This is a genomic window from Alloalcanivorax mobilis (assembly GCF_002864685.1).
Classification (GTDB): domain Bacteria; phylum Pseudomonadota; class Gammaproteobacteria; order Pseudomonadales; family Alcanivoracaceae; genus Alloalcanivorax; species Alloalcanivorax mobilis.
Window position 1 is genome coordinate 56,358 of sequence record NZ_NMQZ01000010.1, and the last position, 57,671, is coordinate 114,028.

General features: G+C 61.2%; 49 protein-coding genes, 1 tRNA gene and 1 pseudogene (2 of these 51 cut by a window edge). 15 read left to right on the top strand and 36 right to left on the bottom strand.

The window, feature by feature from the left end; all coding sequences use genetic code 11:
- The 4 genes in view from CGS25_RS07625 to CGS25_RS07640 are tightly spaced (at most 27 nt apart) and all read left to right on the top strand, a layout consistent with a single transcriptional unit that may run on beyond the window.
- Positions 1 to 44, top strand: partial view of a DsrE/DsrF/TusD sulfur relay family protein gene (locus CGS25_RS07625; protein ID WP_101675102.1) — the 3' portion only. The gene continues 370 nt to the left of window position 1, outside the view; the window shows 44 of its 414 coding nt (coding positions 371-414); the start codon falls outside the window, past its left edge; it ends in the stop codon at positions 42 to 44.
- Positions 45 to 46: 2 nt separating this feature from the next.
- A complete protein-coding gene (locus CGS25_RS07630; RefSeq protein WP_101675103.1) occupies positions 47 to 427 on the top strand; it encodes a DsrE family protein in 381 nt (126 codons plus the stop codon).
- Positions 421 to 1,416, top strand: coding sequence for an NAD(P)H-dependent flavin oxidoreductase (locus CGS25_RS07635; protein ID WP_089032624.1), 996 nt, complete (start codon positions 421 to 423; stop codon positions 1,414 to 1,416). The genes CGS25_RS07630 and CGS25_RS07635 overlap by 7 nt, the downstream gene beginning before the upstream one ends.
- Positions 1,417 to 1,443: 27 nt before the next feature.
- Positions 1,444 to 1,806: a DUF488 domain-containing protein gene (locus CGS25_RS07640; protein ID WP_089032625.1), complete on the top strand. Its 363-nt coding sequence runs from the start codon at positions 1,444 to 1,446 to the stop codon at positions 1,804 to 1,806.
- 22 nt (positions 1,807 to 1,828) lie between these two features.
- Here CGS25_RS07640 and CGS25_RS19200 read toward each other — a convergent pair whose 3' ends face one another.
- The 25 genes from CGS25_RS19200 to CGS25_RS07760 form a co-directional block, all read right to left on the bottom strand.
- Positions 1,829 to 1,957: a putative transporter small subunit gene (locus CGS25_RS19200; protein WP_232802312.1), complete on the bottom strand. Its 129-nt coding sequence runs from the start codon at positions 1,955 to 1,957 to the stop codon at positions 1,829 to 1,831.
- A gap of 59 nt (positions 1,958 to 2,016) precedes the next feature.
- A complete protein-coding gene (locus CGS25_RS07645; RefSeq protein WP_089032626.1) occupies positions 2,017 to 3,714 on the bottom strand; it encodes a sodium:solute symporter family protein in 1,698 nt (565 codons plus the stop codon).
- 1,343 nt (positions 3,715 to 5,057) lie between these two features.
- Entirely contained in the window at positions 5,058 to 6,350 is a 1,293-nt protein-coding gene (locus CGS25_RS07650) for a TRAP transporter large permease (protein WP_101675104.1), read from the bottom strand.
- A complete protein-coding gene (locus CGS25_RS07655; protein ID WP_101675105.1) occupies positions 6,351 to 6,896 on the bottom strand; it encodes a TRAP transporter small permease in 546 nt (181 codons plus the stop codon).
- Positions 6,893 to 7,900, bottom strand: coding sequence for a TRAP transporter substrate-binding protein (locus CGS25_RS07660; protein WP_101675106.1), 1,008 nt, complete (start codon positions 7,898 to 7,900; stop codon positions 6,893 to 6,895). Before CGS25_RS07660 ends, CGS25_RS07655 begins: the two co-directional genes overlap by 4 nt.
- Positions 7,901 to 8,005: 105 nt before the next feature.
- Positions 8,006 to 8,575, bottom strand: a complete 570-nt coding sequence (locus tag CGS25_RS07665) for a DUF2889 domain-containing protein (RefSeq protein ID WP_101675107.1) — start codon at positions 8,573 to 8,575, stop codon at positions 8,006 to 8,008.
- A gap of 78 nt (positions 8,576 to 8,653) precedes the next feature.
- Entirely contained in the window at positions 8,654 to 10,210 is a 1,557-nt protein-coding gene (locus CGS25_RS07670) for an acyl-CoA synthetase (RefSeq protein ID WP_101675108.1), read from the bottom strand.
- Between the two features lie 30 nt (positions 10,211 to 10,240).
- Complete coding sequence (locus CGS25_RS07675) at positions 10,241 to 11,347, bottom strand: hypothetical protein (RefSeq protein ID WP_101675109.1); 1,107 nt, start codon at positions 11,345 to 11,347, stop codon at positions 10,241 to 10,243.
- Positions 11,348 to 11,378: 31 nt separating this feature from the next.
- On the bottom strand, positions 11,379 to 11,825 hold the full coding sequence (locus CGS25_RS07680; RefSeq protein WP_101675110.1) for a hypothetical protein: 447 nt from the start codon (positions 11,823 to 11,825) through the stop codon (positions 11,379 to 11,381).
- Positions 11,822 to 12,889 carry a phosphotransferase family protein gene (locus CGS25_RS07685; RefSeq protein ID WP_101675111.1) on the bottom strand — a complete coding sequence of 356 codons (1,068 nt, stop codon included), beginning with the start codon at positions 12,887 to 12,889 and terminating at the stop codon, positions 11,822 to 11,824. The genes CGS25_RS07680 and CGS25_RS07685 overlap by 4 nt, the downstream gene beginning before the upstream one ends.
- A 458-nt stretch (positions 12,890 to 13,347) precedes the next feature.
- A complete protein-coding gene (locus CGS25_RS07690) occupies positions 13,348 to 14,553 on the bottom strand; it encodes an enoyl-CoA hydratase-related protein (RefSeq protein WP_101675112.1) in 1,206 nt (401 codons plus the stop codon).
- 26 nt (positions 14,554 to 14,579) lie between these two features.
- Positions 14,580 to 15,734, bottom strand: coding sequence for an acyl-CoA dehydrogenase family protein (locus CGS25_RS07695; RefSeq protein ID WP_198588720.1), 1,155 nt, complete (start codon positions 15,732 to 15,734; stop codon positions 14,580 to 14,582).
- 36 nt (positions 15,735 to 15,770) lie between these two features.
- Positions 15,771 to 16,931: a CaiB/BaiF CoA transferase family protein gene (locus tag CGS25_RS07700; protein WP_101675114.1), complete on the bottom strand. Its 1,161-nt coding sequence runs from the start codon at positions 16,929 to 16,931 to the stop codon at positions 15,771 to 15,773.
- 3 nt (positions 16,932 to 16,934) lie between these two features.
- Entirely contained in the window at positions 16,935 to 18,146 is a 1,212-nt protein-coding gene (locus CGS25_RS07705) for a CoA transferase (RefSeq protein WP_101675115.1), read from the bottom strand.
- Positions 18,136 to 19,848 carry an acyl-CoA dehydrogenase family protein gene (locus tag CGS25_RS07710; protein ID WP_198588721.1) on the bottom strand — a complete coding sequence of 571 codons (1,713 nt, stop codon included), beginning with the start codon at positions 19,846 to 19,848 and terminating at the stop codon, positions 18,136 to 18,138. Before CGS25_RS07710 ends, CGS25_RS07705 begins: the two co-directional genes overlap by 11 nt.
- Complete coding sequence (locus CGS25_RS07715) at positions 19,845 to 21,140, bottom strand: phytoene desaturase family protein (protein WP_101675117.1); 1,296 nt, start codon at positions 21,138 to 21,140, stop codon at positions 19,845 to 19,847. The genes CGS25_RS07710 and CGS25_RS07715 overlap by 4 nt, the downstream gene beginning before the upstream one ends.
- A gap of 100 nt (positions 21,141 to 21,240) precedes the next feature.
- Positions 21,241 to 22,767, bottom strand: coding sequence for a 3-hydroxyacyl-CoA dehydrogenase (locus CGS25_RS07720; RefSeq protein WP_101675118.1), 1,527 nt, complete (start codon positions 22,765 to 22,767; stop codon positions 21,241 to 21,243).
- Positions 22,754 to 23,611 (bottom strand): enoyl-CoA hydratase/isomerase family protein, encoded by an 858-nt coding sequence (locus CGS25_RS07725; RefSeq protein ID WP_101675119.1) that lies wholly within the window; start codon positions 23,609 to 23,611, stop codon positions 22,754 to 22,756. The genes CGS25_RS07720 and CGS25_RS07725 overlap by 14 nt, the downstream gene beginning before the upstream one ends.
- Positions 23,608 to 24,810 carry an acetyl-CoA acetyltransferase gene (locus tag CGS25_RS07730; RefSeq protein ID WP_101675120.1) on the bottom strand — a complete coding sequence of 401 codons (1,203 nt, stop codon included), beginning with the start codon at positions 24,808 to 24,810 and terminating at the stop codon, positions 23,608 to 23,610. Before CGS25_RS07730 ends, CGS25_RS07725 begins: the two co-directional genes overlap by 4 nt.
- Before the next feature lie 3 nt (positions 24,811 to 24,813).
- A complete protein-coding gene (locus CGS25_RS07735; RefSeq protein WP_101675121.1) occupies positions 24,814 to 26,292 on the bottom strand; it encodes a hydroxymethylglutaryl-CoA synthase family protein in 1,479 nt (492 codons plus the stop codon).
- A gap of 29 nt (positions 26,293 to 26,321) precedes the next feature.
- Positions 26,322 to 27,224, bottom strand: a complete 903-nt coding sequence (locus tag CGS25_RS07740; RefSeq protein WP_101675122.1) for an alpha/beta hydrolase — start codon at positions 27,222 to 27,224, stop codon at positions 26,322 to 26,324.
- Positions 27,221 to 27,961, bottom strand: coding sequence for an SDR family NAD(P)-dependent oxidoreductase (locus CGS25_RS07745; RefSeq protein ID WP_101675123.1), 741 nt, complete (start codon positions 27,959 to 27,961; stop codon positions 27,221 to 27,223). Before CGS25_RS07745 ends, CGS25_RS07740 begins: the two co-directional genes overlap by 4 nt.
- A 3-nt stretch (positions 27,962 to 27,964) precedes the next feature.
- On the bottom strand, positions 27,965 to 28,795 hold the full coding sequence (locus CGS25_RS07750) for an enoyl-CoA hydratase/isomerase family protein (protein ID WP_198588722.1): 831 nt from the start codon (positions 28,793 to 28,795) through the stop codon (positions 27,965 to 27,967).
- Positions 28,796 to 28,808: 13 nt separating this feature from the next.
- On the bottom strand, positions 28,809 to 29,300 hold the full coding sequence (locus tag CGS25_RS07755; protein ID WP_101675124.1) for an aromatic-ring-hydroxylating dioxygenase subunit beta: 492 nt from the start codon (positions 29,298 to 29,300) through the stop codon (positions 28,809 to 28,811).
- Positions 29,300 to 30,562, bottom strand: a complete 1,263-nt coding sequence (locus CGS25_RS07760; RefSeq protein WP_101675125.1) for an aromatic ring-hydroxylating oxygenase subunit alpha — start codon at positions 30,560 to 30,562, stop codon at positions 29,300 to 29,302. Before CGS25_RS07760 ends, CGS25_RS07755 begins: the two co-directional genes overlap by 1 nt.
- A gap of 367 nt (positions 30,563 to 30,929) precedes the next feature.
- On the opposite strand from CGS25_RS07760, the gene CGS25_RS07765 reads away from it, so the two are divergent.
- Positions 30,930 to 31,253 carry a 2Fe-2S iron-sulfur cluster-binding protein gene (locus tag CGS25_RS07765; RefSeq protein ID WP_101675126.1) on the top strand — a complete coding sequence of 108 codons (324 nt, stop codon included), beginning with the start codon at positions 30,930 to 30,932 and terminating at the stop codon, positions 31,251 to 31,253.
- Positions 31,254 to 31,320: 67 nt separating this feature from the next.
- On the opposite strand, the gene CGS25_RS07770 is transcribed toward CGS25_RS07765, so the two are convergent.
- Together CGS25_RS07770 and CGS25_RS07775 are read right to left on the bottom strand one after the other, a co-directional pair.
- Positions 31,321 to 32,565, bottom strand: a complete 1,245-nt coding sequence (locus CGS25_RS07770; protein WP_101675127.1) for an NAD(P)/FAD-dependent oxidoreductase — start codon at positions 32,563 to 32,565, stop codon at positions 31,321 to 31,323.
- Between the two features lie 14 nt (positions 32,566 to 32,579).
- A complete protein-coding gene (locus CGS25_RS07775; protein ID WP_101675128.1) occupies positions 32,580 to 34,142 on the bottom strand; it encodes a long-chain-fatty-acid--CoA ligase in 1,563 nt (520 codons plus the stop codon).
- A gap of 305 nt (positions 34,143 to 34,447) precedes the next feature.
- On the opposite strand from CGS25_RS07775, the gene CGS25_RS07780 reads away from it, so the two are divergent.
- Positions 34,448 to 35,050 carry a TetR/AcrR family transcriptional regulator gene (locus CGS25_RS07780; RefSeq protein WP_101675129.1) on the top strand — a complete coding sequence of 201 codons (603 nt, stop codon included), beginning with the start codon at positions 34,448 to 34,450 and terminating at the stop codon, positions 35,048 to 35,050.
- Between the two features lie 23 nt (positions 35,051 to 35,073).
- Here the strand turns inward: CGS25_RS07780 and CGS25_RS07785 are convergent.
- Positions 35,074 to 35,367, bottom strand: a pseudogene (locus CGS25_RS07785) (DDE-type integrase/transposase/recombinase); the annotation flags it as partial.
- Positions 35,368 to 35,882: 515 nt separating this feature from the next.
- Here CGS25_RS07785 and mutS point away from each other — a divergent pair.
- Together mutS and fdxA are read left to right on the top strand one after the other, a co-directional pair.
- The gene (gene mutS / locus CGS25_RS07795) at positions 35,883 to 38,423 is read left to right on the top strand and encodes a DNA mismatch repair protein MutS (RefSeq protein ID WP_101675131.1); all 2,541 of its coding nucleotides are present in this window, start codon (positions 35,883 to 35,885) and stop codon (positions 38,421 to 38,423) included.
- A gap of 160 nt (positions 38,424 to 38,583) precedes the next feature.
- The gene (gene fdxA, locus CGS25_RS07800; protein ID WP_089032659.1) at positions 38,584 to 38,913 is read left to right on the top strand and encodes a ferredoxin FdxA; all 330 of its coding nucleotides are present in this window, start codon (positions 38,584 to 38,586) and stop codon (positions 38,911 to 38,913) included.
- A 725-nt stretch (positions 38,914 to 39,638) separates the two neighbouring features.
- On the opposite strand, the gene CGS25_RS07805 is transcribed toward fdxA, so the two are convergent.
- From CGS25_RS07805 to arsS, 4 genes are all read right to left on the bottom strand, one after another.
- Entirely contained in the window at positions 39,639 to 39,986 is a 348-nt protein-coding gene (locus CGS25_RS07805) for an Hpt domain-containing protein (protein WP_101675132.1), read from the bottom strand.
- Positions 39,987 to 40,089: 103 nt separating this feature from the next.
- Entirely contained in the window at positions 40,090 to 40,707 is a 618-nt protein-coding gene (locus CGS25_RS07810; RefSeq protein WP_232802314.1) for a TIGR04282 family arsenosugar biosynthesis glycosyltransferase, read from the bottom strand.
- 5 nt (positions 40,708 to 40,712) lie between these two features.
- Positions 40,713 to 41,390, bottom strand: a complete 678-nt coding sequence (locus tag CGS25_RS07815) for a TIGR04283 family arsenosugar biosynthesis glycosyltransferase (protein ID WP_101675134.1) — start codon at positions 41,388 to 41,390, stop codon at positions 40,713 to 40,715.
- Positions 41,387 to 42,346 (bottom strand): arsenosugar biosynthesis radical SAM (seleno)protein ArsS, encoded by a 960-nt coding sequence (gene arsS, locus CGS25_RS07820; protein WP_101675135.1) that lies wholly within the window; start codon positions 42,344 to 42,346, stop codon positions 41,387 to 41,389. Before arsS ends, CGS25_RS07815 begins: the two co-directional genes overlap by 4 nt.
- A 709-nt stretch (positions 42,347 to 43,055) precedes the next feature.
- On the opposite strand from arsS, the gene CGS25_RS07825 reads away from it, so the two are divergent.
- Positions 43,056 to 43,931, top strand: coding sequence for an SDH family Clp fold serine proteinase (locus CGS25_RS07825; RefSeq protein WP_101675136.1), 876 nt, complete (start codon positions 43,056 to 43,058; stop codon positions 43,929 to 43,931).
- 1,101 nt (positions 43,932 to 45,032) lie between these two features.
- Here the strand turns inward: CGS25_RS07825 and CGS25_RS07830 are convergent.
- Positions 45,033 to 45,109, bottom strand: a tRNA-Arg gene (locus CGS25_RS07830).
- A gap of 558 nt (positions 45,110 to 45,667) precedes the next feature.
- On the opposite strand from CGS25_RS07830, the gene CGS25_RS07835 reads away from it, so the two are divergent.
- Complete coding sequence (locus tag CGS25_RS07835) at positions 45,668 to 45,853, top strand: PLDc N-terminal domain-containing protein (RefSeq protein ID WP_101675137.1); 186 nt, start codon at positions 45,668 to 45,670, stop codon at positions 45,851 to 45,853.
- 10 nt (positions 45,854 to 45,863) lie between these two features.
- Here CGS25_RS07835 and CGS25_RS07840 read toward each other — a convergent pair whose 3' ends face one another.
- Both CGS25_RS07840 and CGS25_RS07845 read right to left on the bottom strand, forming a co-directional pair.
- Positions 45,864 to 46,352: a hypothetical protein gene (locus tag CGS25_RS07840; protein ID WP_101675138.1), complete on the bottom strand. Its 489-nt coding sequence runs from the start codon at positions 46,350 to 46,352 to the stop codon at positions 45,864 to 45,866.
- Positions 46,353 to 46,373: 21 nt separating this feature from the next.
- Positions 46,374 to 47,825 (bottom strand): phospholipase D-like domain-containing protein, encoded by a 1,452-nt coding sequence (locus CGS25_RS07845; RefSeq protein ID WP_232802316.1) that lies wholly within the window; start codon positions 47,823 to 47,825, stop codon positions 46,374 to 46,376.
- A gap of 455 nt (positions 47,826 to 48,280) precedes the next feature.
- Between CGS25_RS07845 and CGS25_RS07850 the strand changes: the two genes are divergently transcribed.
- The 3 genes from CGS25_RS07850 (at position 48,281) to CGS25_RS07860 (ending at position 51,962) form a co-directional block, all read left to right on the top strand.
- A complete protein-coding gene (locus CGS25_RS07850; RefSeq protein WP_101675139.1) occupies positions 48,281 to 49,633 on the top strand; it encodes a KamA family radical SAM protein in 1,353 nt (450 codons plus the stop codon).
- Between the two features lie 150 nt (positions 49,634 to 49,783).
- Complete coding sequence (locus tag CGS25_RS07855; protein ID WP_157933797.1) at positions 49,784 to 50,845, top strand: hypothetical protein; 1,062 nt, start codon at positions 49,784 to 49,786, stop codon at positions 50,843 to 50,845.
- 58 nt (positions 50,846 to 50,903) lie between these two features.
- Positions 50,904 to 51,962, top strand: coding sequence for a helix-turn-helix domain-containing protein (locus tag CGS25_RS07860; protein ID WP_101675141.1), 1,059 nt, complete (start codon positions 50,904 to 50,906; stop codon positions 51,960 to 51,962).
- 22 nt (positions 51,963 to 51,984) lie between these two features.
- Here the strand turns inward: CGS25_RS07860 and CGS25_RS07865 are convergent, their stop codons facing one another.
- A complete protein-coding gene (locus tag CGS25_RS07865) occupies positions 51,985 to 53,382 on the bottom strand; it encodes an aminotransferase-like domain-containing protein (RefSeq protein WP_089032670.1) in 1,398 nt (465 codons plus the stop codon).
- A 188-nt stretch (positions 53,383 to 53,570) separates the two neighbouring features.
- On the opposite strand from CGS25_RS07865, the gene CGS25_RS07870 reads away from it, so the two are divergent.
- On the top strand, positions 53,571 to 54,170 hold the full coding sequence (locus tag CGS25_RS07870; RefSeq protein ID WP_101675142.1) for a LysE family translocator: 600 nt from the start codon (positions 53,571 to 53,573) through the stop codon (positions 54,168 to 54,170).
- 135 nt (positions 54,171 to 54,305) lie between these two features.
- On the top strand, positions 54,306 to 57,671 hold the 5' portion of the coding sequence (gene recC, locus CGS25_RS07875; RefSeq protein WP_101675143.1) for an exodeoxyribonuclease V subunit gamma. It continues 72 nt past the right edge of the window; the window shows 3,366 of its 3,438 coding nt (coding positions 1-3,366); its start codon is at positions 54,306 to 54,308; the stop codon falls past the right edge of the window.

The window sequence follows — 57,671 nt, forward strand, 5'->3', positions numbered from 1 at the left end:
ACGCCAGCGAAGCCCTCAATACCCTGACCATCGGCACGAGGTAATCATGAAAGTACTGCAAGTGATCGACCAGGCCTTCCGCACCACCACCGAAGAACAGGACGACACCATCCTCTGGCTCACTCAATCAATGCGTGGCGCCGGCGGTGACCTGATGGTGCTGCTCAGCGGCCACGGTGTGTACTACGCCGTGGCCCGGCAGCGTCAACCAGCGCTCGCGGTGGCCGGCTGGCAGCAATCACAACCGGCCAACGTGCCGCGCGATATCGCCAACCTGGTGGAAAGCGGCGTGCCGGTTTACGCGGTACAAGACGACCTGGAAGAACGAGGGCTCGCGCATCTTGCGTTGCAAAACGGCGTTCAGCCCGTCTCCCGCCGCGCCATCGCCGACCTCTACGAACAAGCCGACCAGATCTGGCAATGGTGAATCGCCGGTTCGCCCTGCACACGCCATTGTGCGATCTTCTCGGCTGCGAATGGCCGATCATGCTGGCCGGGATGGGCGGCGTCGCCCGCCATCGGCTCGCCGCGGCGGTCAGCCATGCCGGCGGCTTCGGCGTGCTCGGCATGGTGCGTGAACCGGCGGAACGGATCGCACGGGAGATCGACGCGCTGCGCGGCGAAGGCGTGGAACGCTTCGCCATTAACCTGATCCCCGCCGCCACCGAGCGGACGCTGTTACACGCTCAGGTCGACCTTTGCATCCGCAAGGCCGTGCCCTGGATGGCGCTGTTCTGGGAGGTCGACCACGACCTGGTTCGTCACCTCAAAGCCGAAGGCATTCGGGTGATTCATCAGGTCGGCCACCGTCAGGACGCGGAACGGGCCCTTCGCGCGGGCGCGGATGTCCTGATTGCCCAAGGGTATGAAGCGGGCGGCCACGTGCGCGGCGAAACCGGCATACTGCCGTTGCTCTCGGACCTGGTGCCGCTCAGCCCGGTACCGGTGGTCGCCTCCGGCGGCATCGCCGACGGCCGTGGCCTGGCCGCCGCCCTCGCCCTGGGCGCTCAGGGCGTCAGCCTCGGCAGCGCCTTTCTCGCCACCCACGAATCCAACGCCCACGATCACCATAAATTCCGTCTGCTCCAGGCGCGGGCCGAAGACACCGTTCACACCCGCCGCTTCAATCGCAATTGGCACGAAGACGCCCCGGTGCGCGTTTTGACCAACCGCGTCACACGAGGCGAATACGATGACTTGAAAGCAAACGGCATCGCCGAGATCATCGGCGAACAAGATGGCAAACCGGTTTATCTTTTTTCCACCGATTCACCGCTGGCCGACGCCACCGGTGAACTGGACGACATGGCCCTGTACGCCGGCCAGAGTTGCTCGCGGATCAACGCCCTGACCAGCGCCCGCGAGAGAATCACAACCCTGATCGAGGAAGCACGCCAGGCTTTGAACCCGCCATAACAGCTCAGCAACATTGGGAGCACCGCCATGACAACGCCCTCACGTATCCAATGCAAACGGGTCTACGACCCGCCCGAAAACGACGACGGTTATCGGGTGCTGGTGGACCACATGTGGCCGCGCGGCATGCGCAAGGAAGACCTCCACGCCGACGCCTGGCGCAAAGACCTGGCCCCCTCCAAGGAGCTGCGCCAGTGGTTCGGCCACGATCCCAAGCGCTGGGCCGCCTTTTACCAGAAATACCACGCCGAACTGCGCGACCGCTCGGAGGCGGTCAACGCCCTGCTCGACAACAGCGGCCAGCGCACTCTCACCCTGCTCTACGCCGCCCGCGATACCGAGCACAACAATGCCGTCGCGCTTAAGATGTATCTGCAGGCGCGCCGCTGAGCGGGCGGTCCTTTTTGCTGGGTCACACCAGTTCGCGGTTCTCCTTACGCGCCTGACGCCGGTCGAGCAACACCGCGCGACATATCAGCACCAGAACGCCCAACGTCAGAGCGGGCCAGATCAATACATAGAAACCGAATAAAATCGTCATGATAGACTGAGTCTCCTTTCAGATGTCGTCGCGCTGAACGACCGTGTGCGTATAAGACTTCAAGATCTGGAAGCCGTGCTCGCCGTTGCCGATTGCGACGGCGTCGCGCCGTTCGCGGCGCTCTCTCCATCGTAATTGCCCACGCGCTCACGAATGGTATCGAAGTTAAACGGCGTCTCGCGGCTGATCAGACTCATCACGACACAAACCAAAGTGCTGGTGCCGTAGGCGGTCAGTGAGGCCAACAGAACGGTGTAATCGCGCAGAAAACCGGTCGCAAAAACAAACATCGCCAGCATCGCGATGATGCCTGCCGCGAAACCTACGGTGCGGCCGAGAAAGCCGAACGTCATCAGGCCGATGATCACCCCACCACCAACGCTGGCCAACAACTCAAAGAGCAGCCCGCCCGCGCCCGTCAAAGGCACCAGTTCGAAACGCGCCAGGCAGAACATCGCCATGGAAACCAGGACGGAAACGGTAAACGCTTTATTGGTCACTCGATTCCAGTAGCAGCTGGCGATCACCGGAAAGACGATCGCGCCCCACAACGCCCCCACGAACACCAGCATCACCAGAATATCCAACGAGAAACTCGCGAATACGATACCCACGGCGGTGGCCACGATCATCGTTACCCGGCCCACCAACAACATCCGCTTCGGATCCGCCTTACCCTTCGCGATATTTTTGCCATAGACATCCGCCATCATGATCGCGGACAACGCCGAAAGATCGGAATCCGCCGTGGACGAAAGCGAACCGATCACCAGAATGAAGAACAAGGCGATGTACACGGGCGACAAGTAGCTGGACACCATCTGAGGAATAAGATTGTTCATCTCGCCGTTCAGCGGCTCGACCCCGAGCGTGAGCGCCATCAACCCGATCATCCCCAAGCCGATCACAATCGCGCCGTAGCCTACGGTGGCGGTCAGGAACGTTGGCTTGATATGCGATTCGTCCACCGCGAACAGACGCTGCGAAATAGTCTGGTTACCAATCGCATAAGCCAACACCGCCACAAAGAACGGCGCGCCTTGATTGAGAATCGCATCAGTGGAAAAGAAGTTGGCCTGCTCCGCGGTCAGATTATCCAATCCCGCCACCAACTCGGAAGGCCCGCCCATCGCGAAAAAGACCGCGGGAATGATCACCACGGCGATGGCCATCAACGCCACCAGCTGAGCGAAGTCGGTCAAAACCGACGCACGAAAGCCGGACCATAAGGTGTAAAGGAGCACGCCCAGGCCGGCCATAACCACGCCGCTCTGGAACGACAACGGCGAAAGAACCGAGACCAGCGCCCCCGCCGCCGTGAAATTAACCATCAAACTGATCACACTACCCAGAACATTGGAGAGCGCCAGAATCAGCTGGCTGGAACTGCCGTGGCGGGCATGAATCAACTCCCCAAGGGTATGGGCATTGGGCGCCAGCTTGCGGAAGCGGCGCCCAAAAGGATAGATGAACAAAATCATCAGCGCGCCCCACAACCCATAGTGAATCGGCCCCGAAACACCATAGGTATAGCCAGAGGTCGCCGCCGCATAGAACGACGCCGCCCAAATCCAGGTGGCTGTCATACTCGCCGCGCCGATACCGAAGCCGACGCGATGGTTGGACACCATAAAAGCGTCCGCGTCTTCGTTCTTTTTGCGAATACCAAGGGTCATCAGATAGGTGCCGCCATAAAAGGCCAGCATCAGAAGTATTACGGTGAAAGCGGAAAACTGATAGAGAGAATCGCTATTCAAAACGACACATTCCTCCTTAGAATGAACACAAACGCCGCCCCGCATGTCCGAAGCACATAACGAGAACGACCAAAAGAGACGCGGCGTGCAGAGAAGCGATGTCGCAAGCACAAGCTCGCAGGCAAAGCACCGGGCATTCGAGCCGTTGTAAAGACACGCGCAACGCTACGGCGAGAAACCTGGGGATGCTACCCGGGAAGATGAATCACTGGTGGCGAACGGCTGGGCATGCAGCGGTTCGCGCTCGAAAAGTGGAATGCCACGCATTTCCCCCTCTGAATCGATAGCGTCAGCTGACGAAAAAAATAACAACGCCGGCAAACCACAACCGCGAAAAAGATAAAGGACAGGGGAGCCAGCGATACAAGCAGGAGGCCCTCCACGCGCTCAGGTGGGCCGAAAGCGACGACAAGCTTACTGATTGGAAGATGATATGTCTAATTTCGCAGCCTCGTTCGGCCGCCGTCCGAAAGAAGCGACAACATCGCTATGTCGCCCTCCCAATCGAACCCGGCCCCCAGTACTTGATTCTGCCCGGCTACATCCCCCCTATCCCTCCTCGATGGCACCCGTGCTTCTCAAAAAGGAGGCGACACCACGCGTATGGGAAAGCAAGACCTTTACGGTCGCGCACTCATGATGCAAGGGTGTGTTAGGTTTGATTTGTAGGGTTTTTACCGACATTAGCCTATAAACCTATCCCATAACCTACACTTACTTCCTGGATTAGAGCGAACATGAGTGGACGTCTGTGGACCGATGCGCTGGCCCATTAAGTGCGGGCTCGAACGTAACGATTACCTAAACTTCCAGGCCATCGATAAGTTCGAGGCGCAGCAAACCGCCCTGGCGACGACCTGCAAAATGCGACGTCCCGAGCGGCAGTTATTCTTTCTAACGCGCTAGCGGGCCTGGGGAAGCGAACATCGCTAACCCGGTCCTTTTTATTGGTTCATTGCGCTTTGGCGGGAAACCGGCGTGCTGAATCGCCACCGCCTGGGGACGCGGAAGGAACCCACACAGTTCCGCTTTGAGGGCGCCCAACCGCCACGGGCTCTAACGGCGTTATTACCAACGCCTCCGAACTTGTGAGTCAACCCGTCACCTGGGTGCTCACTGCCGTGCGGGACAAGGGTGGTGCCTGCAGAGAGCTGTTTGACCCGGGACGGCCAAACAAACGGCGGCCATGGAGGGCTTGAGGGGTAGGCACCACCCTTGTCCCGCGCCCCTAATGGGGCCGCCCAGTCACAATCTCAAGAACCCGCTTTCCGCTAAACCAGATGTCTGTTCCGTAGCCGCGTCTTGATGCTCGTCGCGTCCGGAAGGCCGAGGACCCTCCGTACTCACGCGACCCAGCGGGTTAACAATGTAGCCAGGTCGGGAAACAGAATAAGGATTAGCAAAGAGCTGAGCAACGCCGCGATGAACGGAATCACGCCTTGATAAATCGTCTTGATCGACAGCCCTGGCGTGATTGAACTGAGCACGAACAAGTTCATCCCCACCGGCGGGCTGATCATGCCGATCATCACCACCATGACGACGACGATTCCGAACCAATAGGGGTCCAGCCCAAGCGCCACGATGATTGGGAAGAATACCGGAATCGTCAGCATGATCATGGATAATTCTTCCATCACGCAGCCGAGCAGCAAATAGATCGCACAGATCATCAGTACGACGACCGTCGGGTTGACCGAAAACTGTTCAACGAACTGCTGAAGCTGCCACGGCATACCGGTGAAATTGATAAAATTACCGAATATCAGCGCCCCCATCAGGATGGCGAACAGAATCGCGGTAGTGCGGGTGGAATCGTTGACCGCTTCCGCCAACCCTGCCCAGCCGATGCGGCGCCGCCCCACTGCCAATGCCAGGGTCCCAAATGCACCGAAACCCGCGCCTTCGGTGGCGGTAAAGAGGCCGCCATAGATGCCGCCAATCACCAACAAGAACAACGCTACCACCCCCCAGACCTTGCGCAGGGCGCGAAGCCGAACCGACCAGGGCTGTCGAGCGCTTCTCGGCGCGACCTGGGGTTGCAACCGGGCCCAAAATGCCACCATCGAGCACATCAGTACGACGCTAAGCAGGCCGGGCAGGAACGCAGCAGCAAACAGTTTCCCGATGTTGGTTTCGGTGAGAATGCCGTAAATGATCAGGATGGTGGACGGCGGGATAAGAATGCCCAATGTTCCGCCTGAAGCGATGGTCCCCGAGATCAGTTTCTCCGAGTAGCCCAGCTTTCGCATTTCTGGGTAAGCCACCTTAGCGATGGTAGCGGTGGTCGCGATAGAAGAACCACAGATCGCTCCGAAGCCGCCGCTGGCACCGACCGCGGCCATTGCGATACCGCCTCGACGATGGCCTAAAAAGGACCTTGCCAGCTCGAAAAGCTCGCTGGCCATACCGGCTCGCGCTGCGATATTGCCCATTAGAAGGAACAATGGAATAACGGACAAAGTGTAGGAAAACCCCGTGCTCTTGATTACCAGCACGGTGCTGATCAACGAGACATCCCAGCTTCTCAATAGAGCCAAGCCGGCGAAGCCCACCAGGCCCATCGCGATGGCGATAGGCACCCGCAGCCCCATGAGCAGAAAAACGACCAGAAAACCAATAAGCGAAACGGTCATTCAATCACCTCTATTGGCAAGGTCAAGGAGTGACGACTCCTGCGACGACAGCAGAGGCTTCATGGCTTGCGGCCCCTTCAATAAAACGATGGCGCCGCGGACGATCGATAACACGGCGGTCAACATCAGCATGAAAGCCATCAAATAGATGAACCAGCCAATCGGTATGCGCAGATGGGAACTGACGTCGCCATCGCCGAGTGTGCGCGCCGCCAGAACAAAGCACGCTTGCCCTAACAGGCCCAAGGCAACGCCGCTGACCCAGTCGGCCAATGAGCGGGTCAGCCGGTCAAGCCAGCCCCGGTAGAAATGATCCACCAGGTCCAGGCCCACGTGATCGCCGCGCCAGGACACCACCGGCAACGCCGTGAACAATAGGATAACCATCAGCATTTCACTGACCTCCAGGGCGCCCGTTATCGGCTGAAAGAACTTGCGCCCGAGCACATCGGTAAAGGTCAGTACCATTAAGGTGAACAGCGCCAAACCCGATACCAGCAAGAGCAACCGATTCAGATAGGCAGGCAGACGGCGCAACATAGTCATTGCTCAAGATCCTTTCGATACCGCTGGATCACCGCGTCGGGATCCTGGATACCTTTATCGCGTGCCAGCGTTCTCCAGTTATCCAACAGTGCCGTGGAACGCTGACCCACTTCCTGTACCAACGACCGGGGCGCCGGATCGACCTGGATACCGGCCTCGACGGCGTGCTCGCGCGCCCTGGTATCACGCTCATCGAGCCGGCGACCTAGATCGCGGGAGAAAGGCACCCCCGAGAGCGCTTGAATGCTTTGCTTGTCCTCATCGCTGAGGTCTTTCCAGCGTGCTTTGTTCATCACCACCATCATGGCGGAGCTATAAAGGCCTCCCTGAAAGGCGGTGACATACTTAATCAGACCCATCAGATTGTAGGTTTCCAGAGATTCCATTGGCAGCCAGGCGCCATCGACCACGCCATTGGCGATCAGCTCATAGGACTCGGTGGCCGGCTTCTGCGAAGCGTTTACGCCGAGTACTTGCGCCACGTCACTGACGACGCCACCGCCGACCCGGTATTTGAGGCTCCGCAGATCGTCCATGCTCTTGATCGGCTTGCGGGTGTTGAAGACCTGGCCGGGCCCGTGCACGAAAAGCGCGAGAATCTTCACGTCTTTAAACTCCGCTTGCATCACCGGAGTTCGTTTAACGAGCCTGTAGAACGCCGCCGAGCTGGCTTCCGCGGTATGGGTGTTGGCAGGCATTTCCACCAGCTTGGTCAACGGAAACCGCCCGGGCGTGTACCCGGCCACGGCGACGCCCACATCCGCCAGACCATCGCGGATGGCATTGTAATGATCGGCCGGGCTGGCGACCGGTTGTGGCAGAACGTTGAATCGTACGTTGCCGTCGGTGGCTTCGGTAACCGCCTTTTGCCAGTCATCCACCGCAGCGTAAATTGAATTACTCTTCGGCAACCATTGTGATACGAACAGGGTTTCCGCGGCCTGGGTAGTGGGCCATGCAGCGGACAGAGCGAGGGCTACTAGAACTACGCGAACGCCTTTCATCGTTTTCTCCTCTTGATTATTTTTATGGTCTTGGCGACCTTTTTAAGCGCGCCAGAGGCGCGAATAGCTCATGCAAATAATCACCGGCCGCCCGGTGGCCTGATTTTATTGCTTACCTTTCTCATAAAACCGGGGATAAAACTGACGAACCACCGGACTATCGACCGCCATGGAATAACAGCTGTCGATGTAAAAGGGTCGTTCGGTGATATCCCCCGTAGTCATGCTGCTTTCGCTTGAGCGGTTCTCGCGATGCGATGACAGGGTCTGAAACGCGACCGTGGCAACGCCAAACAACATTTCTTTGAGATGGGTACATCCGCAGGTACCACCCAACGCTTCATTCAGGCTGCGACGCCAGCCACGGGACAGATTGGCGCCGATCAACCGACTGATGTTGCTACCGCCACCCTGGCAGAATCGGTAGGGGACGGCGTCCATTGAATAAACAATATCCGTCACGTCCATCACGTCATTGATGGTCACTCGGGCGGCGATGTCGTGGATAAAGTCCCCCGGCACCAGCCGCCCCCGGGTCAAATCGTAATAGTCGAAGTATTTCGAGTCGGTGATCCGCGCTTCGATGTCCCAGAGCGCATCGTCACGAAGATAGCTTTGGTACTGAAGCGCCCTTTTATGGCTACAGCTGCGCTCAACGGGTTCCGGTAAAGGCATCTGGGGACTCCGGGTTAGTGAATGGCTGGCCAAGAGCGATCCATGTGCTCTCTCGCTGGCGAGCGGTGGCGTTTGCCGCTAAACGGTTTCCGCGGTTCGCCAATAGGGCGCACGAAGCTCCGCCTTCAGGGGCTTGCCGGCGCCGGACAGCGGCAAAGCGTCTCGAACCTCCATGCTACGGGGGCATTTATAACCGGCCAGATAGGACCGGCAGTGCTCCAGAATCTCTTCATAGGAAGCGGAGCCGCCTTCCTTGAACACCACCACGGCATGAACCGCTTCACCCCACTCCTCCGAGGGAATGCCAATTACCGAGCAGTCCTTCACTGCGGGGTGTTTATAAACCGCATTCTCGACCTCCCGGGAATAGACGTTCTCACCGCCGCTGACGATCATGTCCTTGACGCGGTCGGTCAGATAGACAAACCCGTCCTCGTCCATATAGCCGCCATCACCGGTGCATAACCAGCCATGACAAAAGGCCGCTTCCGTCAGCTCCCGCTGATTCCAGTAGCCCAGCATGATCTGCGGTCCACGCAATGAAATTTCGCCATGCTCGCCGCGCGGCAGCTCGGCTCCGCCACCAGGCACGGTGATACGTACTTCCATGCCGAAAGCGACCCGGCCAGTGGCCACTCGCTTACTGCACTGGTGCTCGGAATCAAAGTGGTATTTCCAGGGCAGTGACAACGACAGTGCGGTACTTTCAGTGAGGCCGTAACCTTGTATGAAGGTGCAATCAGGCAACCTTTCCAACGCCGCCGCCAGTACGCTTTCCGACATCGAAGAGGCGCCGTACTCGATATAACGCAGGCTGGACAGATCGAACTCCTGCGAGCGCGGGTGATTCAACATCATGTTGATCATGGTCGGCACAAACAGACAGTACGTTACCCTGTGACGCTGAATGATCCGCATGCCCAGCTCAGCGTCGAACTTCGGCAGGCACACATGGGTTCCACCGGCCAGCGTCAACGCGAAGGCTGGAATCGATCCGGCCATATGGAAGAAGCCGGCGGAGTGCATAAAAACGGTTTCCTCGGTGAAATGCAGCGAGGCAATCCAGTTAACGGCCGCGTACAACAGGTTGGTGTGCGACAGCATCACTCCCTTGGAGAAGCCGGTGGTGCCGCCGGTGTAGCAGATACTGCATAACTCTTCGCCCTCGCCGCCGGCGTCGGCGGCCGGCTCGTGTTCCGCGATCAAGCTTTCGTAGTCCGCCATCCACGCCGGCGTTTCGCCCTCGCCCATGAAGACCACTGACTCAATGCCGGCAGCGGTCTCCTGTCGCAACCGCGGCACCAGCCCCACGAAGTTTTCGTCGCATAACAGAAGACGCGGGCTGCAATCATCCAGTGCGTAAATGATCTCCGCCGGTGCCCAGCGGGTATTGATCGGCACCGATACGGCGCCGGCCCAGGCGACCGCAAAGAAAGCTTCGAAGTAGTTGTCACTGTTGAGTGCCAGTATCGCCACCCGGTCGCCCGGCTGGATGCCCTGGGATTGTAAACCGGCGGCCAGCCGTGCCACTCGTTGTCCTACCTCGGCCCAACTGCGCTCACGGTCCCTGTAAATCGTGGCTGTATACTGTGCCCGAGTTTGCACCGCCCGGGTCAAACAAGACGTAAAACGCATTGCATTTCCTCCCGAAATCACCGTGATCGATCAGATCGGCACATGCTTTTGAGCAATCTGGTATTTTGGGTAGCCCTTGGCGACGCCGTATTCGCTGACGCCGAAACCGGTCTGGCCATCGCATTCCACCTTGGTGAAATGATCACCGAGTTGACGGATCTGACGACGCACCTCGGCATCGTCCAGATTCCACACATAGTGATCGCTATGCTCTTGCCCCATATCGTCACCATGATTCCAACCGTTATGGCCACCGTAGCCACCGCCTTTAAGGAAAAAGCGAGCCGGCATCGGATGCAGCGTCAGTCGGCGCCGGCTGCCATCCCGGTAGTGCAGATCAAGCGTGCCTCCGGACCAGGTCTGGCCAAGCGGGTCGTCCGCCCAAGCGATGTCGTGATCGACATGATCAATATGGCGCTCAACGCCGTTCTTATCGATTTCCAACGCGGACAGAAAGAACGGGTTACCCGGCTCACGCTCCTTGAAAAACATGGATAGTGCGAAGTCTTCGAACTGGTAGGTCACCCAGAACCAAAAGAAGCCCTTGTAATCGGGCAGCGATTGCCCACTAACCATGTCGGTCTGACTCACCGAACGCACGCCCCAGGAATGGTCGCGCTGCGAATACCAGTTGTCCGGCGTGACCTGAAAACGGCGCCCATTCAGATCGATCCAGCCCTCCATGCGGCCAAACTGTGTCATTCGCGTCAGATCCTCTTCCACGCGGTTGCGCTTGCGTCGAAAGCTTTGATGTTCTTCCACCCCCTTGAAGCTCGCGTGCCAGTGCACGTCGAAAGTGAGACCGGATTCGTTCTCCTCGAGAACCAGACGATGGTGTTTGAGACCTTCCAGGATCTCGAAACGCAGCGGCCCGACACGAGTTTTCAACGGCGCATTGCCCAGCCTCCGCGAACCCCGGAACGAGTGTTGAACGTTGTCCACCGTCACTCCGGCGAATACGTCCATAAGGTTCTTGTTCGGGTACCAGCCAAGGCCCAGATCAATCATCATGTCACCAGAATCCTTTGGCGCGCCGGTGTACCAGTAACGTTCTGTCCAGCGATCATCGCTGGAAACGACGTGATTGAACGTGGTCGGAAGTTGATGGCCAATCAGGTCGTCTTGCGGCGAAAGCATTGTGAGTCTCCCTTGGGTTTGTCTTTTTAATTCATGGCGGAAAATCGACCGCTGCGATGCGGCGACGTTCGGCAGCCAGCCAGGCCTGCAGAACATCGCGGATCGCCATCTCGATGCGACGCCGCCGTTGCGGGTCCTCGATGTCGGCGGTGTTGTAGAACCAGTCAATCCAGACGTCGATACCGCGACGATAGGAGGCCAATCTCGACGCCATGTCGGCGCCTTGCGTAGGCGGCTCAATGACGGGCCCGGCCAGCCCCTGGGCCAGCTCGGAAAGCCGCGCCTGCCCCGCTTTCAGAGCGTCTATCTGCTCCTCCAGCATCGCTGGCGACCAGTCGGCCATGGCCTGAATCTTATCCAGCACGTCGATGATCGCTCGCACTTGGCCCTGAGCGTGTGCGCTCGGCAGCGCCTCAAGAATTTCGTCGCGTAGCGTGGCTTTGATGGCCATAAGGTAATGTTGGACGTCCAGATTCATGCCACCGCCTTGATCATGCTCATCAATCCCATCATTGCCGCCGAACGCTGCAGCGCCATAGCCGCCAAACGGATGTCATGGACGCTGCCTTTACGCACCCGCTCCTCGGCGCCGATCAACATTGAGGCCTGCTTATACTGACCTAGAACCTCGAAATAGCGCAGCGCCGCCGGATCGACGCGACGACCCGAGCGCTGTTCATATTGGTGATAAAAGGCTTGGCGGCCGAGCAGCCCGGAAAGAGTGGTATCAGTGCCACCAAAGGCTCGCATTCCGGCCCAGGCCAGGTCTTCATGGGGATCGCCAAGATGGGTCAGCTCCCAATCGAGAATGCCGGAGATCCGTCCTTCGTGGACCAGGAAATTTCCGACCCGATAATCGCCGTGAAGCAGCACCACTTCGGGAGCTACCGGCGCGTGGGCTCGTAACCAAGCGTCAGCGAAGCGCATCGCGCTGTCTTCCAAAGTACCGGAGGAGCCCGCCGCGTGACGTGTCCAGCGCTCGATCTCAAGCAAAGTGCAGTTCTCGGCAGACACTCCCGGTGTCAACCCTGCCACATCGGTGCCACCCCATGCGCAGCCATGAATGGCCGACAGCGCCGCGGCGAAATCCTGCTCTATCAGAGACCGGTCGTCGGAATGACACTGGTCGCCGGCATCGGAAAGCACGCTGTTCGCCATCATCGGCATGAGTGTAGTGCCCTGTAGATGCCCAACGATCATGAACGGTGCTCCGATCACCTCGGCATCATCACAACACCAGTAAGGCTGGGGAATCGGCAACTCCGGAATCCCATCAAGACAGGACAGCGCGACAAACTCCGGCCATGCCGAATAGGGTGCCAACAGACCGTTGGGATCACCGATTCGCAGAATCAACTGGCGCGCTTCAGCGCTGTCTTGCCGCAGCCCAAAACTGATCGTGATCCAAGAAAGGCCGGCGGTGAATCGGCTCAAATCGGAGATTGTCACGGCGGCATTGATCTGATTACTCAGATAGGATTCCAACCGTGGCACCAGTGCCTCCGTCCGCCAGATTGCCAGGTTTTCACCCTGCCTTGTCATTGCCTGTCCCCTTGTTGACTGCTGTTGCCAACTGATCTGATAAAGGAATTTAATAATAAACCGACCAGACGGTCAATGAAATTTCGAAAAAAATCAAAGTTCTTTTTTGGCACACATATAAGAAATATATGTATACCTTTAAATGGCCGCTACCCGCTCATTACCGCCAGTCAGCCCCCACGGTCTGGTGCAAAGGCACACCTGGTGCCCCCGCCGGTCGGATCAAACACCCCAGGGCTCTACTGTTAATAATCTGGAGAAAAACTGAAAACGCCGGCACACCGTCTTGCACGGTAGCGGATTACTCGCCGACGGTGAAGGAGGAGTGATCGTCACCGCCGAACCGCCGAAATGGTGTTATTTCGTTGGGTTTCCGGATATGCGCCCGGGCTTAAGCGCGGCTCAGTGACAATGGATATGAGCAGCACAACATGGCGATCATATAAACCGAATAGCCATCAACGCCCGGAGAATACGAATTTCTTATTCTGAAGAAACGACTGTATTCCTAACATTGCGTCGTTGCTGTCGGCACAACGGGACAGCGCTTCGGTTTCCCGAACCAGTTGGTCGGACAGTGTTCGGTCATAACTGCCCCGAAGTAGCCCCCTCGCCTCGCCGAACGCCAATGTCGGCCCAGTGGAGAGTTTCACAGCCAAGGCCTTGGCCCGCGGAAGCAGGTCCCGACCCGGTAGGTTTCTCGTCGCCAGCCCCCACTCCACCGCCTCTTCCGCGTTCAGAACGCGACCTTCAAAATAGAGCTCCGCCGCGCGCCGTTGTCCGATCAGCCGGGGTAAGTACCAGGAGTTGCCACCGTCCATCGACAGGCCCAGCGCGCCGAACCCGGTGGCGACGCGCAGATCGTCGGCCACGTATACGATGTCCGCGACATAGAGCAGGCCCAGGCCACCGCCAGCCGCCGCGCCCTGAACCGCGGCGATCACCGGAACCGGCAGCCGGGATAGTATGTTCAGCGCCTGGTGATAAGCGGCGGTCATTTGATACAGGACAGCCGACAACCGTTTTTCTGAAAACCCGGCCAGGAAATTCAGATCACCGCCGACGGTAAAATGCTCACCGGCGGCGCTGATCAGAAGCGCCCGAATCGACGGATCACCGCTGCAACGAATCGCCACCCGCTGCAGTTCCTCCGCCATGCTCAAGTCAATGGCGTTACGCGATGCCGGGCGGTTAAGTGTCAGTTCAGCAAGCCCGTCTTTCACCGTAAAGGTAACGGCTTCCGATGTTTCGCTCCGCGGCGGCCCAGACAAAGCCTGCTGCCAGAGAGCGCTGTCGGTAAGTTGACGCAGATGCGCCACACGGCACTCCGAGAATTGCAGCTCGTGAACGAATTCCGCCACCAGCGGACGACCGGATGCGCGGGCCAAGCCCTGGTATTCGCCACGAACCAACAGCCCGCCCGCTTCCAGTCTGTGAAAGGTTTCAGGCTGGGCACGAGCGTCGAAAAGCCGCCCCAAACGTCCCCAGAAGTTACGCCGTGTGCTCTCGGCGCCAGTGTATTCACCGCCCAGGTCAGCGGGCATGCCCTCGGTCATGTGCGCCGTGAAACGTGGATGCAATACCCGATCCAGAGTTTCACGATCACCTTCGGCAAGCGCGGCGTACAGCGCTTGTGCCACCTCGATCATCTCCGATGTTTCCATTTTTCCTCCCTCGCCAGGTCACTGGCTCAAAGGCGTTTGGCGACTTCCTCCAACATCACTTCGGTTGCGCCGCCTCCAATGGTGAGAACACGGGCATCCCGAACCATGCGTTCTATCGGCGTGCCCGTCATGTAACCCGTGCCACCATGCAACTGCAGGCACCCGTGCACCACCTCTTGCAGGGTTTCCGCCGCGTAGGCTTTCAACATGGAAACCTCGGCGATCACGTTCTGTCCGTTCTCGATCATGCGTGCGCACTGATAGGTGAGCGCTCTGGCCGCCGCGGCACGGGCGGTGAGATCGGACAGCTTTTGCCGCACGGCCTGCTGCTCCCACAAGGTCTTCCCAAACGCCTTTCGCGTCTTCACGTAATCAAGGGTCAGCTCAATGGCTTTCGAGCACTGGCCGGCGCACAGACCGCCCACCAGAAGACGCTCGTGCTGAAAGGTATCGACGATGTAGTAAAAGCCTTTGCCCTCCTCGCCGATCATATTGCCGCTGGGTATGCGCACGTCATCGAAGTAAAGTTCGGCCGTATCCGAGCAGCGCCAACCGTGCTTGTCCAGTTTTCGTGCCACGGTAAATCCCGGTGTATCCCGTTCGACGATGAACATGGATAAGCCACGGCTGCCGCCGCCATTGGGATCAGTACGCGCGGCGACGATATAGACATCACCCTGCACGCCGTTGGTGATGAACATCTTCGCGCCATTGATTATCCAGTCGTCGCCGTCCCGGGTGGCGCGGGTACGCAATGCCGCTACGTCGGAGCCAGCGTCCGGTTCGGTCACGCAGATGGCGCCGATCCTGTTCCCGGCACACGCATCGGGCAGATAGCGCTGCTTTTGCGCCTCACTGCCCCGTTTGACGATGTGCGACAAAGACATATCGGTGTGAACGGTGACCGAGGACGCGAAACCACCGAAGGTGCTCCGAGACAACTCCTCGGCGAACATAACCGCCGCGGTGACAGGCAACCCGCTGCCGCCATAGGCTTCCGGTGTGCTGATGCCAAGAAATCCCAGATCGCCCATCTGTTTGAAAATCTGTCGGGGAATAAGACCTTCCAACTCCCAGGCCTCACCGTGGGGCACCACCACTTCTTCAACGAACCGGCGTATCTGTTGCCGTATCATCTCCAAGTGGTCGTCCAGCGGCGGTTCATTAAAGAAAAATGCCATGCTCATCGCTCCCTGTCTCAAGGCTGACCGAAGTCGTCATTCATGGATATGTATCGTTCCACGCCGGGCCAGCAGGCCGATTTCATCGTCCTGCAGACCAATACCGGCAAGAATCTGTCGACTGTGCCGTCCCGGTGGGACCACGCCATGGCGAATGCGGCCCGGGGTGCGTGAAAACCGTGGTGCCGGCGCCGGCTGTGTAACGTTATCGATCTCGACGAAGGTGTCACGCGCGCGGTGGTGAGGGTGCTTCGGTGCCTCGTGCAGATCCAGCACCGGAGACACACAGACATCGCTGCCCTCCAGGCACCGGCACCACTCATCGCGGCTCTTGCGTTGGAATATGTCCGCCAGCAGGTTCCGTTGTTCTGGCCAGGACGCGCGCCGCCACTGTTCATGCAGCCGTGGCTCATCCGTTTCCAGTTTACTGAGCAGCAACTGATAGAATTTGGGTTCGATAGCACCGACGGCCAAATGTTTGCCATCGGCGCAAAGATAGGCGCGGTAAAAAGGCGCCGCGCCATCAAGAAAATTGGATTCGCGCTGCGACTGCCACTGCCCCCCCGCCGCCAGGCCGTAGAACAGGCTCATCAAAGTCGTTGCGCCATCGCACATGGCGGCGTCGACCACCTGCCCCTGGTCACCACGTTGTGCCTCAAGCAAGGCACTGACCAGGCCGAACGCCAACAGCAGGCCGCCACCGCCATAGTCACCGATCAGGTTCAGCGGCACTGTCGGTGGCTGGCCATCGGAACCGATGGCATGCAGCGCCCCGGCCAGCGCGATGTAGTTGATGTCGTGCCCGGCGACGCGGGATAACGGCCCTGTCTGCCCCCAGCCAGTCATGCGCCCATATACCAGTTTTGGATTGCGCGCGTGGCAGATCTCCGGCCCCAGGCCGAGACGCTCCATCACACCGGGTCGATAACCCTCGATCAATGCGTCAGCCTCTTCCACCAGCCGCAGCACCAAGGCAATGGCATCCGGATCCTTGAGATCCACGGCCAGCGAGCGGCGCCCCCGATCAACCACACTGGTGGGGCCCTTGAAACGCTCCAGAGCCGGCTCACCGGCACCCGGTTTACGTTCAATGCAGATCACATCGGCGCCCAGGTCCGCCAGCAACATGGCGCAGAATGGCCCTGGTCCAATGCCAGCCATTTCAACGACGGTGATCCCGCTGAGCGGTCCAGACATAATTTACTCTCCCGGGGCGGCGACCAGGCCGCGTTGCAACAATCGGCCGTATTCGGCGCTGGTAACGCCAAGCCGTTCGGAAAGCATGCGCTCGGTGTGCTCGCCAAGGCGCGGCGCGGCGGTGGCGGGCACCCGTTCGCAATCGGAAAAATTCAGCGGCGACGCCGGCGTCAGTAGCGAACCAATGCCCGGCTGCCATACTTGCTCAAACATCGGGTTAGCCAATGAACAGGCCGGATCGCTGGCGACCAGCCCGGCCACACTCTGATAGCGGCCCCAGCACACGCCCCGCTCGTCAAAGCAGGCGCGAATCTGCTCGAAATCACGCTCGGCGAACCAGGGCTCGAACAACGCGGCAAGTACCTCGCGGGCCCGGTAACGGTCACCCTCTTGGCGGAAGTCCAATCCCTGTTGCCGCGCCAAACCCTCGATCCGATCGCCGCACCCGGTGGCATCGCAAAGCGCGCGCCACTGTTTCGCGGTCAATGCGACCACCATCAGCCGCTCGCCGTCGCGGCTGAGAAAATCGCGGCCAAAAGCCCCGTACAGATAATTACCACTACGCTCCCTCTCCACCCCCTGTTGCGCCTCGGCGATAAAGCCCAGGTGCCCAAGCGTGGCCATGGCGACATCTTCCAGAGCCAACCGCACCTGCTGGCCGCGGCCGCACCGACGCCGATGACGTTCCGCGGCCAGCAGGGCGGTGGCCAGCATCTGACCGGATATCAGGTCCCAGGCTGGCAGCAGATGGTTGACCACGCCGCTTTCGCCAGTGAGCAGCGGCAAACCCGTGGCGGGATTGACGGTGTAATCGACGGCCGAGCCACCGTGGCGGTCGCCCATCAGCACCACCTGAACAAGGTCGGCGCGTCGCTTCTTCAGAGCCTCGTAATCGAGCCAGCCACGCGCCGGGAAGTTGGTCGCCATCAGACCAGCGTCCTCGCCCGGCGCGGTGATCAGCGCCTGAGCCAGTTCGCGCCCTTCTTCGCGGCTCAGGTCCAGCGCCGCGGAGAATTTGCCTTTGTTGAGCCCCGCCCAGAACAGGCTGACGTTGTTATCAGTAACCGGCCAACGGCGATAGTCGAGCCCGCCACGCAGATCATCGATACGCCATACCCGGGCGCCAAGTTGAGCCAGGGTCATGCCACCGAGGGGCGCGGCGACGAACGCGGAAAGTTCCACCACGTCCATTCCGGCGAGAACACTAGCCGACATCGTCGTCTCCCTCGCGCAACGCCTCTTCGAGCAGCCCTCTGGCGATGACCTTGAGCGCCAGGGTCTCCTCGGCGCCTTCGAAGATCGACAGCACCCGGGCATCGACGAAATAACGGCTCACCGGCATCTCTTCGGCGTAACCCATACCACCGTGCAACTGAAGGGCCTCCCGCGTAACGGTCTCCGCGCCGCGACAGGCGAGCAGCTTGGCCTGGCTGGCCAAACGGCGCCCGGCGGGGGTCGTCAGATCCGCCGCCACGGCGTAGGCCAGTTGCCGGCAAGCCAGATAGCACCCCGCCATACGGGTAAGTTTGCCGAGTGTCAGCGGATAAGCGGCCAGGGGTTCACCGAACACACGGCGGTCACGGCTATATTGAACAGCGGCGCCGAGCGCCGCGCGCATCACTCCACAGGCGCGCCCGGCGGTTTGCAGGCGCCCTCCCATCATGCCCGTCATCGTCAGATAGAAACCTTTGCCCAGGCCGTTCTCGCCACCGATCAGGTGGTCGGCGGGCACAAAGTAATCCTCGAAGGCGAGTTCAAAGGAGTGCATTCCACGATAGCCGATGGTGGCGATGGCGCGGCCGGTCAGGCGACCATCACGCTCGCCGCCCACGGCAAAGTCGTGACCGTCGAAGGACGGTTTCTCCACCAGAAACGCACTCAGCCCGCGATGGCCCTTACTCCGATCCGGGTCGGTGCGGGCGATCACCAACAGTAATCCTGCCTTGCCGGCGAATGTGCACCAGGTCTTGGTGCCATTCAGCCGCCAGCCGCCCTCCACCGGGGTCGCGCGCAACGCCAGCCCGGCGACATCCGAACCGTAGTCCGGTTCGGTAATGGCGATGGCACACAGCGGTTCGCCGTTGGCGATGCGCGGCAACCAGTGTGCTTTCTGATCCTCGGTGCCACCGGCCAGCAACGCCCGGGTGAGAATTTCCGGGCGCGTGATCAGGCTGCCCGCGCCCCCCAGCGACACCTCGGAGAGCGCCTCGGTGACCACCAGCATCATCAGGTTGTCGTCGCTGCCGTCGTCGGCGCTGCCGCCGTAACGGGTGGGCACCGACAGGCCAAACAGCCCCAGTTCGCGCAGTGGCTGCAACAACGCTTCCGGAACGGTAAGGTCTTCGCGGTGGATCGCCTCCGCCAGCGGCGCGACGCGCTCGCGCGCCAGACGCTGGAACGCGTCTCGGGCCATGGCCAGCTCCTCGCTGAGCGGCGGCTCACCGATGGCGCCTTCATGGGCCACCAGTAAGCGGCCGGTCTCCGCCAGGGCAGCGGCGCCGATCACTTCCCCTCTTAACGTCGCTACGACGTCGTTCGCCATCCATTGATACAGGCGTTGCCGGTCGTCATTGGCATCGATATCCAGAAACACCCGTTCCAAACGCGTGGCGACGCTCGGCAGGGTCTCGACGATAGACACCAACGCCAGACGGCGCTCAAGCGGGCCTTGCAGAAGGTCCCATCGATCGAACAGACATTGAGCCGCGGCCAGCTCGGCGCTGGACAGCGCCAGCTGATAGCTGCTCTCTTGCCAGTATTCAAACCGCTCGACGTCAAGCGTCCCGGATCGGGCACAACGAGCCGTCAAACCTTGCACCGCTTCCTGGAAAAACGACCGCAACATAGGCAGCAAAACGGCGATCTTCTCCCGGGCGTCGGGCTGGCGTGCATAGGAAAGATTACTTATGCCAGTCATTCAACGTATTCCGTGACCCGCTCGGCGGCCCACTTTGCGGTCAGAGCACAAGCCTGGGTGCCACCATCGCCATAGTCCTTAACGCCATCCCCGACCTGCCAAAGGTTCTCTATCGGCGTGTCCTGGGGCATGTCGAACCCGGCGCAGGAACGCTGGGCTGGCCAGTCGCCACGCATCACCCGCACCGACAGCATTTTGGCGTCGCTGAAGCCCGGGAATTCGTCGCGCAGGTCCTGCAGGGTATGCTCGATTTCCTTTTCTTCGTCGAAATCAGCCAGTGCCGGACGAGGCACACCGTAGGCCACGTATTGATACCAGCCGTCCGGCGCCAGTTCGGGGCAGGTGGCGGTCAACTCGCCCATATTGCACAGACGCCGGGTGCGGCCGAAGGTAATCAGGCCGGGCGCATCGACCAGGCGTTCCCGGGTGGCGAAGTTCACCACGATATTCGCCGCCGGCCGTAGGGTTTCGCGGGCCTGGCGCAGATAATCCTCACCAAGGGCGTCACCGCCGCTCAGCAGCGCGGTCCCCAGAGGCCCCATGTTGCTGATCACGGTGGCCGCCGACAGAGTTTCCTCGCCTTCGCTACGGGCCACCGTTACGCCGGTGACGCGACCGTCCTCCACGGTCAAGCCGGTCACCGGGCAACCGGTGCGAATTTCACCGCCGCGTTGGCGGATGCCCGCGGCCAGATCATCCCAGATCCCCTGGGTGCCGCGCGGGCAGAATCCAAACCGTTTGAAGGCGCCTTTAACAGCGAAGTAAGTGAGAAACGCCCGGGCCGGCACTTCATCCGCGTTGGCAGCGAAAATGGCGGCGCACAAATTGCGAAAGATGGCGTGGACGGTAGAGCTGCTGGTGTATTTACCCAGCCACTCCTCGGTGGACAGCGACGCTTCTGGCAGATCGCCGCCGCGGGCATCAGAGAACTTGGCCCCGATTTTGGCCGCCTTTTTGGTGAAGCCGCCAAGCAGCATGCCCCAACCGCCCTTTGAAACATTAATCAGCTTGCCTTTAATGCGGAACACCGTAGCGGGGCTAGGTTCACGAATATCCAAAGGCACATCAAGCAGTGAGAAAGTTTCTTCGAAGGTGCTCCCCAGCTCGATAGCAATGGCGCCCACGTTCACCGTGAAACCGTCGATTTGCTCGCTGCCGGCGCGACCGCCAACGCGATCCAGGCGTTCCAGCACCAGCACTTTCCGGCCGGCCGCTGTCAGGCGCGCGGCGGCACACAGACCACCGGCACCGGCGCCGATGATGATGCAGTCGTAATGGGACGTCGTAGTCATGCATTGATCCTCGTAGTTACTGGGCCAATCGGGCCTCATTCTTTTATATTCCGCCTGGACGGACTATTTAAAATTTGCACTCATGCGAATCACCACCGGCTCAGGCCCCTGGCAGAGCAGCCTCCTGATGTCGCAATGGCAGCCCCAACCGTGCACGGCGGGATAACCACGGAGCCGGCCGGTAGCGAGGGTCGCCACGCTGTTTCTGAATGCGTTCCAGAATCGTCAGAACACGCCCGGCACCGAGACGGTCGCCCCAGGCCAAGGGGCCGTGGGGATAACCAAGCCCAACGGACACCGCATCGTCGATATCCGCAATCGAGGCAATCCCGCGTTGAGAAATCTCAGCGGCGATATTGACGATCATCGCAAGCACGCGCTGGGCAATGAATCCCGGGCTGTCATGGATCACTGTTACTGGCACTCCGTCTGCGGCGAGCAGCGCGTGGGCGGCATCCCGTGCCTGCGAAGACGTGGCGATGGTCAACATCAGCGTGATGTGGCCGGTCAGGCCAATAAGCGGGTCCACCGCCACGCAACGTTCCGGGTTCAGGCCGTCACGCGCGCACACCGTGGAAGCGTCGTCGCCCCACGGCTGAATAATGAGCAGCGCGGCCTGCTCGGGCTGGTCGCCCAGGGTTAGCCCTTGTGCTCGTACCCGCTCGCCCAGAAGGTCCGCATGCTCGGCCTTCGGATCGATCCAAACCGGGCCTTTCAGGGTGAGTTCGGGTGGCACCGGTGCAGGTGATCGAACCGCTTTACCTTCATGGTATCGATACCAGCCCTCGCCGCTCTTGCGACCATACAGGCCCGCCGCCACCCGGGGCGGCACCAGCGACGACGGCCGGAAACGGGGCTCGTGTTGAAATTGCTCGTAAATGGATTGCATCACCTGGCCGGACACGTCCAAGCCGGTGAGGTCGAGCAATTCGAAGGGCCCCATCCGGAAGCCAAGCCCTTCGCGCAGCACCCGGTCGATGGCGGCATAATCGGCGACACCCTCTTCCAGCAGCCGCAGCCCTTCGGTGTACAGCCCCCGGCCAGCGTGGTTGATCAGAAAGCCGGGCTGGTCCTTCGCGATCACCGCCCGGTGCCCGGTGCTGGCCACCAGGGCGCCAAGACGTTCGACAGCGGACGGCGCGGTGCGCACCGCGGCAACGATCTCCACCACTTTCATCAGCGGCGCGGGATTGAAAAAGTGCAGCCCTGCCACCCGCTCCGGATGGCGGCAGCGCGCGGCGATGGCGGCCACCATCAATGACGACGTATTGCTGACCAGCAGAGCCTCCGCACGCACATGCCCTTCCAGATCCACTAGCAACGCCTGCTTGGCATCCAGGCGCTCGACGATCGCCTCTATCACCAGATCACACTCGGCCAGATCAGCAAGTTTCTCCGCCACCGCCAACCGAGCGCCGGCGGCGTTTTTCTGCGCCGCGCTCAGGCGCCCCTTTTCCTGTGACCGTTGCCACCGGGCGCGCACCTCGGCCACGGCATCCGTGGCGGCTCCGGCGACGCTGTCGTGACAAAGCACCCGGTGCCCGGCCTGGGCAAACAATTGGGCGATGCCACGGCCCATGACCCCAGCCCCCACCACGCCAATGCATCGCGGTTCAATCGCGTCCATACGACTCTCTCTCATCGGCCGATGCACCGACATCAAAGCGGGAATCGCGGAAGTTCGGAGCGCGCTTGTTCAGAAAGGCGCTCAGCCCTTCACTGAACTCCGCACTCAACAGGCAGCTCGCCTGGTCGTCCTCTTCGCGGTGTAGCGCCTCGGCAAGTGTCGGCGCGGGCTCGTTGAGGCGTGCCTTCATCCGCGCGAAAGCGCGGGGCGGCAGTGCGGCCAGACGCTCCGCCCTGGCCACGGCGGTGGCCATCACGGCGTCGTCGTCCACCCGTTCGTCGGCCAAACCACAAGCCACCGCTTCGTCACCGGAGACCGCATCGCCACGGGTCAGTAATTGCCGGGCACCGGCGACTCCGACCCGACGGGGCAACGTCAGCAGCAACCCCCAGTCCGGGGTCAAGCCCAGCTTCAGAAACGGAAACAGGATACGGGTACGATCACCGACCACGATCTCGTCGCCGAGCAAGGCCATGCCCACCGCCGCCCCGGCGGCCACGCCTTCCATTGCCGACACCACCGGCAAGCGCGCACTGGCGAGCAAGCGACACAGCACTTGAATATGGCGCATCCGGGCGCGGGCGTCGTGCTCGCTCAGGTCACCCATGCTATGAACATCGCCGCCGGCCGAGAACATGCCGTCGACACCACCTAGCACCAAGGCGCGACAGGCGGGCGTGGCCAGCGCTTCGCCGATCACCGCGGTGAGCGCCTCGCGTACCCGATGGTCCATGGCGTTGCGCTTCTCCGGGCGGTCGATCAGGATGCGCAGCACGCCTTCGGCCGGCCGATCCAGGCGTACCAGCGGTGGCGCTCCACGGATCAATTTATCCAGATCGCTCATGCGCCTTCCCGCCCGACAATGGATACCGAGCAAACGTTCTGCGATGGCTGTCCGCCCAGGTTGTGAGTGAGGCCGAGTACCGGATCGGGTAGTTGGCGTTCTCCAGCACGGCCCTGCAATTGAAGATACATTTCGTACAACATACGAATGCCGCTGGCACCGATCGGATGACCGAAGCATTTCAGGCCGCCATCGATCTGGCAAGGCAGCGCGCCGTCGGCGTCGAACACGCCATCGAGCACATCGTTCACCGCCCCGCCCTGCTCGGAAATAAACAGGTCTTCCATCGTCACCAGCTCGGTGATCGAGAAGCAGTCGTGCACCTCGAGCATGCTGATCTGCTCGCGCGGGTTGGTGATACCCGCTTCCTGATAGGCTTTACGTGCCGCTATCCGGGCGGTGTGCACGTAGCTGCCGTCCCAGTCATTACTTTGCAGTTCCCAGCCATTGGACACCGAGACCTGCAGACCCTTGAAGGTGACGAGGTCCCGTTTGCCGAGCCCACGGGCGATCTCTGGCGTGGTGACGATCACCGCGGCGGCGCCGTCGGAGACGCCGCAACAGTCGAACAGGCCAAGGGGCTCGGCGATGGTCGGCGCGCGTAATACCTGCTCCTCGGTGATCGGCTTGCGCAGATGAGCCTTGGCATTGAGCGCGCCGTTGGCGTGGCTTTTCACCGAGACATGGGCCATGGCCCGTTTCAGCAGATCGGGCTCGACCCGATGCTTCTGCTGGTAGGCGGCGGCCAGTTGCGCGAAGTTAGCCGGCGCCACCGCGTTCGGGTACCACTGTGGAATATAAGTGCCGACGGTGGCGACGGGCAGGCCGCCGTAGCCGGTGTCCTTGAGTTTTTCCACGCCCAATGCGATTGCAATGTCGCAGGCGCCGGAGGCCACCGCGTAGACGGCGCCCCGAATCGCCTCGGACCCGCCCGCGCAGAAATTCTCCACCCGGGTCACGCCAATGTTCGGCAAACGCAGAGCGATGCCCATGGGCGTGCCACCACGGCCGACGCCCACATCGTCCATATGAGTGGAAAACCAGGCGGCGTCCAGTTGTTCGGGGCCGATGCCCGCGTCCGTCATCGCCTCGTTGTAGGCCTCGACCATCAGATCCTCGGGGCTGGCATCCCAGCGCTCGCCGAAGCGGCTGCATCCCATACCGAGAATCGCCACCTTGTCTTTGATACCTGTCGCCATGAGCTACTCCGATTTTTCCGGCTGTTGCGATGCGTCACGCAGCGGCGTGGCTTTCCAGAAATAGCGGTTGAATCCGCGTGTCTCGTCGGTGTCCTTGATGCGAAATACCATCTCCACCGCACAGCCACTGCTGATGTCGCCGCGTTCCACATCGGTAAAGTCCATCAAGATGCGCCCGCCGCCGTCGAAATCGACCTGACCATACTGATGCGGCGGCGACATGTGCCAGGACAGATATTCCGCCGACCAGCTCAGTACCCGGCCCTGGCGCTCGGCGAGCTTCCAGGACTCCTGGGAGTCCTGCACGGGCTTGCCCGGCGTATAACTGATGCGAGACGGCGGAAAATGCACCTCGCCGGTCTCCCGGCAACGCCCGGCCACCAGGCCAAGAATGGCGCGGCGGTGCCGGTAAAGGGTGGTGAGCGCGGTCTTCTTATCCTGCTCGCCGCGCATACCGCGCTCCAGATGCAGACGGCCCTGGAAAGACAGGAAGCGGGTATAGGCGGTTTCCTCGCGGCCGCGTTCCAACCAGCCCTCCAGACCCACCACCGGACGAAAGTGATCAATGGCCTCGGTGACCCGGAACACCAGCGCCTCGCCACCGTTACCAAACTGTGTCAGTAACACGATCTGGCCAGGGCGGGCCCGCTGCAAGACGCCAGCGAGCAACAGCAGGCCATGAGCCACACCGGTGTTGCCGGCCCGCTCGGCGAGGTTATCGACCACCGCTTCCGGTGGAATCCCGCAGCGGGCTGCGAGCCGGGTATCCACTTTTGCAAACGCGGCGGGGAAAATGAAATGATCCACGGCAGCGGCCTCGACACCGGCCTGCGTCAGCGCCTCGGCAATCACCTCTGGCATCTGCCGGTCGATGCCCTCATCGCGCACCCAGCGTTCCTCCCAGTGGTAATCGATGCTCTCGCCAGTGCGGCGAAAACGGTCGACGAAATCCACGGTACGGTGCGCGCCGCCCAGATATTCCGCCAGCACGCCATCGCTGCCAAGCAGCACGGCGGCGGCACCATCGCCGTAGTCCAGTTCCGCGGCGCTGGCGGCGGAGGTCTGGCGGTTATCGGCAGCCAGTAACAGCGTCTCCCCCTGGCCACCGCGCACGGCGGCAAGCGCCTGAGCCAGCGCCGACAAGGCGACACGCTGGCTGCCAGTCACATCCTGGGCCAGCACACGTTCGTCCAGGGTCAGCGCCTCGGCGACGATACCGGCGTTGAGCCGCTCCGCGAACGGCAGTGATGAAGACGCCAGCGCCAGCGCCCGCACCCGGGAACGATCATCCCCGGGCCCCAGACAATCGCGAGCCGCGGCCACCGCCATGGTGACGCTGTCCTCGTCCCAGTTCGCCATGGTGCGATGACCACGCGCCTTGCCCGCAAACTGCGGCGCATACCAGGCGTTGGCGTCGAACACCGCCCGGCGACTGAGCCGCAACCGGGGCAGGTAGGCGCCGTATCCAACAATACCGATCATGCCTTGGTTCCTCTTTCCGGAATCGAAAATTACCAGCAGCGACGCAGGAAGGCGCCGGCTTCGTCGAGTGCGGCGCGCGCCTCTGGAAGCTCGTGCATGAACTGCTGGAATACATGAATCATGCGCGGGTAGACCGCCAGCTCGACGGCGTTGCCCGCATCCCGAGCGAGCTCCACGAACCGGCGCGAATCATCGAGCACGGTTTCCGCCTCCCCGACCTGCAGCAGCATCGGTGGCAGCCCGTTCAATGACGCGTACAAAGGAGAGGCCGCCGCATCGTCGGCGGCGATGCCAGCGCCCAGATAACCCGCCGCCATCGACTGAATCATCGGCCGTTGATGAATCGGATCGGCGTCGGCACGGCTTTCATAGCTCTCGCCGGTGGCAGCCAGGTCGGTCCAGGCGGACATCAGCAGCGCGCCGGCCGGCAGCGGTTCGCTCTGGTCGCGTAGGCGCAACAGCAGATTGAGCGCCAGATTGGCGCCAGCGGAATCACCGGCCAGGGCAATCCGCGCCGGATCGATGCCCTCTTCGATCAGGAAACGGTAAACGGCCAGGCCATCCTCCACCGGCGCGGGATAGCCGTATTCCGGCGTGCACCGATAGTTCACGCCCAGCACCCGGCAACCCGCCGTGCGCGACAAATGCAGCATCAACTCGGCGTGCGAAGCGACCGAGCCAACGCGGAAACCACCACCATGGAAGTAGATCAACGTACGAGTGTCGTCGGCGCCAGGCGCCGCAATCCAGGCTACCGGTACGCCCTTCGCGTCGAAGTAATGAGGCGTGATCGGCTCCCGAGGCTGGAACAGTCGTTCCCAATCAGCCCGCATTTCGGCCACCGATGTATCCCGGCGCCATCTGCCATAGACCCCACGCACCCGCTCGATCACTGCTTTCAGTGCCTGGTTGTCAGCGCTTTGAACATTCATTGCCCGCACCCCATGCCGCCGGAAACACCAAGAACCTCACCGGTGATGAAACCGGCCTCGTCGGAGGCGACAAAGGCAACGGCAGCGGCGATTTCATCAACCCGCCCCAGCCGCCCCACCAGAGTGGCACCCACCATGGCTCGATACAGCTTGTCGCCGCCGTCAACCAGCGCCTCCTTGAGCATCGGCGTTTCCACTGGCCCTGGAGCGATCACATTGGAGGTAATGCCATAACGGGCGTTCTCACGAGCCATCGAGCGGGAAAATGCCAACACCGCCCCTTTACTGGCGGCATACACAGCGCCACCGGCGGAGCCCAGCCGGGCCGCTTCGGAAGCGATGTGTACCAGCCGGCCGTAACCGGCACTCTGCATCGCCGGCAACACCGCCCGTGTCACGGCGAGCACCGCGGTCAAATTGACCGCCAGCAAGGCCTGCCATTGGGCCGGCGAAGTCTCCGTGAACCAGGCATGCTGATCCATGCCGGCGTTATTGATCAGTATCTGAAAGGGCGGCTCATCGACCAAGGCGTGTTCCACCGCCGCCGTGTTGGTCAAATCCAGCTCCAGAAAGACGCTCCCCAGACGTTCGGCAAGTGGCCGGCCGGCGGCTTCATCGATATCGGCGATCACTACCGCGGCGCCTTCCCCAGCCAGACGTTCGGCGATACCGGCGCCGATGCCTTTGGCGCCCCCGGTCACCAGTGCCCGCTGCCCTTGAAAGCGATTCGATACCATGGCTCAGCGGCCCTTGAAAACGGGATCGCGCTTTTCGATCACCGCCGCCAAGCCTTCGCGGGAATCGGCGCTGCCGGAAAGCTCCGAAACGGTACGGCTCTCTTCTGGCAGGCAAGCCTCCACGCCCAAGCCGGCGCCGTTCCAAACCAGACGCTTGGTAGCGGCGAGGGCCAAGGGCGCGCCGGTGGCGATCCGCCGGGCCCAATCACGTGTTTGCGAATCCAGATCCGTCGTCGGCACCACGCGGTTGACCAGACCCATGTCCAACGCTTCGGCCGCGTCGATCACCGGGTTGTTGAGCAGAATGTCCATGGCGCGGCGTAAGCCGACGATACGCTGCAGCGTCACCGTGGCACCGGCGTCCGGGGCCATGCCAACGCGGGTCGCACCGGCCATGAAACGGGCGTCGTCGGCGGCGATCACCAGGTCCGCCGCGCACACCAGACCCAGGCCACCGCCGCCGGCGGCGTACCCTTGCACACTGGCAATCACCGGTTGATTGAGCCGGATCAAGGCGCCGGACACGATCTGCAGATACGACGTCGCCTGACGAAGGTAGTCGGGCAACTGTTCGCCTTTGGCGGCAAAATCACGCACGTCGCCACCGGCACAGAAATGCCGGCCCTCGCCGGACAAAATCACAACCCGCAGACGGGCATCTCCGTGACAAGTCATAACCACGTCGTAAAGCCGGCGCAGAAGCTCCACGCTAAGCCCGTTAGCCGCGTCGGGGCGATTCAGCCGGATGTGCGCGATGCGACCGCTCTCAATGTCCAGCCGTACCGGACCCTCTTTGATCACCGCTTCGACGTCGGAATTATTTTCCGTTTTCATGGCGCCTCCGTTTTCAAATCAAGAACGACATGGAATAAAGAGCCTTGTCGTTGTTCACCAGATGGACGGTCTTGCGCGCCATGCGCAGCTCGCCGTTCACGCGACGCAGCAGATACTCATTGCGCGATGCCCAAACGATGTCGCCGCGCAGGTTGGACTCGAACACCAGGGCGTTGCTGATCGCGCGAATTTCATCACCCCCTTCGTCCAGCACTTCAACGTTGGACACTACACGCCGGAGCCGTGATCGGGGCGCCTGGGCGTGCCGTTTCCCGGTGTGCAACTGGCGAATACGCAGGGCGATTCGCGACCGGTTGTCGTAGACGATGGACATGTCCCGTTCCGGGTCGCTGTGATCGCCGTTGGCGGGAATCCAGTAAACTCCGTCGTCGGTCCAAAGCGCTTCCCAGTCATCGTAGGCGTGGCCATCTTGGAAGCGGGCTTCACGATAAATAAACTGAGTCACTTCGCTGAGCAGGCCGTCGGTATCCCGATTAAGCGCCATTACCGCTCCTCCATGATTGTCCGGTAGTGTTGCCACATACCGCGCGACGGCACTTCGTCGGTGGCGTCGCCGACCATGAAGCCGTCCTCGTCACGACGCTCCCGGTTTTTTCCACGCCCAAGAAACACCCACTCCGGGTCGCGAACCTGAATACCGCGCTGATTGCGTTCATACATTTCCGAGTCGTCGGCCAGCAGAAAACCCGCCGGTCCCACCGAGCCCATGGTCTGCTGCCGAAGCCGGCGGTTCATTTCCGGCGCGCCCTTGAACTGCAGGGCGGTAACGTGCTGAACGGTTTCATTTACCGCCAGCGGTTGCAGTACGAAAATCTGAATTTCGGCGATAAAGAGATTAGGAAAAATCATCGTGTGCGGAGTGCCGTCTATCATGATCTCCCTGGCTTTGTTCTCCCCATAGGCAGCGTTCATAGCCGCGACGTACTCGGGCATGCGCGCAGCCGAGGTGCCGAACCAGCCCAGCGGCTTATCAAGCCGTCGGAACTCAGGCCGCAGATCGTTCTCGGAATGACCATTGCCCAGATAACGTGCCACCGCCGTGGAATCACTGCTGTATAAATCGCCAATGCCGCTTTGCGCCACGCTGAAAATAGAGGCATGAACAAACTGCGGGTGGTAGCCATCGGTTTCGTTTTCGAGCAGGAATTTCCAGTTGGCCCGCGCCTTGTGCTTGAGAAAACCAGCGGTAATTTCCACTTCGCCTTCCGGCGAATTGCGAACAAGCCGGTCGATGGCCTCACGGGCGCCGCCCAGGTGCTCTTCAAGCGACGGGCCTTGCTCCGCGAAAGAACCAAAAATAAAGCCTTTGTATTCGGCCACCCGCGCCACTCGCCCCAACCCCAGTTCTTCCCGGTCGGTGCCTTCATATCCGGATGGAAACGGATAACCACGCAACTGGCCGGTATTGGAAAAGGTCCAGCCGTGATAGGGGCAAGTAAAGGTCCGGCTGTTGCCTTTATCAAAAACGCACACCTGATTACCCCGATGGGTGCAACGATTGAGCAGCAGATGAATCTGGTCGTTGCGATCGCGCGTCATGATGACAGGCTGCGGGCCAATGGACTTCAACACGTAGTCATTCGCGTTGGGCACTTCACTGGTATGCCCCACGTAGACCCAGGTCCGATACCAGATCTTCTCAAGCTCTGCTTGGTAGAGAGCTTCGCTGGTGTACACCGAACCGTGTACATGCTCCGGACGAATCAACTCATTGATATCCGGTATCGCTGCGGCTTGAGCACTCATGTCGTCACCTAACCCCACAAATGGAAACATGTTCTTCCATCCAGCCATTCCGACTTAGCGTCGGAAATGCTCGACGGCAAATTGGCGGGAACACTCTGTTCCGATCAACCCAATCATAGACCGACTGGACGGTCTTTGTAAACAATAGACCGGAAACTTCTTCCAATAATTCCTTAACCCATTGTTATTGAATGGATAAATTTTCAATATCAGCCACCTTCCGCCACCTCTTCGACCGGAAATCGTACCTCCCATCCTCCAGATCACTAGACAAATCAAGCCGCTCGTTAAATAATAGACCGTCTGGCCGGTCTATTATTTAACGAGCGGCTTGTCTGCCAACCAACCGAAGAAGTAGAGAAACGATATGCCTCGAATCACCTATATCGAACATGACGGCACCCGGCACGATGTGGAGGCCACCGCCGGCCAAAGCCTGATGCAAACCGCCATCGATAATCTCATTCCAGGCATTCTCGGTGACTGTGGCGGCGTTTGCAGTTGCGCCACCTGCCACGTCTATGTGAATCAGGCATGGGACGACGCCTTGCCGCCAATGTCCGAATCCGAGGAGTTCCTGCTCGAAGGTGTCCCTGACCGGCAGCCCGAAAACAGCCGGTTGAGCTGTCAGTTGACGGTGGATGAGAGCATGGATGGCATGGAAGTACGTCTTCCCGAGGAGCAGTACTAAGGAAGGGCGCGGAGCGACGCGCCCTTCTCCCCCCTGCTCTCAGGTTTCTCAATGCATTGGATGATCGTCAAACCACCTTACTCTCGACCAGCGCCTTCAACGGCCTATCCTCGCGGGCCAGATCGTCAGGCGCGGGTTGCGCGCGTGCCGCGACAAGACGGCGAGCGATCATGAAATCCTGCGGCCGGTTTACCGCGTCGGCGGAGATCAGCACACCCTCACGCAGATAGAAGGCGATAAAAGACCGCGACGCCCTCTCCCCTCGTATTACCAGTTCGTCGTAACCTTCCGAAAGACCAACCATCTGCAGTTTGAGTCCGTACTGATCGGACCAGAACCACGGGACCGCCGCATAGCGGATCGGCTCATCGCACAGCGTGGCGGCCAGCGCGCGCGCTTGCTCGGTGGCGTTGGGGACCGACTCTACACGCATATGACGGCCGTAGAAGTCATTTTCGTGATACGTGCAGTCTCCTACCGCATACACGTCAGGCACCGACGTTCGGCAACCGCTGTCCACCACGACGCCTTCCGGTAACACGGTTATCCCAGCTTCTTCCGCCAACCGGGTTTCCGGTATCAACCCGACGCCGACAATCACCAGATCCGCCTGCCGTTCGCGACCATCGGTAAGCCGCACCCAGGTGCCGGACTCCTCCGTCTCCAGGCATTTAACCGCCGCGCCGGTCAGGATTTCCACGCCGTGTTCGCGATGAACCGACTCGTAAAACTCAGACAACGCCGGCGCCGCCACCCTGGCGAGCACGCGGTCCATTGCTTCCACCACCGTGACCTTGAGGTCCGCCTTGATAGCCACGGCCGCGGTTTCCAAACCAATATAGCCACCACCGATCAGTACCAATCGAGCACCGGCGCAAAAGTGCTCTCGCAATCGCAGTACATCGTCAACGGTACGCACATAATGAACACAGTCCGAATCAGCGCCGGGCACCGGCAATGGCCGAGGGCGGCCACCGGTGGCGAGAACCAGATTGTTATAGCGCAAAGTCGAGCCGTCGGAGAGCCGCAAACGCCGCGCAATGGTGTCGATCGCCATGACACGCACACCTAAACGGCAACGGATACCGTGCCGCTGATACACCGCTTCGGGCTTCAGGTGCAAAGATTCCAGCGTGGCCTCTCCGGCGAGAAAGGCCTTCGACAATGGCGGCCGCCGGTATGGTGGATAACGTTCCTCGCCAATCATAGTGATCGAGCCCGAATACCCTTTCTGACGAAGAGCCGTGGCCACTTCAGCGCCTGCTTGGCCCGCGCCGACAATGACTACGCCGGGAGCAGATTGATTAACCATAGAATGCGCCTCCATCAGGCGATACTGCGAGACGAGTCCGCCCAATAAGGCTCGCGCAATACATGCTTCATGATTTTGCCGGCCCCAGAGACCGGCAGGCTGTCTCGGAACTCGGTGCTAACCGGACACTTGTAGCCAGCGATCAAAGTCTTACAGAACACACGCAGTTCGGCCTCCGTGACCTCCTGGGCGGGTTGCAATACGACCACGGCATGCACCGCCTCACCCCACTTTTCGCTGGGAATACCAATCACCGCGCAACTCTGCACCGCCGGATGCTGGCACAAGGCGTTCTCCACCTCGCTGGAATAAACGTTCTCGCCGCCGGACACGATCATGTCCTTGAGCCGATCGACAATGAACAGGAAACCGCGATCATCGATATATGCGACGTCGCCGGAATGCATCCATCCATCACGCAGCGCCGTGCGGGTTTCGTCCTCTCGCCCCCAATAACCCTGCATGACACCCGGCCCGCGAGTGACGATTTCGCCAACGGTCCCGGACGGCACCGGATCGCCATTCTCGCCGACAACACGCACCTCAATGCCCCACATGGCACGACCAGCAGAGCGAAGCATGCCCGCTTTCTGGCCTTCAGAACCATGGCACCAAGCCGGCAGAATCGTGTAGGGTCCACCGGTTTCCGTCATGCCATAACCCTGGTAAAAACGGACTTTTGGCAGGACCTTGAAAGCCCGTTCAAGAACCCCCTCGCTGATCGGCGATGCACCATAAAGAACACGGCTCAGGCTACCAAGGTCGTAGCGCCCTGCTTCCGGATGGTCCACCAACCGTTGCACCATGGTCGGCACCAGCAATGTGAAAGTGGCGCGATGCTCCTCAATGGCTCTCATCACCGCCACCGGCTCGAACTCATCCACGACCACCATAGGGCAGCCACGCAGCAACGCTCGGACGATGATGCACATGCCCGCCTGATGAAAAATCGGCGCCACCCCCAGCACCACATCATCGTCGCTATAGGGCAGCTCCAGCAGATAACCGAGGGCATTGCTGAGCAGGTTGAGGTGCGAGAGCATCACGCCCTTCGGGAAACCGGTGGTTCCCCCGGTATAGAACACACCGGCGAGATCATCACCGCTGCGGCGCGCATCCTCCGCCGGCACCGCGTCACGAAGCAAGGCTTCATAGTGCAGTAGGCCCTTTGGCGCTTCGCCATCACCGACGTAAATCACCGTGTGCAATGCCTTGGATTGCTCACGCAACGCATCCCCCCAGGACGCGAAACGCTCATCCACCAGAAGAATGCCGGTGCCGCAATCGTCCAGCGAAAATGCCACCTCGGCCTGGCTCCAGCGCGTGTTGACGGGGTTTAAGGCACCACCTGCCCACCACACGCCAAGCATGTATTCAATGTAATAATCAGAGTTGAGACCCAGCATGCCGACCCGCTCGCCGGCTTTCAGGCCCAACCTATGCAGCGCCCCGGCCAGCCGGGCGACCCGCTCGGCCAAATCCGCCCAGGTGCGTTGCCGGTCTCGAAAAATCACGGCCGTAGCGCCGGAGTTTTGCTGCTCGAGTCGATGCAAGGCGTGGGTCAGTTCAAACTGCATTGTGATTCTCCCGAAGTTTTTCTGTTCTCATGACGGGGAGGCCGTTGGGCCTCGTCAAAATGTGACGACTTGATCATCAATCATAGACCGTCCAGACGGACTTTGAAAAGAGGAAACGTAATGCGCCTTTGAACTTGGTCTCGCCCTACCCTGTTTATTCGACCGACGGGGCGGAATATCTATACACTTACGCCCCCGCTTCGGCGTCCAGCTGAATTTTGATACCGGAGCGGGACTTTGGGCTCATTTAATCATTCCGCCCTGCGCCTCTGTTTTTTTCTTTACTAACAAGGAGTTACACATCAATGAGTCGGGTACGCGCTGATGACTACGACGCCAAGAAGCAGGACATTCTCGACCAGGCCGCTGCCCTGTTCGCGGGAAAAGGCTTCCAAACCACGTCCATGATCGACATCGCCCGCGCCTGCGGCGCTTCAAAATCCAATCTGTATCACTATTTTTCCAGCAAGGAAGAGGTGCTCTACGCGATCACCAGCGAGCACACCGAGTCCATGTACGCCGATCTCTCAGAAGTCGCCACGCTGCCACTGCCCGCCGAGGAACGTTTTTCACGTTTCGTCACGTCATTCGTGCGGCTGGCCGCGGATTCCCGCAATGAGCACCTGGTGCTGATGAAAGATATGGCTTTCCTGCCAGAGAACAAACGCGATGAACTTCTGAAGTTGGAAGGCAAGATCGTCGAGGTCTTGATTGGGCTTCTTGAGGAGATCAACCCGGGAGTGCTTAAACAGGTGGAGGTGAAGACGCCCTACGCCATGCTGCTGTTCGGCATGTTGATCTGGACCTTCACCTGGTATGAAAAGGGTGGCTCTATATCTCCCGAGGAGTTGGCCGACCGTATTACCGATCTGTTCTTATATGGCTTCAAAGATGGTACTTTTTCATAAAAAAATGAATCGCTACCAGTTCCCTAGACACTTCCCAGCCGTTCTTGGTGACGCCTTCCATACTCTACCGGCGACAGATGTTCAGTAGAACTGTGTCGCCTCCGGTTGTTATAAAACATCTCGATATAATCGATGATATCCGCTCGAGCCGCGTTCCGGCTGCTGTAAATTTGAACCACCACTTTGCCCTCAGGCTTGCGACGCCAGACCGCCATCAGTAAGGCATCAAGCGCCAGCTCTTTGGTGATCCTAGATTGCATCGACCAACCGATCACTCGCCGTGAGAACAGATCCAGCACCACCGCCAGGTACAGCCAGCGGATCGACCACCACTCGCTGTGCTCCTGAATGAAGGCGTACCTCAATCGGACTGACTGGCGAAGTACGGCGCGGCTTTTTTTAGGATGTCGCGTTCTTCGGTAACGCGCTTGAGCTCTTTCTAGAGTCGGCGAATCTCGGATTGGTCATCCGCTTTGACTCAATACTGCTCGGGCGGATAGAGGCCCGGTGTTGCCTTTGTTATGCTTCACGCTTTGCTCCTTTTGTCTCGGCGCTCATTGAGCATCCTTCAAGCGAATCGCCGGAAGTCTTGTGAGACAGGCGTTCCAGGCGAGTTGGTATAGCTTTTGGTGGAAGGGTCAGGTTTACGGCAACCATCAGTCGATTCCATTTAAAAACCTATACCAAAACCTATACTTATTCATGCGGCTGGCAAGGATTTCCATGGACTGGACTCCCACGGACCTCTATAGATTCACCGCTGCGGCAAAAACCAAGATAAGTTACTGATTTACATACGGAATAAAGGCCAAAGAGCCAGGAAAACACTGATATGCCGAAGGACGATTTTACCGGCCACACGCCCATGATGCAGCAATATTTCGGCCTGAAAGCCGAGCATCCGGACCAGTTGCTGTTTTACCGCATGGGCGATTTCTACGAGCTGTTTTTTGGCGACGCGCAGAAGGCGTCGCGGTTGCTGGACATTACGCTCACCCAGCGCGGTCAGAGCGCGGGCAAGCCGATTCCCATGGCGGGGATTCCGTATCACGCGGCGGAGGGCTATCTGGCGCGGTTGGTGAAGCTGGGCGAGTCGGTGGTGATTTGCGAGCAGGTCGGCGATCCGGCGACCAGCAAAGGGCCGGTGGAGCGCAAGGTGGTGCGCATCGTGACGCCGGGCACGGTGAGCGATGAGGCGCTGTTGGAGGAGCGTCGCGATACGCTGTTGTGCGCGTTGCATGAGCAAGGCGGTGTGATTGGCGCGGCAAGCCTGGATCTGGCGGCGGGCCGCTTCGTGGTGACCCAGGTGCAGGGCCATGAGCAGTTGCAGGCGTTGCTGGAGCGCTGGCGGCCGGCGGAGTTGCTGCTGAATGAGTCGCATGGGTTGCCGGCGGCGCTGGCGGAGCGGCCGGGAGCGCGGGTGCGCCCGCCCTGGGAGTTCGATGCGGACGGCGCCCAGCGTCAGCTTTGCCAGCAGTTCCAGGTGCAGGATTTGTCCGGTTTCGGCCAGCCGCCGGCGGCGGCGGTGGCGGCCGCCGGGGTGCTGTTGCAGTACGCCCGTGAGACCCAGCGCAGTGCGTTGCCGCATCTGACCGGGTTGGCGGTGGAGTCGTTCGACGACAGCGTCGCCATGGACGCGGCCACGCGCCGCAATCTGGAGCTGACCGAGACCCTGGATGGCGGCGAGCACAATTCATTGGCGAAGGTGCTGGACAGCACCGCCACGGCGATGGGGTCGCGCTTGCTCAAGCGCTGGCTGCATCAACCGCTGTGGGACCGCGGCGTGCTGGGCGCGCGCCAAGAGGGCATCGCCGCGCTGCGCGATGGCTGGCGCTTCGAGGGCTGCCGCGAGGTGCTGGAGCGGATTGGCGATATGGAGCGGATTCTTGGCCGGGTGGCGCTGCGCTCGGCGCGGCCCCGGGATCTCACCCGCCTGCTGGCGAGCCTGGCGTCGCTGCCGGATCTGCACGCCGCCCTGCCGCAACACGCGGCGTTCGAAAGCGCCCGTCAGCGTTTGGGCACCTTTCCGGATCAGGTGGCGCTGCTGGAACGGGCGGTAATCGACAATCCGCCGATGCTGATCCGCGATGGCGGCGTGATCGCACCGGGCTACAGCGCCGATCTGGATGAGTTGCGTGCGATCAGCGAGAACGCCGGCGCCATTCTGGTGGACATCGAAAAGCGCGAACGCGAGCGCACCGGTTTCAGTACTCTGCGGGTTAAGTACAACCGGGTGCACGGCTACTATATTGAGCTGTCCCGCCGCGAGGCGGATAACGCACCCAGCGACTACCAGCGCCGCCAGACCCTGAAGAACGCCGAGCGGTTTATTACGCCGGAACTCAAGGAGTTCGAAGACAAGGCGCTGTCCGCGTCGAGCAAGGCGTTGACCCTGGAGAAGCGCCTTTATGAGGCTCTGATCGAAACCCTGGCCGCCGATCTGGGGCCGTTGCAGGCCTGCGCGGCGGCGGTCGCCGAGCTGGATGTGCTGGCGGCGCTGGCGGAGCGCGCCGAGGCGCTGGACTGGGTGCGCCCGCAGCTGGTCGATGAAACGGTGATGGAGATCGTTGACGGCCGCCACCCGGTGGTGGAGCAGGTGTTGGACGGTGCCTTCGTGCCCAACAGCCTGCATCTGGATAACCAGCGCCGCATGGCGGTGATCACCGGGCCGAACATGGGCGGTAAGTCCACCTACATGCGCCAGACCGCGCTGATCGCCCTGCTCGCCCACATCGGCAGCGCGGTGCCGGCGGCCAGTGCCCGCATCGGCCGTCTGGATCGCATTTTTACCCGCATCGGCTCGTCCGACGATCTGGCCGGCGGGCGCTCCACGTTCATGGTGGAGATGGCCGAGACCGCCAACATTCTCAACAACGCGACCCCGGAAAGCCTGGTGCTGATGGACGAGATCGGCCGCGGCACCAGTACCTTCGATGGCCTGAGCCTGGCCTGGGCGGCGGCCGAGCATCTGGCGCTGCGGCTGCGCGCCTTCACCCTGTTCGCCACCCACTATTTCGAACTGACGCAACTGGCCGATCAGCTCGATGGCGTGTTCAACGCCCACCTGACCGCCAGCGAGCACAACAATCGCATCGTGTTTTTGCATCGCGTGCAGGAAGGGCCGGCGAGCCGCAGCTATGGGCTGCAGGTGGCGCAACTGGCCGGCGTGCCCGGGTCGGTGATCCGCCGCGCCGGCGAGAAGCTGGCGGAGCTGGAACAGGGCGCGCCGCCAACCAATGCGGTGGCGCCGGCCCAGGCCGATCTGTTCGGCGTCAGCAGCGCCGTGGAGCGCGAGCTTGAGCAGATCGACCCGGATCAGCTCACGCCCAAACAGGCTCTGGAGTGGCTCTATAAGCTTAAGGATCTTATCTAAGAATCTTTTGATCTCCGTTGCCGGGCGCGAATCGCCCCGGCGGCGTTTGCGTGCTCGCCGGAGTCGGGTAGACTAGCGCCGCCCCAGCGCCGGTGCTCTGATAGAATGACGCCCCGGAACACCGGCATTTGCGAGAGAACACCCCTGGCGAGGACAGGCTATGACGTTCGTAGTAGGCGAAAACTGCATCAACTGCAAACACACCGATTGCGTGGAAGTGTGCCCGGTGGATTGCTTCTATGAAGGCCCCAACTTCCTGGTGATTCACCCGGATGAGTGCATCGATTGCGCGCTGTGCGAGCCGGAGTGCCCGGTGAACGCCATTTTCTCGGAAGACGAGCTGCCCGAGGATCAACAGGAGTTCCTGGAGATCAACGCGGAGTTGGCGGAGAAATGGCCGAACATCACCGAACTGAAAGACTCGCCGGACGACGCCGAGGAGTGGGATGGGGTAGCGAACAAGCGCGAGAAGCTGGTTCGCGAGTGGTAGCCTTTGTGATGCCAGGGCGTGAGCGTCCTGGCTGGCCCACCGGTCACGTCTGGCGCGTGACCTGATACAAACAGGCTTGAAACAAACAGACCTGAATCAAAAGGGCTGAAATGAGAAAGGGCGGCATCCTGCCGCCCTTTTGCTTCGAGTCGTCCTTACCCGATTGCGCTCACCTGGACCTCCTTGTCCGCTATCCTTAGCGAATCCTTGTGCCCTTATCCATGAGCACGGGAGGCACTATACCAACCGCTTTGGTGACAAAGGGTTAAAGAACGATAAAACCTTATCACCCCGAATCAGCCCTGGCCGCTCTTTCCCTTCCTCATCAATCACTTAGCTTTTCTCGTCGCCATTTTTCGAGCAAAGTGAGGACAGAAAATTGGTAGAAATGCTTACACTCTTGTAAGATATGGCTTACAAAACAGCGGTCGAAAAAGGGGCTTTTCAGCGCTCACCCGGCCTGCGGCAACATTGCGGTCGCACAACACCGCCAAGTTTTACAATCGCTCACGGCTTTTTACAGCAGCCTGAGTAGGTGGCCTGTAACATTCAAAACATGTCAGACAGGCCCTGGAGATGACAACCGGTATCCCCCCAAGGCGCTAGAGATAGCGCTCACAACCCCCCCTCTTCCACCCCCTTTGGATGAGGGGTTTTTTTTGCCCGCCGTTCCGGGTTTCTTCCCTTCGAAGCACCGCCCTCAGGCGGCCAGGCCAGGCAAAACGCTAAGCCATGCCCGGCGTCTTCAGCTGATCGCACGCCTTTAGGAATTCGTTTTCCAGGGCTTCCATCAACACCGCCGCCGCTGGCAGGTCGCCGCCACGGGCGTATTGTTCGATTTCCACGCAAAGCGCCGCCACCCGGGCGGCGCCCAGGTTGCCGCTGCTGCCCTTGAAGCTGTGCGCCTGTTGCCGAGCCTGTTCCGCATCGTCGGCCGAGAAGGCCTGATGCAGTGCTTGCAGACGCTGCTGGCCATCGCGCTCGAACGACGCCACCAGGCGGTCAAATTCCTCACCCATGATTTCACGCAGCTCATCGATAACCGCGGTGTCGAGCACCGGGGGCTGTTGCATGCTTCACTCCCTTGATGAATAAGGCGCCCACGGGCGCCGGCCATTACCCGGCCACCACCGGGTAATCAGGCGGCCAAGAATAAAGGGGTTGGTCCTTGGGAGACTAGTCCAGCACGCCCAAAACCCGGGCCCGGCGCACATCCTCCGGGAGGTCCACGTCCCATAACGGAGGCAACACGCTGACTCCGGGTTCATGATTCAACGCCACCAGGGTATCCGCCAGCGCATAGCCGGTGCCCAGCCGGACCCGCTCGAACAGCGAGCCGCTGGCCCAGACCCGCGCATCACTGCCGCCGATCAACACGAAGCCACCGTCCTCGCTTGCTCCCAGCACCACCCGTCCGGTGTCCAGGCGGGTGGCGGCGAGGCGCAGATAGTCCTGGTCCAGAATCGGGCAATCGCTGCCCACCAGCAACGCCCGGGGCCACTCGTTAAGGCTTTCCGCGAGCGCCTGGCTCATCCGCTCACCGAGCCCCTCGCCCCGTTGCAGGCCCACCGTCAGCCCCAGCCGCTCGGCGTGGTGCTCAAGCGCCTCGTCGGGCTGGTCCAGCAGCAGCCGGGCCGGGCCGGAAAACGCCGCCGCCTGCTGCAGCGTCCGCGCCAACAGGGTTTCATGAACGCGCAGCGCGCCGTGCGCGCCGAGCGCCTCAATCAGGCGGGTCTTGACCTGTCCCAGGCGCGGCGCCCGGGCAAATACCAGCAACACCGTGTCAGCCATCATGGTGCTCAGGAACCGTAATAGTCGCGGTGCAAACGGGCCGGGTCTTCGCCGCGCCAGTAGCGCCAGCGCAGCTGCCACATCAGCAGCGTGGTGCGCCACACGCCGCGGCTTTCCCAGCGGCGGCTGTCCGCCACCAGCCGCGGCCGCAGGCAAACCGGCGGCGTGCGGGCGCACAGCCGTCGGCTCAGGGCGATGTCTTCCATCAACGGTTGCTCGGGGAAGCCGCCCAGTTCCTGGAACAGGTCACGGCGGATAAAGATGCCCTGGTCGCCGGTGGCGATGCCGGTCCAGCGCGAACGCAGGTTCATGGCGTGGCCGATCAAGAAAAGCATCGGGTGCTCCCCGGAGAGGCGCACGTCGAAACGCCCCCACAGAGCGTCGTCGGCCAGCGTTCTCAGGGCACGGACATGACCGCTCAGCACACGTCCGCAATCCGCGTGCAGGAACCACAGAAAATCACCGCTGGCGCGCTCCGCGCCCAGGTTCATCTGCCGCGCGCGGCCCCGGTCACAGTGCAGCACCAGATCCGCGTGGCGGCCGGCGATCAGCGCACTGTCATCCGTGCTGCAACCGTCCACGACAATGATTTCGTCGCCGTCGCCGAGCCGCTTGCGCAACCCTTCAAGCAGGCTCTCCAGGCAGGCACTCTCATTGAGCACCGGCATCACCACGCTCAGTTTCATTCCAAGGCTCCGCCGCAACTGCTGCCCGCGCCGGCGGTGCAGCCAAAACAGTGATCCGCCACGTAGATGTCTTCGCCGGCTTTGTCCGCCCGCAGCAACTCGGAAAGATGCGGCCGGCGGCCGCTGTGGCCCTGGGGCAGATCGAGCATCTGGTTAAAATCGCAATCGTACAGATAACCCTGATAGTCCACGCTCAGAGTATGACGACACATGACCGCGTCCAGATTGGCCACATTGTGGTTGTCACGCAGCAGGGCCATGTAGTCGTTGAACTGGTGGTGCGCCATCAGCACCGCGCCGAACCGGCTGATTGGCATATTGGTGATGGTCAGAAGCCGGTTGAAGCGAATCCCGAAATGCTCGCCCAACTCGCGTTTGTAATCCGCTTCCAGTGCCGCCTGCGGCGGCGGCAGATGGGCGCCCACCGGGTTGTAGACCAGATCCAGCGGCAATTCGCCGTCGCCGTAGCCCAGAGCGTTGAGCCGGCGAATCGCCTCCACGCTGCCATTGAACACGCCCTTGCCGCGCTGCTTATTGACGTTCTCTTCCGAATAGCACGGCAAAGACGCCACCACCTGCACCCGATTGGCGGCCAGAAACTCCGCCAGATCCTCATAGCCGGGTTCCCGCAGAATGGTCAGGTTGCAGCGATCAATCACCGTCACCCCCAATGCCCGCGCGGCGCGCACCAGGGCCCGGAAATGCGGGTTCATCTCCGGCGCCCCACCGGTCAGATCCAGTACTTCGATGTGCCCCTGTTCAAGCACCTCGATCACCTGGGCGATCTCCGCTTCCTGCATCATCTCGGTGCGGGTAGGCCCGGCGTTCACGTGGCAATGCACGCAGCTCAGATTGCACAAATAGCCCAGATTCACCTGCAAAATGCTGGTTCTGCCCCGCCGTAACGGTGGGAAGTCTGTGTGGCTGCGCACCAGCAATGCACGGCTGTCTTGCATGAATTACTCCCGTTCGAACCCGCCCGCGGCGGGTCATGACGACCAGCACGGCGGCGATTCACCACCGTCATCACTCCTATGGATGCACGGTCAGGGAAAACGTTACGTCAAAACGGGTCGGTCGGCGAGCCCGCCGAAGGGATGGGCACAAACCGCAAAGGAAATGGCGCCCTGCAAGAGATTCGGAATCGACCTCAACTTATTGCCTTAACTGCACCTGTCGCCATATTGCAAATCAACTTACGCCAAAACTCGGCCCGAGTGCAGCACCGATTGCATCTGATCGCGTCGAATATCGATCTCGAAACTCGCCGCCGCCCGGGTCAAGCCCTGCCCAAAAACAGGATGACCAACCAGTCGCAATATGACATGGATCACACTACTCCACCTACGGTAACGTTTGATGAGTGAAATCCTTGGTCGGGGGACCATGATTGAAGAATCTAACGCCATAAATTGTAATTAGCTCTGTTTTCCGGACGTCTGGCATTGACCATAGTTGGCTCCTCTCTACGTGATCACGCTCATACCAGAAATGGTCTTGATTGCTAAGGGAATCTTTAGGGCTAAACAATAAAAAATGAATAAAAAAGACTACGTTGGTAAGAAAATTTGTGTCCTATAACAGTGAGATTCAGCGCACTACGCGCCACTACTTTCTTAATGACTAGTGTCAAGTTCAAAAAATAAGGGAGCCCCAGGAGGGCCGATGACGTCGAATACTTACCAAGCTATTCTCAAAGAAACCAACCAGGGGCCAGAGGTCCGAAAACCCCTACTAGAAAAACTTCAGCAGATGCGCGAAGGTCGCGCTGTAGTTTCTTTTTTTATATCACACCAAGGAACTACTCCCCTGTCCCAAGCAGACGCTGACATGATAGAAGAGGTACTTACCAACACCGACACTTCGCAAGGCATAACACTATTATTAGATGCACCCGGGGGAGATGGTCTTGCCGCAGAGCGAATCATACAAATCTGTAAATCTTACACAGGAAGGGACTTTGAGACGGTAGTGCCATCTCGAGCAAAATCCGCAGCCACAATGGTTTGCCTGGGCTCTGATCGCATTATTATGTCTCCAACATCTGAGCTAGGCCCTATCGATCCACAGGTGCCAATGGATCTCGGCGATGGGCTGGGGGTTCGCTGGGTTGCCGCCCATCACATCATTAAGTCTTATGAGTCTCTTATGGAGCGAGCTCAACAGGCTGGTCAAATTGCCCCCTATCTACAGCAACTATCTATGTATAATCCTGTTTTGATTGACCAGTTGATCACCGTCTCAAAGCTAGCTGAAGATATTGCAGTGAACTCCATCAAGAATGGTATGCTCCAAGATAAAGAAGGCGACGAAATTCGACGACTTATAGAGCCGTTTACAAATGTTGAGTTGACTATGTCGCATGGACGAGGTATATACGCATCCCGTGCAAAGCATTGTGGCCTTAACATTGAAGAGCTTTCAGTTGACGCAGATGAATGGGGCACTATTTGGGCGCTTTACCAGCGATCTCATTGGACTGTTAACAGCGGTGTCACCAAACTTTTGGAAACTGTAAATGCTTCATATACAAGTATCTAGAGGGGCTTTGAAATGGACCAAACGATCAGGCGACTTAACTTAGGAGATCAGAGGACGCAGGAGGCACTGGCTCAGATCGAAGTAGCTAAACAGTTCCCACTCAAGACGGGAAAGATCGTAGTAACAGAGTCAGGTAGTTGGAAATCCGCTTCAGCCACTGAATTTAATCTCCGCCCCAAGTCAGTGCTATAGTTCTGAATTGCATAGTAAGGAGCCCGCCGCGCGCGGGCTTTTTTGCTTTTGGACTTGGCCATAGGGCAAGCCAAGCACATTAGCTCCTATTGCCAACCGAGGATCGGCGCCAACATCTCCTTCCACACATGTCCCGTTAACAGCTCTCGGTAGATCCCATCACCGATAGGTTCTAGAGGAAGTGGCGTTCGAGAGGCATCGCCTTTCATCATCAGATAACCTCCATTCTCCAGCCTGTATAAACGCCCCATGTATGGCACGTTCCATGACAGGTTCCGCAGGTTGAGCCAATTGTTTCCAACTCGGCATCTTTCAATATTCATGGCTATCTCCCTCATTGATGTAATGAGTTTCCAGTTTCGGATGAGCACATAAGCATGTCGCGCGGGGATCGGATATTTTCACTATCTAGTGGCTGTGCTACCGAACTACCCAACCTGCCGATCCGACAACTAACACGTTATGGGACGACCAGTACTCAAGCCGGGATACCATCAAAATAACCAGTTTATCTGCCAAAGCTTTATGCCAAACACACGCTGATGTGCCTGTCATATGTTATGAAACTACTCTTTCTTTCCGCCCCAACGCATTAGTCTTCTAGCCAATCGACGGCCCCTTCTCAGTGAAGGGTACTTGCGTATCAGGTCATGCAGGGAAAGACAAATACGTGTCGCCGGCCAGTTTGAATGAGCTGCTTCGAATAGCAGGCGGGAAGACCACTGCTACTCAGGAAAAGAAAGGTCAGGCACGCGAAATAGGAGTGGGCGGAGGCGACTCCTTGGTGGAACAGCGTCTTGTCCCCAAAAGTCCCGCCAGGAAATTCGACGATGCTCCGCAATACACGGAAGTGGACCCCCCGTAATTACAGACACTGCAAGACTTTTCGGGCTTCGGTGAGACGGGAAATGGTGCCCTGGACAGGAGTCGAACCTGTGACCTAGCGCTTAGGAGGCACTTGCTCTATCCAGCTGAGCTACCAGGGCGATGGGAAGGTATTGTAGTGATTTGAGCCGGTCGTGCCACAGGCGCGGAGCAAGTCTTTTTACCGGCACTTGCTCGCCCTTCGGGATCCGGCCTCGCGGCGGTATCCGCGAGGCGTGAACGCGGCCGGCGTGGAAGCTGTCAGGTTCGGGGCAAATACGCCGTGCCATTCGACCAAAAGACGTCGCTGGCTGGGCCTGCTCCTACATAAAAACACCAACCCGGCTACAGGGCCCCGTAGGAGCAGGCCATGCCAGCGACGGGTTTGATTTTGATCTTGGCGTCCGGCGTCCGGCGTCTAGCGTCCGGCCCTGAGACCTTCAGGAGCGGGGCAGAAACGCCGTGCCATTCGGCTAAAAGACGTCGCTGGCACGGCCTGCTCCTACGCGGCGTTGTAGAGAGTTCGTGGGGCGTCCGCACAGGGAGCTACATAGCCGCCCTTGTAGCTTGTGGCTTGCAGCTTGCGCCCTCTCTTAACCGCCTTTTACCTTTAGACGCTTTACCTGCCCGGGCGGGTGGCCTAGCTTCAAAGGCTCCTGTTATGGGGAAGGAGCCTCCCAATGAAGATTCTCAGTCTGATTATTCTGATACTGGACATCATCGCCGTGATTAAGATTATTCAATCCGGCGCGGAGATGATTGAAAAGGTGCTGTGGATATTGCTGGTGATCGTGCTGCCGTTGGTTGGTTTGCTGATCTGGGCGTTGCTGGGCCCGGGCTCGCCGGCCAAGGGGGCGCGTCGATAGCGGCTGCCCGCTACTCCAGGGCGCGTTGTATCAGCGCCTGATTGTCCTGGCTGATCAGCCAGAACACCACGCTGGCCAGGGACACCATCTGAAACTGCATGTGCTGGCGCCGGCCTTTTTGCCAGGCCGGCGGCCAGTGGTCACGGATCGCGGCGACTTTTTCCATCGCGAACAGCATCATCACCGCCAGCGCCATCAATAACGTCGCCGCCAGCGCCGGCAGGAACGGCGTGATCAACGCGGCGAGCGCCAGCAGCATCACCGCCGGCATCAGGGTCGATGCACCCCGGGCCAGTTCCGATCCCGCGTACAGGCCGGTCAGCAACAATAAATAGACCGCCGTCAGCTGCGCCGGCAGGGCCAGCCAGTGCTGAGCCACGTCGGGGGCGGGCAGCCAGATTGCAGTGGCCACCGCGACCACCATCAGCCCATGAAAAAACTGCAGCCGGGTCAGCGGAATGAGCGAGGCCGGCAGCTCATTGTCTCTGGGCAGACGCATAGCGGCTCCTGATATTCAGTGTCAAAGATAGGGTTCCAGCATATGGGCGAGCGCGTTGCGCACGTTCCGCCAACCCGCCATGGCACGGAAATAGTTTTCGTCCGCCGGGGTGGCCCGCGATAGCCGGGTGTCGATCAGGGCATTGGCCTGGCTGGCGAGCGGATCATCGTAACATTCCAGGTCGAACTCAAAATTAAGGCGCAGACTGCGCGCGTCCCAATTGCCCGAGCCGAATTGCACCCAGTGGCCATCCACGGTCATCAGCTTGGTGTGATCAAACGGCGGCTTGGACAGATAAAGCTCCGCGCCTTCGCGTACCAGCCATTTCAAGGCGTGCGTGCTGGCCCACTGAACCAGCCGCAGGTTGTTCTTTTCCGGCACCACCAGAATCACTCTGACCCCTTTCAACATCGCCAGTTGCAGGCTGGCGAGCAGGGTCTGGTCGGGCACGAAATACGGGGTCACGATACGCAATTCGTACTCGGCGGCGCCAATCGCGGCCAGCAAGGTGAGCCGGCGTTTGTCGAAATCCGCGTCCGGCCCGGCGCTGATGCCCCGGCTGCGCACCGAGCCCAGATCCACCTCACCGGCATAACGGTCATCCAGGACTTCCCGGCAGGTAAAGGCCCAGTCGGCCACGAACGCTCTTAGCAGGTGGAACACCACGGGGCCTTCCAGGCGGGCATGCAGATCATGAATGCCGGGCGGTTGTTGAATGTAGCCGGCGCGAATGTTCATGCCACCACTGAACCCCACGCGGCGATCAATCACCATCAATTTGCGGTGATTACGCAGGTTCATGTAGGGCATGCGCCAGGGCGCCATGGAATGCAGAAACCGTTCCACCCGGACACCGTGGCGTTTCAACCGCCAGGTCACCGGCGGCAATGAGTAAAGCGCCCCCACGCCATCCAGTAGCACGCGCACTTGCACACCCCGATGGGCGGCGCGTTCCAACGCCGCGGCCAGCGGTTTGCCGGCGGCGTCGTTGCCAAAAATGTAGGAGGCGAGAAAGACGCTTTCCCGTGCCTCGTCCACCGCCCGGGTCATCACCGCCATGGCGTCGGCGGCCTCCATCAGCTCGACTTTGTTGCCGTCGGTGAGAGGCAAATCAGTGAGCCGCCCCACCAACCTGGAAAGGACTTGCAGACGCGAAGTGGGCAACGGCGCGCCCGCTTGCTGGCCGGCACGCATGGCGGCGTCAATAACGCCGCCGGTGAGCATGCGGGCGCGCCGTTGAATACGGTTTACACCAAGGATCAGATAGAGAACCGCGCCGAGCACCGGTACCAGCCAGGCCACACCGGTCCAGGCGGCGGCGGCGCGTGCGTCACGCTTGTGCTGAGCAACATGTACCGTGACCGCCACCGCGCAGGCAACGCCGGCGGTGGCGGCGATCATCGGCCAGAAAGCGTGAATCCAGGCCAGCGCCACTTCTATGGGAAATGCCATCCTGGCCAGTGCGTCCATCATCGATCTTGTCTCCCCCACGGGCATAGCCCGGACGATAGCATATTACCCCTGCGCCCCGCCCCGCTTTGCGCTTTACGAATCAACTGCTTACAATGCGCGCCCCCGGTTGCCGGGGCCCCGCGCGGCCAGCACGGAGCCGGGGAACAATGATTACCCGCCGCGCTTAGGCGCGCCGGACGGAGCTCCGTCCGTTCGAGCCCGATGGCTTTGTCGCCGGGACACTTTCCAGGCCCTTGGGCCTGTGCTTGGGCAAGCCCGCCACCCATGGCGCGCTCGCCGTTCATGCCGGCCTTCGCCGGCGTCTGACAATACCGATACCGCTGGGTCGGCATAGCCCGGCCGGGCCAGGCCTCACGCCGTCCGGCCTTCGGCGCCCGGTGCCCTATGGCGCGCCGGCCCGCCGCTGTTGCCGCCCATTCACAATACCGCCCATTCACAATAAGAGGAGCGCAACCATGCCCGATACGTCTCTGGCCATTGCGGTGCACGAAACCTTCGCAGAGCCCCATTCGCCGCGCCGTTTCAAGGTGTTCACCGCCCGTCAGATCGACCGCATCGGGCCATTGCAAGAGCTCGACGAGGAAACCCGCTTCGCCATGAAGGTGGTTGCCAGCGTGCTGCCATTCCGGGTCAACGAATACGTGATCGAAGAGTTGATCGATTGGAGCAAGGTGCCCGAGGACCCGATCTATCAGCTTACTTTCCCGCAGAAAGGCATGCTCGCGCCGCACCACTTCGACAAAGTCGCCGCGGCTCTGCGCGGCGGCGACAAAGCGCAAATCGACGCCACCGTGGCCGAGGTGCGCGACGCGCTTAACCCGCACCCCGCCGGACAGCTCGAACACAATATCCCTGAAGTGGATGGCGAGAAAATCGACGGCATTCAGCATAAATACAACGAGACCGTGCTGTTTTTCCCCAGCCAGGGCCAGGTCTGCCACAGCTACTGCACGTTCTGTTTTCGCTGGGCGCAGTTCATTGGCGACAACGATCTGAAAATCGCCACCAAGGAAGCGGGCCAGCTGAAAAGATACGTGCAAGCGCACCCGAAAATTACCGATATCCTGATTACCGGCGGCGACCCTCTGGTAATGAAAACCAAAAATCTGCGCGCGCACATCGAGCCGCTGCTGGAGCTGCAACAGATTCGCACCATTCGCATCGGCTCCAAGGCACTCACCTTCTGGCCGCATCGGTTTGTCAGCGACGACGACGCGGACGATCTGCTCGATCTGTTCCGGCAGGTGGCCGCCGCCGGCAAGCATCTGGCGCTGATGGCCCATTACAACCATTGGAAAGAGCTGGAGCCGGCGATCGCCCGCGCCGCCATCCAGAAAGTCCGCGATACCGGCGCGCAAATCCGCGCCCAGGGTCCGCTGTTGGCGCACATCAACGACAACGCCGACGATTGGGCGCGCCTGTGGCAAACCCAGGTGGAGCTGGGCATCGTGCCCTACTACCTGTTCGTGGAGCGCGACACCGGCGCCCGCCATTATTTCGAAGTGCCCCTGGCCCGGGCCTGGCACATTTATCGCGACGCCATGCAGCAGGTTTCCGGCCTGGCGCGCACCGCGCGCGGCCCGAGCATGTCTTGCCATCCCGGCAAAGTGGAGATCCAGGGGATCACCGAAATACACGGCGAGAAGGTGTTCGTGTTGCGAATGATCCAGGGCCGCAATCCGGATTGGGTACAGCGGCCCTTCTTCGCCCGTTATGACGAGCAAGCCACCTGGTTGAATCATCTGCGCCCCGCTTTCGGTGAATCGCGATTCTTTTTCGAGCAGGTATTGGCGGCCGGATCGGATTGAGCACCCCGCGGTGCTTCGCCCACCAGCCGCGTTGAGACGCTTGGCCAATTGCGCTGAGACACCCTGCCTAACGCCCCCATGCAAAGCCGCGAATAATAGCGCCACTGGATAAAAAAATGGCCGCTCTTTACGGCCCTTGGGGGCTTTGTTATGACAACAGGTTTGTTGGCCCGGCGCTTGGGCGTCGGTTTTCTTTTAGTGATGCTCGGCCTGGCGCCCCTGGCCGGCTGCGATAACGATACCTCGGACCATGACAACGACGCCTCCAACGGTGGCGGCGACAATGGTAGTAATGACGGCGGTGGTAATGATGACGGAGGGAGCGACGACGGTGGCGATAATGGCGGCGATAACGGCAGTCCGCCGACACCGACGTTGGTGATCACCAGCGACAACGCCACGGCGGTGTTGATCCAATCCCGCATGGCTCTGGATCTGCTGCCTCGCCTGCTGGTCGGAGCCAACGTATTTTACAGCAACAGCATCGCCGTTCAGGGCTACGACGATTTTCCGCCCTGCGATAACGCCGAAGGCCAGGTTCAACTGCTGGGAGACAACCCGGGCCAACCCACCACGTTGATCGCCAGCGACTGTGACGACCTCTCCTACCCGCGCAACTTCAACGGCCGGCTCGATCTGGATTTCAGCAATGCGGACGACCCGCTCAGCACCTTCACCGGATTCGCCGAGCGCATCCAGGCTTATGATCCCAACCTGCGCCTGAGCGCCAACGGCGGTTTGCGCCTGCATCCCGAGGTCCCCGACGATTACTTCGGCATCGCCGTGGCACACCAGGCCGACATCGACATCACGCTGGAGCTGTTGCCCGGCGGCAGTGACACGCCGATCACCAGCCTGGGGTTCGATTTCCACGATTACACCAGCCGTTACTCCAGCAGCATTCACTTTGACGACGTGCCCTTCCCACTGTTGAGCGGCGCCGGCGACGTGACATTCCGTGGTCTCGCCGAAGGCCGGGTAACGTTGACCACGCCTCGCCAACTGACCGATCCGGATGCTTCGAACCCGCTGTGCTACGGCGATGGAGTTATTGAGGTCGAGGGTGCCGAAGGCAGCTCGGTGCGGCTCGATTACAACGGCGCCCAGGCGATTCTCAGTGTCAATGGCGCCCTGCTGGCAAGCGGCGATTGCACCGATCTGACCCAGCAGTGGACCAGCCAGGTGGCCGCCAGCCTGCCACCTTATAGGTAGCTCCAAGGTCCAATTTATTGCACTATCCGAAGTCCGATTGAAGCTCAGGCAAAGCGGCATGGACCTTGGCGACGGACAGGAACATTCACCGGTGCGGGATTGGAGCAAGGACATCTGGGGCTGGTCTCCGGAAGACGGCCCCTGGACACCGGACCACGGCCTGCCCGCCCAATGTCTCTATCTGGCGCTCGCCACCCGTGACGCCGACCACCGGGATGGCTACGACTTCTGGCGCCAAACGGTGTTCTACGATTTCGAGGCGGACACCCCGGATGACGATCAGAAAGCCACCTTCCAGGCCCGCGCCGCCGGCCTGGTGGGGCCAGAAAGCGCCGTGTTCTGGTATCGCTCCAACCGCCTTGGCGGTCACCGTGGCGCCAGCCGGTGCCGACACGCGGACTACGACGACTTCACCCTGGGCCTGGTGTTACAAGGCCAGCGCCGCCACCGGCTGGACAGCGGCGAGGTGCTGGTGGCCGGCCCCGGCGATCTGTTCGTTTACGATCCGACCCGCCCCTGCCGGGTCAACTGGAGCGACCATCGCGGCATCCATCTGACCCTGCCACGGCAAAGTTTACTGCCGCTGTTCGCGCTTGATCGGATGCCCTTTCCGCTGCTGCTGGAACGCCTGCGCCAGGGGCCGATGAGCGCCTTTCTGCGCAGTCATCTGATGCACCTGGCGCTGACCGGTGGCCGCCTGTCAGCCACGCACCAGGCACTGCTGCTCGAACAAACCCGGGATCTGGCCATCGCCGCGCTCAGCGCCGCCTCACGGATGCCCACCGAAGAAGCGGCACCGGACGCCACCTACCTGGCGGCGCGCCGCCTGATGGCACGGCGCCTGGACGACCCGGACCTGGACCCGGCCGGCCTGGCGCGGGCATTGGGCTGCTCGCGGGCCACGCTGTACCGCTTGTTTTCCCGGCACGGAGTCACCGTGGCCGGCTGCCTGCGCGAGGCCCGCCTGCGCAAAGCCCATCGCCTGCTGACCAGCGCGCCGCAACACATCACCATCGCCGAACTGGCGGCGCGCTGCGGCTTTCTTGACCAGACCGGTTTCAGCCGCCTGTTTCGTCAGCGCTTCGGGCTGCGGCCCAGCGATCTGCGCCGCCGCTGACCCGGATCACGGCGAACAGACCCTAAAGCAGAGCAGCCAGGCGCATCAGCGCCCGCTCCACCCGCTGGTCCCAGCGCACCGCGCAGTTCAGACGCAGACAGTGGTCGAACTTGCCTGAGGCGGAAAACAGCGCGCCGGGGGCGAAGCTGATGCCCGCTTCCAGCGCCTGTTCGGAAAGCTCCGAGGTATCCACCCCACCCGGCAGCTCCAGCCACAGCACGAAACCGCCGGCCGGCCGGCTGATGCGGGTGTTGGGCGGAAACACGGCGGCCACCCGGTCGGTCATGCGCGCCACCGCCTGGGCATGCAGAACACGCACCTGGCGCAAATGCCGATCGTAATGCCCGTGGTCCAGGAAATGAGCGAGCGCCAATTGCGACGGCGTGGCCACCGACACCGTATTGACGAACTGCAGATAACCGGCGCGCTCGTGGTGCTTGCCCGGCACCAGCCAGCCCACCCGCATGCCGGCGGACAGCGTCTTCGAACAGGATGAACAATAGTAGACCTGACCGTGCCGGTCCCAGGCTTTGACCGGCAACGGCCGCGGCCCGACCAGCGGCAGATCGCCATAAATGTCGTCCTCCACCAGGGGCACGCGGTGCGCCGCCAGCAACGCCAGCAACGCCTGCTTGCGGGCGTCGGACATGCACACGCCCAGCGGGTTGGAAAAGTTCGGCACCACCACGCACGCGGCCACCGGCCAACGCTCCATGGCCAGTGCCAGCGCTTCCAGAGAGATGCCGTGGATCGGATCGGTGGGAATTTCCAGCGCCTTCAAACCCAGCGACTCGATCACCTGCAGCAGGCCGTAATAGGTCGGTGACTCGATCGCCACCGTGTCGCCAGGCCGGGTCAGCAGCCGCAGGGCAATGGCCACCGATTCCTGGCAGCTGTTGGTGATCACCACCTGATCCGGCGCGGTGGCGCATTGCAACGCCGCCAGCCGGCGGGCGATACCGCTGCGCAACTCCGGCGCGCCGGGCGGGAATTCGTAGCCCACGCAGCGCCGCCGTTGTTCGCGGAGCACGGTGCGAAACGCCCGCTCCATCTGCGCCACCGGCTGAAAATCCGGGTCCGGCACCGCCGCGCCCAGATTGACCACCGCCGGGTCATTCACCACCTGCACCATGCGCAGCACCCGCTCCTGCCCGCTCACCGCCCGTGGCCGGCGGCCCGCCTTTGGCAAGCTCGGTGCCTCGCGGCGCGCCGCTGGCGCCAGCACGAAGAAGCCGGAGCGCGAGCGTGCCTCCAGAACACCGCGCTGCTCCAGCTCCCGGCAAGCACTCACCGCCGTGGCCACACTCACGCCGTAATCCTGGCCCAGCCGGCGCACGCCGGGCAGCCGTGTTCCCACCGGATAAACCCGCTTCTGAATCAGCGATTGCAGCTGATCCGCCAATTGCAGATAACGCTTCATGGGCAGGCCCGCGCACTCAGGGGAAAGGGAACAACCAACACAGCGGCCTGGAACACACAACTGTACCGATCCAATTTCCGTTTTTTATATCTGTATTGAGTGGCGACGTCCACCTAAGCTGATCGGCGAATCACCGAAGCACGCCATGAAGAAGCACCATGAAGAGGCACGCTATGAAGAGGCACGCCATGAATCTGGAAAATACTTTGCCGATGATCGGCTTTATCGTGGTCATGGTCGGCACCCCCGGGCCCAACAACCTGATGCTGATGGCCGCCGGCGCCAACGCCGGTTTTCGGCGTTCCCTACCGCACATTCTGGGCATCGTCGTGGGGTGCCAGATGATGCTGCTGGCGGTGGCCGTGGGGCTGGGCCAGGTGCTGGTGCGGTTCCCCGCCCTGGCGGTGGGCTTGCGCGTGGCTGGCGCCGCCTTTTTGATCTGGCTGGCCTGGCAACTGGTGCGCCGGCGCCACCCGGATGCCAGCAACCGCGCCAGCGCCAGGCCGCTCACGTTCCGCCAGGCCGCGCTGTTTCAGTGGATCAACCCGAAGGCGTGGATGATGATCGTCACCGCCATCGCCACCTACACCCACCCCGGCGATTACGCCCTCAGCGTGGCCGTGGTGGCCGGCCTGTTCCTGCTGCTCAGCGTGCCGCTAATCAGCACCTGGAATCTGTTCGGCGTGGCGTTGCAGGGTTGGTTGAATCAAGGGCCGCGGCTGGCGTTTTTCAACGTCGCCATGGCGGTGCTGCTGCTGGTCTCGATGTACCCCACTTTCATTGCCTGAACACCCTCGCCCACCGGTCGCGCGCAATCCGCCCTCATTAACGCGCAGCCCTTTTTCTCACCCGCCGAGTCGCTTAGGCTTGGCGGGCGGCCCGTCCAGGCCGGAAACGATGGCGCCGCACGGGGAAGGCTAGCAATGCAAAACGGTTTCATGGTGTTGCACAGCAACCGCTTGGAAGCCCTCACCGAGCTGCTGGTGGGCTGGCTCAAACAGCAACCGCTGGCACCACTGGAGCAGGAAACCGTTCTGGTGCAATCCAACGGCATGGCCCAGTGGCTCAAGCTCAAGCTGGCCGAGCCCGATGCGCTGGGGATCAGCGCCGCCTTCAGCTTCCAGATGCCGGCGCGCTTTCTGTGGAGTGTCTACCGAGGCGTGCTTGGCGAAGATCAGGTGCCACGCACCTCGCCGTTCGATAAGTCGCGTTTGCTGTGGCGCCTTTACCGGCTGCTGCCCACCCTGGTGGACCAGGATGCGTTCGAGCCGCTGCGCCACTTTCTGCACGACGACGACGATGGCCGCAAACGCCATCAACTGGCCGAACGGCTCGCCGATCTGTTCGACGCCTATCAGGTCTACCGCGCCGACTGGCTGAGCGATTGGCAAGCAGGGCGCGATCAACTGCGCCGTGCCCCGGACAGCCAACGGGCCAGCGCGCTGCCTGCCGGCCAGGCCTGGCAGGCGCATCTGTGGCGCGCGCTGCTGCGCGATTTGCCCGAGACGCAGCGTCATCTCAGCCGCGCCGCCATTCACGAAGCGTTCCTGGCGTGCCTGCAACAAGGCCCCAGGCCGGCGGCGCTGCCCCGTCGGTTGCTGGTGTTCGGCATCAGTGCCCTGCCCCAGCAAGCGCTGGAAGCGCTGGCCGCGCTCAGCCGCCATTGTCAGGTGTTGTTGCTGGTGCAAAATCCCTGCAAGCATTACTGGGCCGACATCGTCGAGGATCGCCACCTGCTGCGCGCGCAACTGGACGGCCGCCGCCGCCACCTGCTGAATGTGCCACCGGCCAACCCGGTGCACCCGTTGCTGGCCGCCTGGGGCAAACAGGGCCGTGACTTTATCGGCCTGCTTTACGGCCATGACGACCCCGAGCATTACCAGGGCGCGTTCCAGAATCAGATTGATCTGTTTCTCGATCAATCGGCGCCGTTCACCCTGTTGCAGCGCCTGCAACAGGACATTCTGGAACTGGCGCCCACGCCACCGCCGGACCAGCGCCCCAGCGCCCCGGCGGATCGCTCGCTGACCTTCGCCATCGCCCATGGCCCACAGCGGGAAATGGAGGTGCTGCAAGACGCGTTGCTGCAACGCTTCAGCGACGACCCCGGCTTGCGGCCCCGCGATGTCATCGTGATGGTGCCGGACATCGAAACCTATGCGCCGCACATCGACGCCGTGTTCGGGCGCCTGCAACGCAATGATCCGCGCTACTTGCCCTATACCCTCAGCGATCGCAGCGCTGGCGCCACCCTGCCCCTGGCCGGCGCGGTGGAGACGCTGCTGCATTTGCCACAGTGGCGATTCACCGCCGCCGACATTCTCGACCTGCTCGACGTGCCGGCCCTGCGCCAGCGCTTTGGCATCGGCGAAAGCGCTCTGCCGCAACTGAGTCGCTGGATCGAACAGGCCAATATTCGTTGGGGGCTGCACGAGCAACAACGCGCCAGCCTGGATCTGCCCGGCTTTGAGCAAAACAGCTGGGCCTTTGGGTTGCGCCGCATGCTGGCCGGTTATCTGCTCGGCGACGCTCAGGCCTGGCGCGGCGTCGAACCTCTGGACGAGGTCGCCGGCCTGGGCGCTGAACTGGCCGGCCGCCTGGCCCGCCTTCTGGAGCGCCTGGACCACCATTGGCGTACCTTCCGGGAACCGGCGCGCCCGTCACAATGGCGACAACGCTTCGCCACTTTGCTGGATGACCTGTTCGCCCCCGAAAGCGACGACGATCAGGCCCTGGACGCGACATTGCGCGACGCCCTCAATGACTGGCTGGCGGCCTGCCAGCAGGCGGATTTCGAGCAACCCTTGCCGCTCACCGTGGCGCGCCGGCCAGTGCTGGATGCCCTCAACGCGGAAAGCCTGTCGCAGCGTTTCATGGCCGGGCGCATCAATTTCTGCACGCTGATGCCGATGCGCGCCATCCCGTTTCGCCATGTCTGCCTGCTGGGCATGAAAGACGGCGATTACCCGCGCCAGCAACAACCCATGGACTTCGACCTGATGCGCCAGTGGGGCCCGCTCGGCGACGACGGCCGGCGCATCAGCCTGTACCGCCCCGGCGACCGTTCACGGCGCGAAGACGACCGCTATCTGTTCCTGGAAGCGCTGCTGAGCGCCCGCGACAGCCTCTATATCAGCTGGAGTGGCCGCCGCGCCCGCGACAACAGTGAACGCCCGCCCTCGGTGCTGGTGGCGCAACTGCGCGACCACATTGATCAGCGCTGGCGCGCCGACGACGGCGGCGACCTGACCCCGGCACTCACCGTGGAGCACCCGCTGCAACCGTTCAGCAGCCGCTATTTCTATCAAACCGGCCAGTCGGGCGCCGCCGCCCCGCCGGCCACCTACGCGGCGGAGTGGGAAGGGCTGCACCAGGGCGTCGACCTGCCTGCGCGGGCCTCGCCCCTGGCGCCACCGGACGACGACGAGCCGGTAACCGCCACCGCCCTGGGACGCTTTCTGAAACAGCCAGTGGCGCATTTTTTCCGTGAACGGCTCAAAGCCAACCTGGACCTGGAAGCGCGCACCCTGGAAGACACCGAGCCGTTCGCGCTCGCTGGCCTGGAGCAATGGCAGCTGCAGGATCGCCTTCTCGAACAGGCCCGGCGTGCCGGCGACGCCGGCTTCGAAAGCGCACTGGCGGACACCCTCGATCATCTTGCCGGCAGCGGCGAACTGCCCCTGGCGCCGTTCACCGCCGCCAGCCGCGAAGCCCTTGCCCAGCCGCTGCGTCGCCCATTGCGGGATTATTTTCAACGCTTGGCCGGTTGCCCCAACCGCCGCCCCCAGCACGAAGTGATCCTCAACCTGCCGGGCCTGCGCGTGGAAGACTGGCTCACCGATCTGCGCGACGGCGACAGCGGACCGCGCCGGCTGCTGTTGGTGACCGGCCGCTTGAAAGAGCGTTGGAACAAGCTCTGCCCGGCCTGGGTGGTGCACCTGCTGGCCTGCGCCGACGGGCTTGCCCTGAGCAGCGAGCTGATCGCCCAGGATGGCCGCGTCGAGTTGCCGCCGCTGCCCGCCGATCAGGCCCTGGCGCATTTACAGGACCTCGCCGCCGCCTGGCGCGAAGGCCTGTGCCGCCCCCTGCCAGTGGCCTGCGCCACCGCGTTCGCCTGGCTGGGCGGCGAGCAAAAAGAGCGCGCGGAACAGGACGCGCGCGGCGTGTTTGAATCCGGCTTCAGCCACGTCGGCGAGGGCGACAAGGACGCCGCCCTGAAACGGGCCTGGCCGGATTTCGACACCCTGCTGGCGGCCCGCGAGGCCGGCGACCCGCAACCGGCGCTGGCG

Excerpts from the sequence above, each read along its gene's own strand:
- CGS25_RS07870 (WP_101675142.1), top strand. The coding sequence starts at position 53,571 with ATGAATCTGGAAAATACTTTGCCGATGATCGGCTTTATCGTGGTCATG.
- CGS25_RS07635 (WP_089032624.1), top strand. The coding sequence starts at position 421 with ATGGTGAATCGCCGGTTCGCCCTGCACACGCCATTGTGCGATCTTCTC.
- CGS25_RS19200 (WP_232802312.1), bottom strand. The coding sequence starts at position 1,957 with ATGACGATTTTATTCGGTTTCTATGTATTGATCTGGCCCGCTCTGACG.
- mutS (WP_101675131.1), top strand. The coding sequence starts at position 35,883 with ATGCCGAAGGACGATTTTACCGGCCACACGCCCATGATGCAGCAATAT.
- CGS25_RS07780 (WP_101675129.1), top strand. The coding sequence starts at position 34,448 with ATGAGTCGGGTACGCGCTGATGACTACGACGCCAAGAAGCAGGACATT.
- CGS25_RS07770 (WP_101675127.1), bottom strand. The coding sequence starts at position 32,565 with ATGGTTAATCAATCTGCTCCCGGCGTAGTCATTGTCGGCGCGGGCCAA.
- CGS25_RS07760 (WP_101675125.1), bottom strand. The coding sequence starts at position 30,562 with ATGAGTGCTCAAGCCGCAGCGATACCGGATATCAATGAGTTGATTCGT.
- CGS25_RS07840 (WP_101675138.1), bottom strand. The coding sequence starts at position 46,352 with ATGCGTCTGCCCAGAGACAATGAGCTGCCGGCCTCGCTCATTCCGCTG.
- CGS25_RS07670 (WP_101675108.1), bottom strand. The coding sequence starts at position 10,210 with ATGCGTTTTACGTCTTGTTTGACCCGGGCGGTGCAAACTCGGGCACAG.
- CGS25_RS07805 (WP_101675132.1), bottom strand. The coding sequence starts at position 39,986 with ATGCAACAGCCCCCGGTGCTCGACACCGCGGTTATCGATGAGCTGCGT.
- CGS25_RS07685 (WP_101675111.1), bottom strand. The coding sequence starts at position 12,889 with ATGACAAGGCAGGGTGAAAACCTGGCAATCTGGCGGACGGAGGCACTG.
- CGS25_RS07750 (WP_198588722.1), bottom strand. The coding sequence starts at position 28,795 with ATGAAAACGGAAAATAATTCCGACGTCGAAGCGGTGATCAAAGAGGGT.
- CGS25_RS07660 (WP_101675106.1), bottom strand. The coding sequence starts at position 7,900 with ATGAAAGGCGTTCGCGTAGTTCTAGTAGCCCTCGCTCTGTCCGCTGCA.
- CGS25_RS07725 (WP_101675119.1), bottom strand. The coding sequence starts at position 23,611 with ATGAGCGATCTGGATAAATTGATCCGTGGAGCGCCACCGCTGGTACGC.
- CGS25_RS07765 (WP_101675126.1), top strand. The coding sequence starts at position 30,930 with ATGCCTCGAATCACCTATATCGAACATGACGGCACCCGGCACGATGTG.
- CGS25_RS07745 (WP_101675123.1), bottom strand. The coding sequence starts at position 27,961 with ATGGTATCGAATCGCTTTCAAGGGCAGCGGGCACTGGTGACCGGGGGC.
- CGS25_RS07650 (WP_101675104.1), bottom strand. The coding sequence starts at position 6,350 with ATGACCGTTTCGCTTATTGGTTTTCTGGTCGTTTTTCTGCTCATGGGG.
- CGS25_RS07730 (WP_101675120.1), bottom strand. The coding sequence starts at position 24,810 with ATGGCGACAGGTATCAAAGACAAGGTGGCGATTCTCGGTATGGGATGC.
- CGS25_RS07705 (WP_101675115.1), bottom strand. The coding sequence starts at position 18,146 with ATGTCGGCTAGTGTTCTCGCCGGAATGGACGTGGTGGAACTTTCCGCG.
- CGS25_RS07825 (WP_101675136.1), top strand. The coding sequence starts at position 43,056 with ATGACGTCGAATACTTACCAAGCTATTCTCAAAGAAACCAACCAGGGG.
- CGS25_RS07775 (WP_101675128.1), bottom strand. The coding sequence starts at position 34,142 with ATGCAGTTTGAACTGACCCACGCCTTGCATCGACTCGAGCAGCAAAAC.
- CGS25_RS07695 (WP_198588720.1), bottom strand. The coding sequence starts at position 15,734 with ATGGCATTTTTCTTTAATGAACCGCCGCTGGACGACCACTTGGAGATG.
- CGS25_RS07815 (WP_101675134.1), bottom strand. The coding sequence starts at position 41,390 with ATGAAACTGAGCGTGGTGATGCCGGTGCTCAATGAGAGTGCCTGCCTG.
- CGS25_RS07855 (WP_157933797.1), top strand. The coding sequence starts at position 49,784 with ATGACAACAGGTTTGTTGGCCCGGCGCTTGGGCGTCGGTTTTCTTTTA.
- CGS25_RS07655 (WP_101675105.1), bottom strand. The coding sequence starts at position 6,896 with ATGACTATGTTGCGCCGTCTGCCTGCCTATCTGAATCGGTTGCTCTTG.
- CGS25_RS07675 (WP_101675109.1), bottom strand. The coding sequence starts at position 11,347 with ATGCTTTCGCCGCAAGACGACCTGATTGGCCATCAACTTCCGACCACG.
- fdxA (WP_089032659.1), top strand. The coding sequence starts at position 38,584 with ATGACGTTCGTAGTAGGCGAAAACTGCATCAACTGCAAACACACCGAT.
- CGS25_RS07865 (WP_089032670.1), bottom strand. The coding sequence starts at position 53,382 with ATGAAGCGTTATCTGCAATTGGCGGATCAGCTGCAATCGCTGATTCAG.
- CGS25_RS07640 (WP_089032625.1), top strand. The coding sequence starts at position 1,444 with ATGACAACGCCCTCACGTATCCAATGCAAACGGGTCTACGACCCGCCC.
- CGS25_RS07700 (WP_101675114.1), bottom strand. The coding sequence starts at position 16,931 with ATGTCTGGACCGCTCAGCGGGATCACCGTCGTTGAAATGGCTGGCATT.
- CGS25_RS07680 (WP_101675110.1), bottom strand. The coding sequence starts at position 11,825 with ATGAATCTGGACGTCCAACATTACCTTATGGCCATCAAAGCCACGCTA.
- CGS25_RS07715 (WP_101675117.1), bottom strand. The coding sequence starts at position 21,140 with ATGACTACGACGTCCCATTACGACTGCATCATCATCGGCGCCGGTGCC.
- CGS25_RS07710 (WP_198588721.1), bottom strand. The coding sequence starts at position 19,848 with ATGACTGGCATAAGTAATCTTTCCTATGCACGCCAGCCCGACGCCCGG.
- CGS25_RS07665 (WP_101675107.1), bottom strand. The coding sequence starts at position 8,575 with ATGCCTTTACCGGAACCCGTTGAGCGCAGCTGTAGCCATAAAAGGGCG.
- CGS25_RS07630 (WP_101675103.1), top strand. The coding sequence starts at position 47 with ATGAAAGTACTGCAAGTGATCGACCAGGCCTTCCGCACCACCACCGAA.
- CGS25_RS07690 (WP_101675112.1), bottom strand. The coding sequence starts at position 14,553 with ATGGAAACATCGGAGATGATCGAGGTGGCACAAGCGCTGTACGCCGCG.
- CGS25_RS07740 (WP_101675122.1), bottom strand. The coding sequence starts at position 27,224 with ATGAATGTTCAAAGCGCTGACAACCAGGCACTGAAAGCAGTGATCGAG.
- CGS25_RS07735 (WP_101675121.1), bottom strand. The coding sequence starts at position 26,292 with ATGATCGGTATTGTTGGATACGGCGCCTACCTGCCCCGGTTGCGGCTC.
- CGS25_RS07835 (WP_101675137.1), top strand. The coding sequence starts at position 45,668 with ATGAAGATTCTCAGTCTGATTATTCTGATACTGGACATCATCGCCGTG.
- CGS25_RS07810 (WP_232802314.1), bottom strand. The coding sequence starts at position 40,707 with ATGATGGCTGACACGGTGTTGCTGGTATTTGCCCGGGCGCCGCGCCTG.
- CGS25_RS07720 (WP_101675118.1), bottom strand. The coding sequence starts at position 22,767 with ATGGACGCGATTGAACCGCGATGCATTGGCGTGGTGGGGGCTGGGGTC.
- CGS25_RS07860 (WP_101675141.1), top strand. The coding sequence starts at position 50,904 with ATGGACCTTGGCGACGGACAGGAACATTCACCGGTGCGGGATTGGAGC.
- CGS25_RS07755 (WP_101675124.1), bottom strand. The coding sequence starts at position 29,300 with ATGGCGCTTAATCGGGATACCGACGGCCTGCTCAGCGAAGTGACTCAG.
- CGS25_RS07850 (WP_101675139.1), top strand. The coding sequence starts at position 48,281 with ATGCCCGATACGTCTCTGGCCATTGCGGTGCACGAAACCTTCGCAGAG.
- CGS25_RS07845 (WP_232802316.1), bottom strand. The coding sequence starts at position 47,825 with ATGATGGACGCACTGGCCAGGATGGCATTTCCCATAGAAGTGGCGCTG.
- arsS (WP_101675135.1), bottom strand. The coding sequence starts at position 42,346 with ATGCAAGACAGCCGTGCATTGCTGGTGCGCAGCCACACAGACTTCCCA.